Source organism: Citrobacter sp. Cy070, assembly GCF_030332245.1.
Taxonomy (GTDB): Bacteria; Pseudomonadota; Gammaproteobacteria; order Enterobacterales; family Enterobacteriaceae; genus Citrobacter; species Citrobacter youngae.
In genome coordinates this window covers 57,672-113,688 of sequence record NZ_JAOWIG010000009.1, presented here as the reverse complement: position 1 = coordinate 113,688, position 56,017 = coordinate 57,672, and the positions used below count along the sequence as shown (strand labels likewise).

General features: G+C 54.3%; 59 protein-coding genes (1 of these 59 running past the window's edge). 28 read left to right on the top strand and 31 right to left on the bottom strand.

What is annotated here, in order from left to right:
- Together rbbA and OGY19_RS01055 are read left to right on the top strand one after the other, a co-directional pair.
- On the top strand, window positions 1-2,277 hold the 3' portion of the coding sequence (gene rbbA, locus OGY19_RS01060; protein WP_201442955.1) for a ribosome-associated ATPase/putative transporter RbbA. The gene continues 471 nt to the left of window position 1, outside the view; the window shows 2,277 of its 2,748 coding nt (coding positions 472-2,748); its start codon lies off the left edge, out of view; its stop codon occupies window positions 2,275-2,277.
- Window positions 2,277-3,401: an ABC transporter permease gene (locus tag OGY19_RS01055; protein WP_048213609.1), complete on the top strand. Its 1,125-nt coding sequence runs from the start codon at window positions 2,277-2,279 to the stop codon at window positions 3,399-3,401. The genes rbbA and OGY19_RS01055 overlap by 1 nt, the downstream gene beginning before the upstream one ends.
- Window positions 3,402-3,498: 97 nt before the next feature.
- On the opposite strand, the gene nikR is transcribed toward OGY19_RS01055, so the two are convergent.
- From nikR to OGY19_RS00950, 21 genes are all read right to left on the bottom strand, one after another.
- Window positions 3,499-3,900 carry a nickel-responsive transcriptional regulator NikR gene (gene nikR, locus OGY19_RS01050; protein WP_005121550.1) on the bottom strand — a complete coding sequence of 134 codons (402 nt, stop codon included), beginning with the start codon at window positions 3,898-3,900 and terminating at the stop codon, window positions 3,499-3,501.
- Between the two features lie 49 nt (window positions 3,901-3,949).
- Entirely contained in the window at window positions 3,950-4,528 is a 579-nt protein-coding gene (gene acpT, locus OGY19_RS01045) for a 4'-phosphopantetheinyl transferase AcpT (protein WP_048213608.1), read from the bottom strand.
- A gap of 1 nt (window position 4,529) precedes the next feature.
- A complete protein-coding gene (locus OGY19_RS01040; RefSeq protein WP_048213607.1) occupies window positions 4,530-5,759 on the bottom strand; it encodes a beta-ketoacyl-ACP synthase in 1,230 nt (409 codons plus the stop codon).
- The gene (locus tag OGY19_RS01035; protein WP_048213606.1) at window positions 5,756-6,487 is read right to left on the bottom strand and encodes a 3-ketoacyl-ACP reductase FabG2; all 732 of its coding nucleotides are present in this window, start codon (window positions 6,485-6,487) and stop codon (window positions 5,756-5,758) included. Before OGY19_RS01035 ends, OGY19_RS01040 begins: the two co-directional genes overlap by 4 nt.
- A complete protein-coding gene (locus tag OGY19_RS01030; protein ID WP_048213605.1) occupies window positions 6,484-6,960 on the bottom strand; it encodes a hotdog family protein in 477 nt (158 codons plus the stop codon). Before OGY19_RS01030 ends, OGY19_RS01035 begins: the two co-directional genes overlap by 4 nt.
- A complete protein-coding gene (locus OGY19_RS01025; protein ID WP_115601345.1) occupies window positions 6,957-8,126 on the bottom strand; it encodes a beta-ketoacyl-[acyl-carrier-protein] synthase family protein in 1,170 nt (389 codons plus the stop codon). The genes OGY19_RS01030 and OGY19_RS01025 overlap by 4 nt, the downstream gene beginning before the upstream one ends.
- 1 nt (window position 8,127) lies before the next feature.
- On the bottom strand, window positions 8,128-8,739 hold the full coding sequence (locus OGY19_RS01020; RefSeq protein WP_071887398.1) for a DUF3261 domain-containing protein: 612 nt from the start codon (window positions 8,737-8,739) through the stop codon (window positions 8,128-8,130).
- On the bottom strand, window positions 8,736-11,054 hold the full coding sequence (locus OGY19_RS01015; protein WP_115601346.1) for an MMPL family transporter: 2,319 nt from the start codon (window positions 11,052-11,054) through the stop codon (window positions 8,736-8,738). Before OGY19_RS01015 ends, OGY19_RS01020 begins: the two co-directional genes overlap by 4 nt.
- Window positions 11,023-11,628 carry a LolA family protein gene (locus tag OGY19_RS01010; protein ID WP_061068763.1) on the bottom strand — a complete coding sequence of 202 codons (606 nt, stop codon included), beginning with the start codon at window positions 11,626-11,628 and terminating at the stop codon, window positions 11,023-11,025. The genes OGY19_RS01015 and OGY19_RS01010 overlap by 32 nt, the downstream gene beginning before the upstream one ends.
- Window positions 11,625-12,047 (bottom strand): acyl-CoA thioesterase, encoded by a 423-nt coding sequence (locus tag OGY19_RS01005; protein WP_048213601.1) that lies wholly within the window; start codon window positions 12,045-12,047, stop codon window positions 11,625-11,627. Before OGY19_RS01005 ends, OGY19_RS01010 begins: the two co-directional genes overlap by 4 nt.
- Window positions 12,048-12,050: 3 nt before the next feature.
- On the bottom strand, window positions 12,051-13,742 hold the full coding sequence (locus OGY19_RS01000; RefSeq protein WP_115601347.1) for a glycosyltransferase family 2 protein: 1,692 nt from the start codon (window positions 13,740-13,742) through the stop codon (window positions 12,051-12,053).
- Entirely contained in the window at window positions 13,733-14,086 is a 354-nt protein-coding gene (locus OGY19_RS00995; protein WP_061068761.1) for an ApeI family dehydratase, read from the bottom strand. The genes OGY19_RS01000 and OGY19_RS00995 overlap by 10 nt, the downstream gene beginning before the upstream one ends.
- Window positions 14,073-15,434, bottom strand: a complete 1,362-nt coding sequence (locus OGY19_RS00990) for an AMP-binding protein (protein ID WP_115601348.1) — start codon at window positions 15,432-15,434, stop codon at window positions 14,073-14,075. Before OGY19_RS00990 ends, OGY19_RS00995 begins: the two co-directional genes overlap by 14 nt.
- The gene (locus OGY19_RS00985; RefSeq protein WP_115601349.1) at window positions 15,431-16,012 is read right to left on the bottom strand and encodes a COG4648 family protein; all 582 of its coding nucleotides are present in this window, start codon (window positions 16,010-16,012) and stop codon (window positions 15,431-15,433) included. Before OGY19_RS00985 ends, OGY19_RS00990 begins: the two co-directional genes overlap by 4 nt.
- A 6-nt stretch (window positions 16,013-16,018) precedes the next feature.
- Entirely contained in the window at window positions 16,019-16,270 is a 252-nt protein-coding gene (locus tag OGY19_RS00980) for an acyl carrier protein (protein ID WP_005121566.1), read from the bottom strand.
- A 12-nt stretch (window positions 16,271-16,282) separates the two neighbouring features.
- Window positions 16,283-16,540 (bottom strand): phosphopantetheine-binding protein, encoded by a 258-nt coding sequence (locus tag OGY19_RS00975; protein WP_048213596.1) that lies wholly within the window; start codon window positions 16,538-16,540, stop codon window positions 16,283-16,285.
- On the bottom strand, window positions 16,521-17,336 hold the full coding sequence (locus OGY19_RS00970) for a lysophospholipid acyltransferase family protein (protein WP_048213595.1): 816 nt from the start codon (window positions 17,334-17,336) through the stop codon (window positions 16,521-16,523). The genes OGY19_RS00975 and OGY19_RS00970 overlap by 20 nt, the downstream gene beginning before the upstream one ends.
- Window positions 17,333-18,055 (bottom strand): beta-ketoacyl synthase chain length factor, encoded by a 723-nt coding sequence (locus OGY19_RS00965; RefSeq protein ID WP_048213594.1) that lies wholly within the window; start codon window positions 18,053-18,055, stop codon window positions 17,333-17,335. Before OGY19_RS00965 ends, OGY19_RS00970 begins: the two co-directional genes overlap by 4 nt.
- A 40-nt stretch (window positions 18,056-18,095) precedes the next feature.
- On the bottom strand, window positions 18,096-19,157 hold the full coding sequence (locus OGY19_RS00960; RefSeq protein WP_040231691.1) for a class I SAM-dependent methyltransferase: 1,062 nt from the start codon (window positions 19,155-19,157) through the stop codon (window positions 18,096-18,098).
- 68 nt (window positions 19,158-19,225) lie between these two features.
- Window positions 19,226-19,603, bottom strand: a complete 378-nt coding sequence (locus tag OGY19_RS00955) for a hypothetical protein (RefSeq protein WP_122973906.1) — start codon at window positions 19,601-19,603, stop codon at window positions 19,226-19,228.
- A 471-nt stretch (window positions 19,604-20,074) separates the two neighbouring features.
- Window positions 20,075-21,121: an AI-2E family transporter gene (locus OGY19_RS00950; protein ID WP_048213592.1), complete on the bottom strand. Its 1,047-nt coding sequence runs from the start codon at window positions 21,119-21,121 to the stop codon at window positions 20,075-20,077.
- Window positions 21,122-21,254: 133 nt separating this feature from the next.
- On the opposite strand from OGY19_RS00950, the gene OGY19_RS00945 reads away from it, so the two are divergent.
- On the top strand, window positions 21,255-22,472 hold the full coding sequence (locus OGY19_RS00945; protein ID WP_003827545.1) for an MFS transporter: 1,218 nt from the start codon (window positions 21,255-21,257) through the stop codon (window positions 22,470-22,472).
- A gap of 3 nt (window positions 22,473-22,475) precedes the next feature.
- Here the strand turns inward: OGY19_RS00945 and OGY19_RS00940 are convergent, their stop codons facing one another.
- Window positions 22,476-23,033 carry a DcrB family lipoprotein gene (locus OGY19_RS00940; protein WP_101742578.1) on the bottom strand — a complete coding sequence of 186 codons (558 nt, stop codon included), beginning with the start codon at window positions 23,031-23,033 and terminating at the stop codon, window positions 22,476-22,478.
- A 72-nt stretch (window positions 23,034-23,105) separates the two neighbouring features.
- Window positions 23,106-23,771, bottom strand: a complete 666-nt coding sequence (locus OGY19_RS00935) for a 7-cyano-7-deazaguanine/7-aminomethyl-7-deazaguanine transporter (protein WP_003837818.1) — start codon at window positions 23,769-23,771, stop codon at window positions 23,106-23,108.
- Window positions 23,772-23,939: 168 nt separating this feature from the next.
- Here OGY19_RS00935 and tusA point away from each other — a divergent pair, with 168 nt between their 5' ends.
- Complete coding sequence (gene tusA, locus OGY19_RS00930) at window positions 23,940-24,185, top strand: sulfurtransferase TusA (RefSeq protein WP_003023404.1); 246 nt, start codon at window positions 23,940-23,942, stop codon at window positions 24,183-24,185.
- Window positions 24,186-24,278: 93 nt separating this feature from the next.
- Here the strand turns inward: tusA and zntA are convergent, their stop codons facing one another.
- Complete coding sequence (gene zntA, locus OGY19_RS00925) at window positions 24,279-26,477, bottom strand: Zn(II)/Cd(II)/Pb(II) translocating P-type ATPase ZntA (RefSeq protein WP_115601350.1); 2,199 nt, start codon at window positions 26,475-26,477, stop codon at window positions 24,279-24,281.
- A gap of 74 nt (window positions 26,478-26,551) precedes the next feature.
- Window positions 26,552-27,178, bottom strand: coding sequence for a lysoplasmalogenase (locus tag OGY19_RS00920; protein WP_016151123.1), 627 nt, complete (start codon window positions 27,176-27,178; stop codon window positions 26,552-26,554).
- Between the two features lie 141 nt (window positions 27,179-27,319).
- Between OGY19_RS00920 and OGY19_RS00915 the strand changes: the two genes are divergently transcribed.
- A complete protein-coding gene (locus OGY19_RS00915; RefSeq protein ID WP_115601351.1) occupies window positions 27,320-27,679 on the top strand; it encodes a DUF2500 domain-containing protein in 360 nt (119 codons plus the stop codon).
- 100 nt (window positions 27,680-27,779) lie between these two features.
- On the opposite strand, the gene OGY19_RS00910 is transcribed toward OGY19_RS00915, so the two are convergent.
- Window positions 27,780-28,055, bottom strand: a complete 276-nt coding sequence (locus tag OGY19_RS00910; protein WP_048213588.1) for a DUF1145 family protein — start codon at window positions 28,053-28,055, stop codon at window positions 27,780-27,782.
- Window positions 28,045-28,641 (bottom strand): 16S rRNA (guanine(966)-N(2))-methyltransferase, encoded by a 597-nt coding sequence (gene rsmD / locus OGY19_RS00905; RefSeq protein WP_286596186.1) that lies wholly within the window; start codon window positions 28,639-28,641, stop codon window positions 28,045-28,047. The genes OGY19_RS00910 and rsmD overlap by 11 nt, the downstream gene beginning before the upstream one ends.
- Before the next feature lie 151 nt (window positions 28,642-28,792).
- On the opposite strand from rsmD, the gene ftsY reads away from it, so the two are divergent.
- The 5 genes from ftsY (at window position 28,793) to livJ (ending at window position 34,524) form a co-directional block, all read left to right on the top strand.
- Window positions 28,793-30,319, top strand: coding sequence for a signal recognition particle-docking protein FtsY (gene ftsY, locus OGY19_RS00900; RefSeq protein ID WP_115601353.1), 1,527 nt, complete (start codon window positions 28,793-28,795; stop codon window positions 30,317-30,319).
- 2 nt (window positions 30,320-30,321) lie between these two features.
- A complete protein-coding gene (gene ftsE, locus OGY19_RS00895) occupies window positions 30,322-30,990 on the top strand; it encodes a cell division ATP-binding protein FtsE (RefSeq protein ID WP_006687468.1) in 669 nt (222 codons plus the stop codon).
- Window positions 30,983-32,041 (top strand): permease-like cell division protein FtsX, encoded by a 1,059-nt coding sequence (gene ftsX / locus OGY19_RS00890; protein ID WP_048213585.1) that lies wholly within the window; start codon window positions 30,983-30,985, stop codon window positions 32,039-32,041. The genes ftsE and ftsX overlap by 8 nt, the downstream gene beginning before the upstream one ends.
- Window positions 32,042-32,294: 253 nt before the next feature.
- On the top strand, window positions 32,295-33,149 hold the full coding sequence (rpoH, locus tag OGY19_RS00885) for an RNA polymerase sigma factor RpoH (protein WP_003023425.1): 855 nt from the start codon (window positions 32,295-32,297) through the stop codon (window positions 33,147-33,149).
- Window positions 33,150-33,420: 271 nt separating this feature from the next.
- Window positions 33,421-34,524, top strand: coding sequence for a branched chain amino acid ABC transporter substrate-binding protein LivJ (gene livJ, locus OGY19_RS00880; RefSeq protein WP_140168316.1), 1,104 nt, complete (start codon window positions 33,421-33,423; stop codon window positions 34,522-34,524).
- Window positions 34,525-34,682: 158 nt separating this feature from the next.
- Here livJ and panM read toward each other — a convergent pair whose 3' ends face one another.
- On the bottom strand, window positions 34,683-35,066 hold the full coding sequence (panM, locus tag OGY19_RS00875) for an aspartate 1-decarboxylase autocleavage activator PanM (protein WP_115602373.1): 384 nt from the start codon (window positions 35,064-35,066) through the stop codon (window positions 34,683-34,685).
- A 423-nt stretch (window positions 35,067-35,489) separates the two neighbouring features.
- Between panM and livK the strand changes: the two genes are divergently transcribed.
- The 12 genes from livK (at window position 35,490) to ugpQ (ending at window position 46,465) form a co-directional block, all read left to right on the top strand.
- On the top strand, window positions 35,490-36,599 hold the full coding sequence (livK, locus tag OGY19_RS00870) for a high-affinity branched-chain amino acid ABC transporter substrate-binding protein LivK (protein WP_086523487.1): 1,110 nt from the start codon (window positions 35,490-35,492) through the stop codon (window positions 36,597-36,599).
- Window positions 36,600-36,660: 61 nt separating this feature from the next.
- Complete coding sequence (gene livH / locus OGY19_RS00865; protein WP_003023435.1) at window positions 36,661-37,587, top strand: high-affinity branched-chain amino acid ABC transporter permease LivH; 927 nt, start codon at window positions 36,661-36,663, stop codon at window positions 37,585-37,587.
- Entirely contained in the window at window positions 37,584-38,861 is a 1,278-nt protein-coding gene (gene livM, locus OGY19_RS00860; protein ID WP_048213582.1) for a branched chain amino acid ABC transporter permease LivM, read from the top strand. The genes livH and livM overlap by 4 nt, the downstream gene beginning before the upstream one ends.
- Window positions 38,858-39,625 (top strand): high-affinity branched-chain amino acid ABC transporter ATP-binding protein LivG, encoded by a 768-nt coding sequence (livG, locus tag OGY19_RS00855; protein WP_048213581.1) that lies wholly within the window; start codon window positions 38,858-38,860, stop codon window positions 39,623-39,625. The genes livM and livG overlap by 4 nt, the downstream gene beginning before the upstream one ends.
- A 17-nt stretch (window positions 39,626-39,642) precedes the next feature.
- Window positions 39,643-40,356, top strand: a complete 714-nt coding sequence (gene livF, locus OGY19_RS00850; protein ID WP_086523486.1) for a high-affinity branched-chain amino acid ABC transporter ATP-binding protein LivF — start codon at window positions 39,643-39,645, stop codon at window positions 40,354-40,356.
- Window positions 40,357-40,457: 101 nt separating this feature from the next.
- Window positions 40,458-40,739 (top strand): hypothetical protein, encoded by a 282-nt coding sequence (locus tag OGY19_RS00845; protein WP_061068753.1) that lies wholly within the window; start codon window positions 40,458-40,460, stop codon window positions 40,737-40,739.
- Window positions 40,740-40,854: 115 nt separating this feature from the next.
- Window positions 40,855-41,262: a hypothetical protein gene (locus OGY19_RS00840; RefSeq protein WP_048213579.1), complete on the top strand. Its 408-nt coding sequence runs from the start codon at window positions 40,855-40,857 to the stop codon at window positions 41,260-41,262.
- Window positions 41,263-41,505: 243 nt separating this feature from the next.
- Window positions 41,506-42,822, top strand: coding sequence for a sn-glycerol-3-phosphate ABC transporter substrate-binding protein UgpB (gene ugpB, locus OGY19_RS00835; RefSeq protein WP_016151119.1), 1,317 nt, complete (start codon window positions 41,506-41,508; stop codon window positions 42,820-42,822).
- Between the two features lie 100 nt (window positions 42,823-42,922).
- Complete coding sequence (gene ugpA / locus OGY19_RS00830) at window positions 42,923-43,810, top strand: sn-glycerol-3-phosphate ABC transporter permease UgpA (RefSeq protein ID WP_003837841.1); 888 nt, start codon at window positions 42,923-42,925, stop codon at window positions 43,808-43,810.
- Window positions 43,807-44,652 (top strand): sn-glycerol-3-phosphate ABC transporter permease UgpE, encoded by an 846-nt coding sequence (ugpE, locus tag OGY19_RS00825; protein WP_003023450.1) that lies wholly within the window; start codon window positions 43,807-43,809, stop codon window positions 44,650-44,652. Before ugpA ends, ugpE begins: the two co-directional genes overlap by 4 nt.
- A 2-nt stretch (window positions 44,653-44,654) precedes the next feature.
- The gene (locus OGY19_RS00820) at window positions 44,655-45,725 is read left to right on the top strand and encodes a sn-glycerol-3-phosphate import ATP-binding protein UgpC (protein ID WP_115601354.1); all 1,071 of its coding nucleotides are present in this window, start codon (window positions 44,655-44,657) and stop codon (window positions 45,723-45,725) included.
- Window positions 45,722-46,465 carry a glycerophosphodiester phosphodiesterase gene (gene ugpQ, locus OGY19_RS00815; protein ID WP_115601355.1) on the top strand — a complete coding sequence of 248 codons (744 nt, stop codon included), beginning with the start codon at window positions 45,722-45,724 and terminating at the stop codon, window positions 46,463-46,465. The genes OGY19_RS00820 and ugpQ overlap by 4 nt, the downstream gene beginning before the upstream one ends.
- On the opposite strand, the gene OGY19_RS00810 is transcribed toward ugpQ, so the two are convergent.
- Window positions 46,462-46,902 (bottom strand): DUF2756 family protein, encoded by a 441-nt coding sequence (locus tag OGY19_RS00810; RefSeq protein WP_003023456.1) that lies wholly within the window; start codon window positions 46,900-46,902, stop codon window positions 46,462-46,464. The genes ugpQ and OGY19_RS00810 overlap by 4 nt on opposite strands.
- Window positions 46,903-47,020: 118 nt before the next feature.
- Between OGY19_RS00810 and ggt the strand changes: the two genes are divergently transcribed.
- Complete coding sequence (ggt, locus tag OGY19_RS00805) at window positions 47,021-48,766, top strand: gamma-glutamyltransferase (protein WP_016151116.1); 1,746 nt, start codon at window positions 47,021-47,023, stop codon at window positions 48,764-48,766.
- A gap of 63 nt (window positions 48,767-48,829) precedes the next feature.
- Here the strand turns inward: ggt and yhhY are convergent, their stop codons facing one another.
- Window positions 48,830-49,318 carry an N-acetyltransferase gene (gene yhhY / locus OGY19_RS00800; protein WP_048213575.1) on the bottom strand — a complete coding sequence of 163 codons (489 nt, stop codon included), beginning with the start codon at window positions 49,316-49,318 and terminating at the stop codon, window positions 48,830-48,832.
- Between the two features lie 457 nt (window positions 49,319-49,775).
- Between yhhY and OGY19_RS00795 the strand changes: the two genes are divergently transcribed.
- The 5 genes from OGY19_RS00795 to gntU all read left to right on the top strand — a co-directional run bounded on the left by OGY19_RS00795 (window position 49,776) and on the right by gntU (window position 54,769).
- Window positions 49,776-50,813: an oxidoreductase gene (locus tag OGY19_RS00795; RefSeq protein WP_061068750.1), complete on the top strand. Its 1,038-nt coding sequence runs from the start codon at window positions 49,776-49,778 to the stop codon at window positions 50,811-50,813.
- Between the two features lie 123 nt (window positions 50,814-50,936).
- Window positions 50,937-51,632 carry a quercetin 2,3-dioxygenase gene (gene yhhW / locus OGY19_RS00790; RefSeq protein WP_115601356.1) on the top strand — a complete coding sequence of 232 codons (696 nt, stop codon included), beginning with the start codon at window positions 50,937-50,939 and terminating at the stop codon, window positions 51,630-51,632.
- A gap of 129 nt (window positions 51,633-51,761) precedes the next feature.
- Complete coding sequence (gntR, locus tag OGY19_RS00785; RefSeq protein ID WP_003023473.1) at window positions 51,762-52,757, top strand: gluconate operon transcriptional repressor GntR; 996 nt, start codon at window positions 51,762-51,764, stop codon at window positions 52,755-52,757.
- A 141-nt stretch (window positions 52,758-52,898) separates the two neighbouring features.
- Window positions 52,899-53,429, top strand: a complete 531-nt coding sequence (gene gntK / locus OGY19_RS00780; protein ID WP_048213572.1) for a gluconokinase — start codon at window positions 52,899-52,901, stop codon at window positions 53,427-53,429.
- Complete coding sequence (gene gntU, locus OGY19_RS00775) at window positions 53,429-54,769, top strand: gluconate transporter (protein ID WP_003023477.1); 1,341 nt, start codon at window positions 53,429-53,431, stop codon at window positions 54,767-54,769. The genes gntK and gntU overlap by 1 nt, the downstream gene beginning before the upstream one ends.
- Before the next feature lie 82 nt (window positions 54,770-54,851).
- On the opposite strand, the gene OGY19_RS00770 is transcribed toward gntU, so the two are convergent.
- On the bottom strand, window positions 54,852-55,298 hold the full coding sequence (locus tag OGY19_RS00770; protein ID WP_016151111.1) for a lipoate--protein ligase family protein: 447 nt from the start codon (window positions 55,296-55,298) through the stop codon (window positions 54,852-54,854).
- Window positions 55,299-56,017 lie beyond the last annotated feature (719 nt).

Here is a 56,017-nt window from a genome sequence, read left to right as displayed (position 1 = left end):
CTGTGCTGCGCGTTAATCCACGACCCGGAATTGCTCATTCTTGATGAACCCACCACCGGGGTAGACCCGCTGTCCCGCGCCCAGTTCTGGGATCTGATTAACAGCATTCGCCAGCGTCAGACCAATATGAGCGTGCTGGTCGCCACCGCCTATATGGAAGAAGCCGAGCGCTTTGACTGGCTGGTGGCGATGAACGCGGGTGAGGTATTGGCCACCGGGAGCGCCCAGCAGCTACGCGAACAAACCAACAGCGCCACGCTGGAGCAGGCGTTTATTGCGTTGTTACCTGAAGCGCAGCGTCAGGCGCACAAACCGGTGGTGATCCCGCCTTATCACGCTGAGCAGGAAGAGATTGCCATTGAGGCGAAAGACCTGACCATGCGCTTCGGCAAGTTTGTCGCCGTTGACCACGTTAACTTTCGTATTCCCCGCGGGGAGATCTTCGGCTTTCTCGGCTCCAACGGCTGCGGTAAATCCACCACCATGAAGATGCTCACCGGTCTGCTGCCCGCAAGCGAAGGTGAGGCGTGGCTGTTTGGGCAAGCGGTTGACCCGAAGAATATCGATACCCGCCGCCGGGTAGGCTATATGTCGCAGGCGTTTTCGCTCTACAGCGAGCTGACCGTGCGGCAAAACCTTGAGCTACACGCGCGACTGTTCCATATCCCCGAAGCGGAAATCCCCGGGCGGGTACAAGAGATGAGCGAGCGCTTTTCGCTGACCGATGTCGAAGACACGTTGCCCGGTGCGCTGCCGTTGGGGATCCGTCAACGCCTGTCGCTGGCGGTGGCGGTGATCCATCGCCCTGAAATGTTGATTCTCGACGAACCGACCTCCGGGGTCGATCCGGTGGCGAGGGACATGTTCTGGCAACTGATGGTTGATCTGTCGCGTCAGGATAAAGTCACCATTTTTATCTCTACCCACTTTATGAACGAAGCGGAGCGCTGCGACCGTATGTCGCTGATGCACGCCGGAAAAGTACTCGCCAGCGGCACGCCGCAGGAGCTGGTGAAACAGCGTGGTGCCGCCAGCCTGGAAGAGGCTTTTATCTCCTGGCTACAGGAAGCAGCAGGCCCGGCGCCGGAAGCTCAGTTAGCGCCAGCCAATGTTCCGATAGCGCATGAGAATAGTCAGCCGCCGCGGCAGGGCTTTAGCCTGCGGCGCTTGTTCAGCTACAGCCGCCGTGAAGCGCTGGAGCTGCGGCGGGATCCGGTGCGTTCAACGCTGGCGCTGATGGGGACGGTGATCCTGATGCTGATCATGGGCTACGGCATCAGCATGGACGTGGAAAACCTGCGTTTTTCGGTGCTCGATCGTGACCAGACAGTCAGCAGCCAGGCGTGGACGCTGAATCTGGCGGGATCGCGCTATTTTATTGAGCAGCCGCCCCTCACCAGTTATGACGAGCTGGACAAGCGAATGCGTTCGGGTGAAGTGGCGGTAGCAATAGAGATCCCGCCAAACTTTGGCCGCGATATCGCGCGTGGCACGCCGGTGAAGATTGGCGTCTGGGTCGATGGCGCAATGCCGAGCCGCGCTGAAACGGTCAGAGGTTACGTGCAGGCGATGCACCAGACCTGGCTGCAGGATGTGATGGCGCGTCAGCCCAATGCCAGTGGGCAAAACGGGCTGATGACCATTGAAACTCGCTATCGTTACAACCCGGATGTGAAGAGTCTGCCGGCGATTGTTCCGGCGGTGATCCCGCTGTTGTTGATGATGATCCCTTCAATGCTCAGCGCACTCAGCGTAGTGCGCGAGAAAGAGCTCGGATCGATTATCAACCTGTACGTCACGCCCACGACCCGCAGTGAGTTTTTGCTCGGCAAACAGTTGCCTTACATCGTGCTGGGCATGCTGAACTTTCTGCTGCTGTGCGCGCTGTCGGTGTTTGTGTTCGGCGTGCCGCATAAGGGCAGCTTTATGACCCTGACGCTGGCCGCGCTGCTGTACGTCACCATTGCCACCGGGCTGGGGCTGTTAATCTCCACGTTTATGAAAAGCCAGATCGCGGCCATTTTTGGTACGGCGATTATCACGCTTATCCCGGCGACGCAGTTTTCCGGGATGATCGATCCGGTCGCCTCGCTGGAAGGGCCGGGCCGCTGGATTGGCGAAATCTACCCGACCAGTCATTTTTTGACCATTGCGCGTGGAACGTTCTCTAAAGCGTTGGATCTGACGGATCTCTGGCAGCTGTTTATGCCGCTGGCAATCGCCATTCCGGTGGTGATCGGTCTGAGCGTATTACTGCTGAAAAAACAGGAGGGGTGATGCGCCGATTACGCAATATTTATAACCTCGGCATCAAAGAGTTACGCAGCCTGCTGGGCGACAAAGCGATGCTGACGCTGATCGTCTTTGCCTTCACGATTTCAGTTTATTCTTCCGCGACCGTCCTGCCGGGTTCGCTGCATCTGGCGCCGATTGCTATTGCCGATATGGACCAGTCACAGTTGTCGAATCGGATTGTGAACAGCTTTTATCGCCCGTGGTTTTTACCGCCGGAGATGATCACCGCCGATGAGATGGATGCCGGGCTGGATGCCGGACGCTACACCTTTGCCGTGAACATTCCGCCTGATTTTCAGCGCGATGTGCTGGCAGGAAGACAGCCGGATATTCAGGTTAACGTCGATGCCACGCGGATGAGCCAGGCCTTTACCGGCAACAGTTATATCCAGAATATCATCAGCGGCGAAGTGAACAGCTTTGTGGCGCGTTACCGTGACAACAGTGAGCCGCCGGTGGCGCTGGAAATGCGCATGCGCTTTAACCCCAATCTGGAACCTGCCCGTTTTGGCGCGGTGATGGCAATCATCAACAACATTACCATGCTGGCGATTGTGCTTACCGGCTCGGCGCTAATTCGCGAACGTGAGCACGGGACCATTGAGCATCTGCTGGTGATGCCGGTAACGCCTTTTGAGATCATGATGGCAAAAATCTGGTCGATGGGGCTGGTGGTGCTGGTGGTTTCCGGTCTGTCGCTGATGCTGATGGTAAAAGGTGTGCTTGGCGTACCCATTGAAGGTTCGATACCGCTGTTTATGCTGGGCGTGGCGCTAAGCCTGTTCGCGACCACCTCGATCGGTATTTTTATGGGCACGCTGGCGCGCTCCATGCCGCAACTGGGATTGCTGATGATTCTGGTGCTGTTGCCGTTACAGATGCTCTCCGGCGGCTCCACGCCGCGTGAAAGCATGCCGCAGGCCGTACAGGACATCATGCTGACGATGCCGACTACCCACTTTGTCAGCCTGGCGCAGGCGATTCTTTATCGTGGCGCAGGGTTCGGCATCGTCTGGCCGCAGTTTCTGACGTTGCTGGCGATTGGCAGTGCGTTCTTCCTGATAGCGCTGCTGCGCTTTAGAAAGACGATTGGCACGATGGCGTGAACATTATTGCCGGATGGCGGCTACGCCTTATCCGGCCTACAAACGAGAACGGGTGTAGGCCGGGTAAGCGAAGCGCCCCCGGCAACGAAACAGGTAATTACTCTTCTTTCGGCAGGCACTGCAAATGACCATGACGTACGCCGCGCTGGGAAATCACATCATCGGCAAAATGCTGAACATCGCCCATGTCGCCTTTTAGTACGGCGATTTCCAGGCAGTCGTCATGGTTGATGTGAACGTGTAGCGTAGCGACCGATAAATCATGGTGATGGTGCTGCGTCGAAACAATGCGGCTGGCCAAATCACGCTTCTCATGTTCATAAACATACGAGAGTACCGCGAAGCCCTGAGTGCCATGCTCCTGGGTCGTTTCCTGCGCCAGCGCACCACGCAAAATATCGCGAATCGCTTCAGAACGGTTGTTGTAACCACGGCGCTGGCTCAGGCTATCCAGCGTTTCCAGTAAATCGTCATCGAGAGTAATGGTGACTCGTTGCATCTGCAGTTAACCTTTCATGTCGCGCGTTGGCGCACAGGGAATGCGGGAGTTACAGCCTCTGCACGGCGTCGGCTGTCAGGGTAAATGGCGTTGGCGTGCACACGGCCAGACTCAGGGTTTCGAGCTGGCACTGGCTAACGGAGAGCGAGGATGTCAGTGTAGTGCTATCGACGCTGACAATTTGCCAGGCGCTGCCGCCACGCTGCTTAACGATGGCTTCTTTGCGCGTCCAGATGCGCCAGAAAGCCGCCAGTTGGTGTTCCGGATGTTCTGCTTCGATTTCGGCATGTTCCCCAAGACTGAACACCGTATTCGCCAGCGTCTTCCAGTTTTCGCGCGGGCGCACGACTTCAATATCGCAGCCCACTTCCCCTTCGTCGCTAAGCAGCAGAGCAATGTCATCACCGCTGTGGCTAAGATTGAACCACAGCGGCGTGTCGGCTGAAAAGGCCGGTTTTCCTTGCTCGCCGTAGACGATATCAGGCAATGGGGAAAGGGCATGGGAAAGCAGCACGCGGCCAGCCAACCAGCGTGCGCGGCGAGCACCCTGCGGTGCCTGCTCATAGAGCGCATGAGGCAGCACGCCGGTGCTTAAATCAGAAACTTTCCCTAGAACGATCCGGTACATATCACGGCCAACGTTTGATGATGATAGAAGTATTGATGCCGCCAAACGCAAAGTTATTGCTCTGCAAAAACTCGCAATCAATCTTGCGGGCTTCACCCATAATGTAATCCAGCGCGCCACAATTGGCATCTGGCTGACTCAAATTCAGCGTAGGCGCAAACCAGCCTTCACGCATCATTTGCAGACTCATCCAGGCCTCCAGTGCGCCACAAGCGCCAAGGGTATGCCCAAAATAGCTTTTAAGCGAGGATAGCGGCACATTATCACCATAAATTGCGGCAGTCGCCTGACTTTCTGCAATATCGCCACGATCGGTAGCGGTACCGTGCGCTGAAATATAGCCGATATCCCGGGCGCTAATACCGGCCATGCTCAGCGATTTTTCCATGCAAATCTGCATTGTCTCACGCTGTGGCTGGGTGATATGGGCAGCATCGCAGTTAGTGGCAAAGCCGACGATTTCACCGTAAATCGTTGCTCCGCGCGCTTTAGCGTGTTCCAACTCTTCCAGCACCAGCGTACCAGCACCTTCCCCGATGACCAGACCATCGCGTTTTTCATCGAATGGGGAGGGAGTGGTTTTCGGTTCGTCGTTGCGCTGGCTGGTGGCGAACAGCGTATCAAATACGGCGGCTTCGGAAGGGCACAGTTCTTCTGCACCACCGGCAACCATCACAGTTTGATAACCGTGTCGGATGGCTTCCCATGCGTAACCAATTGCCTGGCTACCGGAGGTGCAGGCGCTGGATGTCGGGATGACTCGCCCACGCAGGCCGAAAAACAATCCGGTGTTAACAGCCGTGGTGTGCGGCATCATTTGCACGTAGGTCGTGCCGGTGATGTTATTGGTGTGCTTCTCGGTCAGCATGGTCGCGAACTCACTCACCGGCCCGGTGCTGCCTGTGGAGGAACCGTATGCTATTCCGGTTTCACCGTTGGTCAGTACCCGATCGCCAATCAGTCCGGCTTGTTCTAACGCCAGTTCTGATGCGCGAGTGGACATCAGCGACACGCGACCCATGGCGCGAATGCGCTTGCGGGTATAGTGTTCCGGCAGAGTGAAGTTATCGATCGGCGCACCCAACAGCGTGTGCAGTCCGTCATAAACCTGCCACTCCGGCATTTTGCGTACCGCATTTTCATACGCCAATAGCCTGGCTGAGACATCCTGCCAGTTTTCCCCAAAGGCGGTGACGCCGCCCATGCCTGTAATCACGACACGACGTGTCATAACATCCCTCCATTGATGGAAATCACCTGGCGAGTGACATAGCCCGCCACATCCGACATTAAATAACTGGCAAGCCCGGCCACTTCTTCAGCCTGACCTATCCGTTTCATGGGGATCATCGACATCGCCTCTTTCAATGCGGCTTCTTCCATCTCGATCATCCCGGTATCAATCAGTCCTGGTGCAATACAGTTTACGGTAATTTTGCGTTTTGCCAGTTCGATGGCCAGCGCTTTGGTGGCGCCAATAATACCGGCTTTTGCTGCACTGTAATTAACCTGACCGCGGTTGCCCATCACGCCGGATACCGAAGACAGTGTGATGATACGACCCCCCTGGCGTGCGCTAATCATCGGCATAATGCACGGATGAATGACGTTGTAAAAGCTGTCGAGGTTGGTGTGGATCACCGCATCCCAGTCGTTATCGCTGAGCGCAGGGAAGGCGGCATCACGCGTTACCCCGGCGTTGCTGACAATGCCGTACCATGCGCCGTTAACCTCAATATCGTGCTCCAGTACTTCACGGCATTGCTCGCGATTGGCAACGTCAAACGTCAACAGACGCCCTGCGCCGCCAGCGGCGAGGATAGCCTCCAGCGTGTCTTGTGCACCTTGTGCATCGCGATGATAGTGCACGCCGACCACAAAGCCGTCTGCCGCCAGTTGTCTGGCGATGGCGCGACCGATACCTTTGCTGGCACCCGTAACTAAAACTGAACGACTCATGTGGACGCTCCTTGTTGAAATAGCGTGTTAATTTCTTCTGTTGTCGGCTGGAAGGTGTTGACGCGACCGGTTGCCAGCGTCTTGTTGTCTGCCTGAATGACGCATTCAAAGCTACCGAATCGTGCATCCTGCATCAGCAATTTGACATGAATGCTCAGCCGCTTTCCGGCAGGCAGAACACCCGCAGCACAGACTAACTCGCGTGCGCCCAGCACCATACCTAATGCAATACTCGCCTGACCGTGTTGCTGGCGGTGCCAGCCAGACCAGACGCCAATGGTCTGCGCCATTAATTCCAGTGCGAACCAGCCGGGCAGATTGCCATCGGGGTCGAGGAAAGGGGCCAGTACGCTGTTTGCCGATACCGTCACGTGGCAGGTGGCAGTTTCGTCCGCCACACTGACGACCTCTTCAAGGAGCAACATCGGCGCGTCATGCGGTAAATAATCGCCCGGTGATAAATAGTGGCTCATGAGATTCTCCCGAGCAGGATGCTGGCATTATTACCGCCGAAGGCGAACGAGTTAGATAAGATTACCGGGCGAGTCAGCGGCTGCGGTTGTTCAATGATGCCGCAGGGTGGCAATGTTTCATCGCGCGGCGACTGGCTAAAATCCTGCGGTGGCAGGGGCAGGTTGCGTTGCAGAATCAGCATACTGATTGCTGCTTCGGTGATCCCCGCCGCGCCCAGCGTGTGCCCGGTCAGGTGTTTGGTTGAACTGCATGGGACCGTGTCGCCAAATAGCGTGCTCACGACGTTGGACTCAATCTGATCGTTGAGCGGAGTGGCCGTTCCGTGCAGATTGATATAGCCCACGTGTTCCGGTGTCATTCCTGCGTCGTTAAGCGCCTGGCCTATGGCGCGAATGGCACCTTCTCCCTGCGGGTGGGGAGCCGAAATATGGTATGCATCGCTGGATTCGCCGACACCCAGCAGCGCAATGGGCTGTGGCTCGCGGGTTAATACCATCAATGCGGCGCCTTCGCCGATGGTGATCCCATTGCGGTCGCGGCCAAACGGCTGACATCGCGTTGGGGAGAGCGATTCCAGACTGTGGAAACCGTTGATGGGCATCCGACTTAGCGTATCGGCACCGCCGACAATGGCAATATCCACCAGACCAGATTCGATTAAGCGACGCCCGCTCATGATTGCCCGTGCACTGGACGAGCAGGCGGTTGAGAGCGTAAAGGCCGGGCCATCCAGCGCCAGCCAGTGGCTAAGAAAACGCGACGGATCGCCCAGTTCCTGCTGCGGGTAGCGCCAGTCGGTGCTCTCTTTGTCGTTGAGCATCAGATCAACGTGAACGTCACCTTCATTCAGACCGGAGGTGCTGGTGCCGAGAACGACAGCAATACGATCGCGGCCAAACCGGGCGATAGCGTCGTCTACCTGTGGCTGGATTTGTGCCAGTGCAGCCAGCAGTAGCTGGTTATTGCGCGAACGATGTGCGCTAAATTGCTGAGGGATCGCGGGCAGATCACCGTCTACACCTGCTAATACGGCGGGTGGATGTCCTTGTAGCCAGTTCGCGCGCGGACGCATTCCCGGCGCTATGCCACGTGTGAGGTTGGCGGCGATTTCATCGGTGTTATTGCCCAACGCGTTAATCATGCCAACGGCAGAAATGTAGATCATCTCAGTCACCCAGGTATTGAATGGTGATGTGGTATTTAAATACGTGCTGCTCAATGCTGATCGGTTCGCGTTTTCCTTTGCGATTCAGATACGTGATTTCCGTGACCAGTTTGCCGCGGCTATTGCGCAGTTCACGTGTATCGCCCGTATCGACGAGCGTCCAGCCTTGAGGTAATTGCGGTTGCCAGGCGCTAATTGGCCAATGACTAAGCATCACGTCAGCCAGCACCTGGCTTGCGGGCGGCAGTTGCGGAACGATGATCGATTGTTCGGTGTGCAATCCTTTTTCATCGTAAGTCACGAGGAACAGGCGAATGCCAACTGATGACAACCCGGCCAGTGTGATTTTCTTATCATCAGCATTAAGCATGACCAACAGCGACTGCGTTTTGCCGTTAAAACTTCCGGTCAGCAGCTGTTGTGAATTCACCGCGGGAGAAATCCCCGGAGCAGGTAGCGTCACACGTGTTCCCGGCTCTAACCAGGCTTGTGGGCGGCCTTGCTGTTCCGGCTGTGTGTGGCTGCAACCGGCAAGAATCAGTGCGGCGAGCGCTATCATTAACGGCCTGATAAGGCGAATCCGCCACCCGGCAAAAAATGTCGATAACATCATCTTTTTTTCTTCTCTCTTTTCGTTGGCATCGCCAGCGGTGACAGCAAAAATGCAGTGAAAATACCGCTCACCAATACAATGCCAAAACTGCTGATTGCCTGAGTGGCGCTAAAGACCAGCATGCCGAGCGTCAGGAGCGTAGTCATCATCGCCAGTGTGATAGCCAGTAGCGACGTCAGTGGCGTACCGCGTGGATTACTGAAAAACAGCGTGTAGTTAATGCCAATCCCCAGCACCAGCACCAGTGCCAGCAGCGAGAACAGGTTGAGCGCGTGCCCACTCAGAGCCAGTACCGCCAGACCACAACCTAAAGACAGCACTGAGGGGACCAGGCTAATAAAGCCTTTACGCCAGCCAAGTCGAATGACGGCGCCACAGGCAATTACTGCCAGCGCAACGCATAGCAAGCCCGTCAGAATATGGCGATACAGCGCAAACAGAGTGTCAAAGCTGCTCTTACGATCCACCCACGCAACGCCGGAATATTTCGTGCTGAGCGTGTTTAAAGCATCACTTTGTTTCACCCCTTCAACGGGAACCAGCACGCTGCTTTCACCGTCTGCCAGCGACAGCCACAGTAAGCGCCAGCCTTCACTGGCCGGGCTGGAAAGCCAGGCATCGACGGTGACCGGCATAGCGCTAAGATCGGGTTTCACCGTTGCCAGCCCGGCGCTGTTTAAGGCTTTTGTGACGGCGGGCGCGGCATCTTTTAACAGGGTGAGATCCTGCTGCTGCCGGGCGAGCGAATTTAACGGAATAGTGCGATATCCGCTGAGTAATCCGTCTTTTTTTGCCTCTTCCAGCGCGGGAGTAAAGGCTTCCAGTCGCTCCAGCGTTTGTTGAGCGGATTTGCCGTACACGACAAACCACTTCTGGTCGACGCTTTGCCCGGTCAGGGCGGTAATTGCTTTTTCCTGAGCGAGAATGTCCTGCGGCAGCGCCTGTAACTGGGAGATATCATCGTCTACGCGTAGCGTTGCCATGCCTGCCAACGAGAACAACGCGAGCGCCACCGGTAGGCCAACGGATAATTTCTTATTCCGCCGCCAGGCGGCAAGCCAGCGTAGCATGAGTACCATTGCCGGAACCGGGCGCACCGGCAACCTGTGACACAACCATGGGTGCCAGAAAATGACCGTCAGGCACGAGGCACTCAGACCCACCGCCGCGAATACCGCCATCTGGCGAATACCGGGGAAGGGGGCCAGCATCATAATCAGATAAGCCGCCACGGTAGTGAGCAGTGCCAGGAGCAGGGCATTGCGTACTTTGGCAAGGCTTTGCCATGGCGATGTTTCTGCACCGTGCACCATCCGCTCGGTCAAATAGTAGAGCGTATAATCGGCGGAAATACCGATGATGCTCATGCTCATCACCAGCGTCATCAGATGGAGTTCGCCAAAAATCAGCAACGTGACGACGGTTCCCGCCAGCGCGCCAATACCAATTGAAATCAGGCACAGCAGCAGCGGACGCAGCGAACGAAACACGGCCACGATGAGCAGGATCACCCCGATCACGGTCGCTATGCCGAGGGTCGAGATATCCTGTTTCGCCTGCTGGCTGGCGTAATCGCTGTAGAACAGCGTTCCGCGAGACAGTAATTGTGCCTGCGGATAGTGGGCTTTGAACTCACCTTCCAGCGTATTCAGCGTGGTGACCAATTGGTGCGTCTGTTGCATATCAAACGATGAGCCGGTCAGCTCGCCATGTAACAGATACCAGTAGTTGCCTTGCTCGTCCTGAGTGACCAGCCAGCCTTCCATCAGGCGTAAACGCTGGCCATTTTTGGCCATGGCCAACTGCGAGCCGCGCATCAGCATGAGGGGATCGTTTTGCAACTCTTTGCCGCTGACACCGGAGAATGCGGAGTAAAGCTGGGACAGGATCCACTGGGCCTGGGCTTCGCCGCCGTTTTGCAGACGAGCGCGGGTATCGTTATCTATCAGGCCGTTACGGTGTTTCCAGAAGAAAGCCCCCCATGCCTGCTGGCTGTCGGCGTCCATCGGGCCTTTCACCTGGGCCAGCGCGTGCGATTTTTGCAGCAGCGTCAGCCAGTCTTGCGCCGCCGACGGGTCCGGTTGCTTACCGGGACTCACCAGCCAGACCAGTTGCCGGTCGAGGCGCTGCATAAAGCCTTCGTTCAGGCTCGGGGGAATGTCGCCCATTGCCTGTTTTGGCAGCATGGCCAGCACGCTGCTATTGAGCCTGGCCTGCGGGAGTAGCGTCAACAAGACGCCCAGCATAATCAGGCAGGCGAGCCCCCATAACAGCGCGGGACGTTTACTGGGCGGCAAAGCGTTGGCGTTCATCATCGGTCAGTTGCGCTGGCGTCAGTTGGTGTTGGGAAAGCGCGATATCGGTGCGATCGCCCTGCTTGTCATTGAGCTGAATGCTCTCCAGGTAGGTCTTGCCAGCTAAATCAATCGTCGCGAAAATCTTATCCAGTGGCGTGGTGATTGGCGTCAGGCGTAACGTCCAGCGCCCCTCCCCTACGTCGGTAAAGGTCACGCGGAAGTTTTGCTCCAGCACCTTACGATCCGCCTGGAATAATGCACGTAGCAGATGATTGAACTGGAACATTTGCGGGTTGTTTTCGGCGGTGATGGTCTGCGGTGGCTGACCGTTAATCACCTGAACCATCCGCTTATCATCAAGCAACAGTTGCATCGGGAACGGCGCGGTTTGGTCCCACAACAGACCCTGGTCACGGGCGATCAGCATTTTGCCCTGAGACCGCAGCGGCTGCGGCAGATCTTTTATCGTCCGGGTTTGATCGAAATGGGCGCGAATGACCGGCTGTTCGGTAAAACGCTGTTGCAGGTCATCAAGCGTCAGGGCGCTGACAAAAGGGCTGATGAGCAGCACCAACAATGGCCATAATTTCATGGCGTCACTCCCATTCGTTCAAACAAAATATCCGGGCTGACAAAGCACAGCTCACGGCTTTTTTCGTCCACGGCGACCTGGATGGTATAGCCCGTTGTGGCGCGTTTTCCTGTTTCAGCATCGAAAATGTCGTAGTCGATACGCAGGCGATTTTCGAACTCTTTAATACGGGCACGCACACGGATACGCTGCTCGAAAGTCAGGGCGTTGCGATACTTCACCCGGGTGTCGACCACGGGCCACAAATAGCCGGACGCTTTCATCTGCCGATAACCGTAATTGAATTGGTTCAGCAGTGCCTCGCGGGCAATCTCGAAATAGCGGAAGTAGTTGCCATGCCACGCTACACCCATCATATCGACGTCGTGAAACGGAATAGTCAGCTCGACTTCAGCCGTAAAGCGGGGATCGTTAAGCACCCTTTACTCCTTGTCTTTGGTGTCCGGCAACTGCCAGAAATCGAAAAAGTTAAACCAGTCGAGTGGCGACTGAAGTGCATAGTGCTCAAGGCGTTCGGCGTAGCGATCGACGGTATTCTGTAATGCCTGTTGTCGGGTGGCACGCGGCAAGAGCAGCGGGTCAGCAAATGGTTCGCAGTGGATGCGTAGTTTCTCCTGCTGGCGCAGGGCGAAAATCAGATCCACCGGACAGCGTAAAATAGACGCAAGAATGAACGGGCCCTGTGGGAAGGGCGCAACTTGCCCCATAAAGCGGCTCCAGCAGACACGCCATTCGCCGCCACGTTGGGTAGTGACTGCGATGCGATCACCAACGATGGCTATCCATTCGCCACGATCCAGTTTCTCTTTGAGCAGAATGGCGGTATCCGGGCCAATATCGTTCACCGGTAGCAGGTTTAACCCGGCCTGCGGGGCCATCTCTTCCATAATTTTTTTAAAGCGTTGGGCGTTATCGCTAAATACCAGCGCATTGATTGTTTTACTGCCCTGTAGCTGGGCGAGTGCCCGACAGGCTTCGACATCGCCCAAATGTGAGGCCAGCAGCAGTTTTCCTCGCGGGTCGCTGACATTTAGCGTCTCTTCTGCGCCTGGTGCAAAAACAACATCGCGGCCGACGTGCAGCTCACCGCGCCAGCTGGCAATTTTATCCAGCATCGCGCCGCCAAAACGCAGGAAATGCTGATAACTGGTCAGGTTTGACGGTACTGGCATCCGGCGTGCGATCAGTTGCGCCCGTACGCGGCGAATCCAGCTCTGAGAGGCTTTTCGGGCAGTTGATGCGGTGAGCCAGTAAACGCCGACTACCGGATACAGTAGCAGGGAGAAGGCTTTGCGACCCAGTAAACGCCAGACCAGCAACATCAGACGCATTCCCCACAGCCCTTTGACTTCCTGCTGCTGCGCCCAGTGCGTTGATGAACGACGAAAAAGCAGGGAGGGGATGCGTGGCAACATGCCAAAAAACAGGCGAGTGTGCATTAATGAAATGCGCAGATTGTCTTTGAGCGCGTCAAAATGGGATAGCCCGTCCTGCGGATAGATGACTCGTGTGGGGATAAAATAGCTGGGGTTGCCTTGCCAGTAGAGACGCACCATTACTTCTGTATCAAAATCCATCCGTTTGCCGAGCGTCACGCGCTGTGCCAGTTGCAGTGTAGGTGTCACCGGATACACCCGGAAGCCGCACATGCTGTCTTTTAGCTGCATCGAGAGCGTTTCTATCCACACCCAGATGTGGGTTACCCAGCGTCCGTACAGGCGCGAGCGAGGGACAGAATCATCGTAAATCGGTTGCCCGGAAATGAGCGCTGCCGGATGTTCTTTTGCCAATGCAAGTAGTCTGGGAATATCTTCAATGGCATGCTGACCGTCGGCATCGACCTGCACGGCATGACTGAAACCGGCATCTGCCGCCGCCTGAATTCCGCTAATCACCGCCGCGCCTTTGCCTGCGTTGACCGGCAGGCGAATTAACGTCAGATTGCCGTATTCTGCCGCCAGGCGTGCCAGTTCATCTTGTGTGGTCTTGTCGCTGCCATCGTCCACCACAATGCAGGGGAGATTGAATGGCTGAAGACGATCCAATACGCCCGACATCATTGCGCCGTGGTTATAGCAGGGGATCAACACGCACGGGGAAAACGTCAGCGACATAACCGAATCTTCCCGCTGCTGGCGGTATGGCGCGCTTCACCGTCGTGGCGCTGATAACTAAAAGAGAGCATCTGACGTTCTTCCTGCCAGCTCAGACTCAGGGTGATGGTGGTTCCAGGCAATAGCGGTGACTGGAACTTCACGTTCTGAATACTGTGAAAACGCCAGCCAGGGACCAGCAACGTGGTGGCGTAATGCATCGCCCAATCCAGCTGTGCAACGCCTGGCAGTAGTGGCTGCACGGCAAAATGCCCGCTGAACCAAAACAGCGAAGGGTCGAGATGTAAAACAATCTCAGCCTGTTGAGGCTGTGCCTGATGGCGCTCGATTTCATGGGGTTTCATGAAATAACTCCTGTAATTGCGCATAGACACGCTTGTTCATACTGTTGACCGGAATCTCATCAATCACCCGCCAGTAGCGGGGAACGGCGACCGGCTCCAGCCAGGGCAACAGCGAACGTCGCCAGGTCAGTTCTTGCTGTTTTCCTCCGCATGCGAGCCAGCGTTGGTGGGTTTTGTCATCCAGTACCAGCAGGACGCCAACGCCCTGGCGTCCCCCGCGTGAGACCGGCAATGCCGCGACATCACGGATACCGTCCAGTGCCAGCAAGCGTTGCTCCACTTCGCTGAGTGAAATGCGTTTCTCTTCAATCTTGACGACTCGCCCGCGCCTGCCCATCAGGCGAAACTGACCGTTTTCGGTAAATTGCAGAATATCATCCAGCAACAGGCCATCATCAGCGGCAATTAGCGGTGAAAATACACGAAACGCGTCATTTTCTGGCTGAAATCTGACGCCGGGAAAAGGCAGCCATGCCACATCATCTTGATGGCGATAACGCCACGCAAGGATCCCGGTTTCAGTGCTGCCGTAGATCTCATCGGGCCAGACATTCAGCCAGTCAGCAGCCTGTGCGACGTCCTGCCAGGGCAGCATACCGCCCGCAGACAGAATCAGTTCGACCGGCGGCGGTGCCAGATGGTGGTCGAGGCGTTTCAGAAACGCCGGACTGCTGATAAACGCATACCGATGCTCATGGCTCAGCGCCGCCAGTTGTTCGGCATACCATAGCATTGCCGCGTGCAGCGGCAGACCTAAGGCCATTGGCAAGAAGATACGAAACGTCAGACCATACAGATGTTGCGGAACCACTGACGCGACCACCCGGCAACCTGCGAGACGATCGGCAAAGCGCGTCGCGAGCAATGCCGCTTCGCTATCCAGGCGAGCGATCGGTTTGATCACGCGTTTCGGCTGGCCGGTCGAACCGGAAGTGAACAACTCCACAAAGGCGTCGCTGCATATTGCCGGAAACGTGATGTCGTGGGTCACGGATGTCATGGCAGAACTGACCACCCGTAGCGTTCCCTGCCACTCCAGCGTTTTATCGCTCAGTACGCCGTCAAACAGCCTGTGCTGCTCGTTTAACAACGAAACGCGACAATGCCCTGGGATCACCGGCGTTTTGCCAGCATGTAGCGTGGCCAGCAGCGCGACGATAAATAAATAGCTGTTCTCGAAGCACAATGCCCAGCGCTCACCTTCCTGCTGCTGCAGGTATGTTATCAACTGGGCCACATCATGGCGCAGATGACCCAGCGTCCAGGTATGCTCTTCCTGCCACGCAACAGGGACGTCGTTCGGGCGTGGGTCACAGAGCCATTGCGCAAGTGTGAGGGGCTGCTTCATTGGGTATCTCGTTTTATCACCAGTTGGCGAACTAACCACTCGCCGGCCATCAATGTTCCCATCAGTAAATAGGAAACCATACCGTTCCAGGTCGTCCACAGGGTCATATCGCCATTCAGTGCGGTAAAGAGCGCAACGCTGCCGTTGATGATGAAAAAGGCGCACCAGATTTGTGTCACACGGCGTGTGTAGCGTACTCCTGTCTCGGGCAGATTTGGGTCGCGCAGCCGCGCCAGGCGTTCAACAATGGGCATCGCGGACCAAAGCGATCCGCCAAAAACCGACAGCATCACGGCGTTCACCACTACCGGATAAAACAGCAGCAACTGATGCGTTTTGAGCAGATAACTGGCAATGCACAAGGTGATACCCGCGACCGCCACGACCTGTGTCACGACGCGCAACGGCCCCGCCTGTCGCCGGGTCTGGCGAAAGCGTAAAAAAAGGAGTAGCGCCATCAACGGTAGCAACCAGTGCAGACTGTTATGCGCAAGGCCAAACCAGATCAAAAACGGCCAGGCCAACAACAGTAGGCCTGTTAGCAGTTGTACGACTGGCAGCGAGCGAGTGCCCGACACGGTGAATTACGCTTCTTTGAGAAGGCGTTCTACCGCGTCGACGACATCTTGTACGGTGCGTACTGCTTTGAACTCTTCCGGTTTAATTTTCTTACCGGTTTTCTTTTGCAGATGCACGATCATGTCGACGGCGTCGATGCTGTCGAGTTCCAGATCTTCGTACAGGCGCGCCTCAGGCTTAATGTCCTGCGGGTCGACTTCAAATAGCTTGACCAGCAGTGATGAGACTTCTTCGTAAATGGCTTTTTGTTCGGTCATAACGGACTATCCTCAGGCACGTTGCGCGTGAATGAACGATGCCAGCGTGGCGACGGAGAAGAAGTGCTGGCGCATTTCTTCGCTCTCTGCTGAGAGGACCACGCCATACTCGTTTTTTACCGCCAGCCCAAGCTCCAGGGCGTCGATTGAGTCCAGACCTAATCCATCGCCAAAGAGTGCCGCTTCGGTATCAATATCGTCAGCTGTCAGTTCGTCGAGATTCAATGTCGTTATAATGAGATTTTTGATTTCAAGATAAAGCGCTTGCATCATTAATTCCTGAAAGAGGTAAAGTACCTGGTTGTAATTGAAGCAAAAGATGCCGGTTCAACTGCCTTGCGGCCAGCGCCGGTTCTTGTGAATTTGCGTCGTAAAATTGGTCGATCTTAACCCGTTCGTGTACTGAAACGGTAAACATGGGCTTTATCGATGGGACGTCGTACCATTTGCTTTCTTTATCCAGCATTTGTTCGCTGCAGTTTATGGTTACGATGCGTAAATCGCTGCTGCAGCGTACGGCGATATTCGCCGCACCACGCTGTAACGTCATTTCCTCTCCGGGGCGTGTACGGGTTCCCTCGGGGAAAATTAAAATGGTATCGCCTTGTTCCAGACGTTGCTGGCACGCGGGTAACAGCGCATCAGCCTGACTGTTAATCAGATAATCTGCTGCCCGGACCACGCCGCCAAGAAACGGGTTTTTTAGTAATGCGCTTTTCACCAGACAGTCGGTTTCTGGCATGACCGAGGCCAGTAGCACGTAGTCGATGAGCGTCGGATGATTGGCGACGACCAGGCACCCTTGTTCGTTGCGTAAAATGTCTCGTCCTGCAATCTGGTAATCCAGCACGCCAAGTCGCTTCGCCACCGTTAAAAAGAGGCGAAAACTGGCAGCAATGCTGCGTCTGGCGATACGCCGACGTCGGGCTTTATCCCATACTGCGATGAGCAATACGTTAAACCAGACAGTAGAAAGGAGCAGTCCGCCGAGGCCAAACAGGGCAAAGCAAAAACCGGTCATCACCAGTCGCCATACCCAATTAAGCCGCAGGAAAATCGTGTTCATCCCTGACTCCACTGCCACTGTACGCGCTCGCCTGGCAGGGTAAACGCCGCGGTATCTTGCAAATAATGTTGTAAAAACAACAGGCTTTGTGGCAATGGCGTCTCACCTTGCGCGCAGTGTGGACGGGTTTCGCATTGCCAGCGATCACCGGATTCAATAACCAGCGCGACGGCAAACGGCCATGTCGGCATATCAGGCGGCAACTGCGGATGATAAAACTCGGGCAGAAAACCGTCGAAATCGACCATCAATACGCGCTGATATCCCGCCTGTAACAGCCCGATGACTTCGCATAGCCCCTGCTGGAACGTATCCCTGCCAGCGGAAAGCGAGGAGGAGACAATCGGCTTTTTCGCGGCGATGGTCAGGTTTCCCACGGCAGAATTATGCACAGAGAGGGCGAAATCGGTTGGTGAGAGAGCCTGCTCAGTCGCCAGGGCGTGCAGGATCCTGTAGTTACGCTCCAGTTCACCATGGCGGCTGGTGTACAACACGGCATCGATATCATGACGGCGTAGCATCGCCAGCCCGCAATCAACGGCCAGTTTGCTACCGGAGCTGAGGCGGCGAGCCGTCATCATCGGTAACTCGCTGAGTTTAGCCAATGGCGCGGTGGGATCGATGGCGTGCGAAAACCGTGACCATTCATGCCACTGTTCTGTTTCGCTTAATCCTGGCGCCTTGGCCTGCCAGTCGATAATGTTGAAAGCAAATTTCATCAACGCGTATCCGCGGTAAATCGGTTGTTCCGATTGTTTCTTATTTTTTCTTCTGACATATCAATAAAGTATGCCCAACACCTAAGTTGTCGTGGCGTTCATCTACCTGAAAACCTGCCTGATTCAGATAGTGATAAAACTTCTCTACGCTGTAGAAGCGGCTGTTGCCATTCGCCATACAGGTAAAATAAAGCGAAGACGCATTCAGGCTAAATGAGGCCGCTTCAAATTTTTGGGCATCCCAAAACAGTTCCATAATGCACAGCTTCGCGCCCGGTTTCATCACCCGAGCAATGTTGCTCAGAATGGCGATAATTTGTTCCGGGGAAAAACAGTCCAGAAATTGGCTCATCCACCAGATATCTGCCTCTGCGGGTAAAGGCGAGTCGCTAAGCATATCCACAGCATGGAAATTTATGCGATGGGATAATCCCGTATTTTCGATATTTTCGCGGGCAAGTGCAATTTGTTGCGGCAAATCTAATAGAGTGACTGCAATATTGTCATCATGTTGACAACAACGTAATGCCCATTTCCCGGTATTTCCGCCGACATCGTACAGGGTTGCAGGGGCGCTGGCGAATACATATGGCAATGCGGCATCAAATGCGCCATCTGAATAGTAATGATCGAAAGCGAACCAACTTTCACGCGCAGCCAGGGGTAATTGCGACAGTGCAGGATAGATTGTTGGCCAGTCGCCAAAAATTTTTAATCCCGCGGGCTTCCCTTCTTTCAGCGCATTCTCCAGATAGAACAGTCCCTGATAACAAACATCCTGGGTGAAATCCATATTCACACGCGTCATCGTGTCATGTAAAAGGAAGTGGCCGACTTTAGCGAGGTAATAATATCCTTCTTTGTGGGTAATAATTCGCCCACTTAACCCCATATCCAACAGGATGCTGGCGGCATATTCGTTGATGGTGCTGTTTTCGGTAATTTCGTCGAGCGTGGCGCCGCGTTTACCTTGCTTGTCCAGCCAGGTGAGTACTCCCGCATTTCGCAGACACAACGCGGTTTGAAAAAGCATAGGGGCAAAGGCGATACGTTGTGCTTCAGTAATGGCATCCAGTGCGCTAAGCGAATCCTGTTCGTACATGTGGGGACAACCTGTTAAATGGCAGAGAGTAAGAGTATCGGGCCTTTTCGGCCCGACTTTAGGCGTAATTACAGATTGGCACCGGCTGACAGATTGAGCTGGATGTCTTTATCCAGATTGCGTACCCAGCGGTTGTAGTTTTTATGAATTTTTCCACCAGAAGCCTGCAGGTTAAGGCTGCTGTCGTATTTAATGTCATAGCTGGTGGCGGTATAGGTGATACGGACTTCAGCCACATGATCTCGGGTTTGTTGGCGTGCTTTAATGACACCAGGACCGGCTTCAGACATGACCCATTGGCGTTGAATGCCCGCTTTCAGAATGGCGGTTTTAACCTGATCCTGAGTGTGCCCCGCGCTTACGCTGGTGTGAACTTGATCGATCGGCGCAGTACGTGCACATCCCGCCAGCGCACCGACAACGGCAATGGCCGCAAACCACTTAATATACTGTTTCATTAAAACTCCCTCTCAAAGTACTGTTTATACGTGTTTAATAATAAGCTTCGAAATAATGATCACCCTGCAGTTCCCGTGATTTTATTTAAGCTAAATCAGCATTTTATTTCACGTGTCCGATAGCAAGGCGATGAGGTTGCCGGATGGTAATATTCGGTGACTTTCTTCAACGGAAATTTTTCAGCGTAATCATCGGCGAGAAGTATAGATTTTTAGATAAAACGTATCAAATAAAATAACCTTTAAATATAGGCAGATAGTTTGAGTTAAATGCTGTGGGGGGATTCATTATTCTTATGTGGTTTGGCAAAGACATCCGTACGTTGACTTATGTATTTTCTTTATTAAAAAATGAAATCCTTTTCACTCTTTATTTAAGATAAATTGCGATATATACCTGTATGGATATCAGTTTAACGGGCATATAAAAAGATAAAAACTACCTCGGTTGGTAGTTTTTCAGGGGAGCCGACTTTTGGGTCTGCCGGGACCCAGCAAAATGGCCAGTTTGCTGCCACCGGTGGTGGTTTCCATCCAGATTTTACACACGCTGGTTAACGGCACAGAGAGCAGCATGCCTACCGGGCCGAGCAGCCATCCCCATACCAACAGAGAGAGGAAGACGATTAGCGTCGATAATCCCAGGCGATGCCCCATCATGCGCGGCTCGAGGATATTGCCAATCACCATATGCACCACCAGAAACAGCGCGCCGACCAGTACGCATTCGTAAATGCCGTTGAACAGCAGCGCCTGAATCATGGGCGGCACGGCGGAAATAACCGAGCCTATATTGGGCACATAATTGAGCAGGAAGGCCAACACGCCCCACATCAGAGCAAACTGAATCCCCATCAGCGCCAGTCCCAGCCAGACGATAGCGCCAGTCCATAGGCTGAGCAACGTTTTCAGTGCCAGATAGTGAGATACGCCCTTGAGCGCCCGATGCAGCCCTGCAATATGGATTTGTGGGTTGTTCAGCGCAAAGCGCAGCTTATAAGGAACATGGCGCACCTCAAACAGCATAAAGACGACCGTCATCACCAGCAGAACGACGCTGGCCATGGCGCCAGAGAGGCTGGTCATCAGTGTGGTGGTGAAGGTCATGAGTTTATCGGAATCGATACGTTGCAGGATGCGCTCTGGCGACATATGCAAATTCAGAAAGGGCACCATCTCTTGCAGATACAGGACTTTGCGCGTCAGCTCCTTATTGTATTTGGGTAGCATAGCCATGAATTCCGTGATCGAAGACGCCAGAACGCCGATCAGTGCCGTGAGGACGAACAGCATGACCACCACTACGAGCGTAATGGCAACCGGGCGACGTACTCCCCGGCGAATAAACCAGGTGACCAGCGGATTCAACACAATGGCAAAAAAGAGAGCCAGCAGCAGTTGCACAATGATATCCGCCGCGGCATGAATACCGGCGAGGATCACCACCAGCGCGGCCAGTTTAAGTAAAATGTGCAAACCTGTTTTGTCAGGCTGAATGGTTGTCATGTCTTCTTCCTGTGTGCATTTTTGCATTAAGTGTAGCGGCTGGCTTGCTGCCGATATTCCTAATCTGGTTACTGATTTCTGGGCTGCAACATGGTAGAAATGAAACACTGTTGTGAATATGTGGTGACCCTCCATGCCCGAACCCGTCGCTGAACCGACGCTGAGCGGTTTACGCCTTAATCTGCGCATTGTCTCCGTGGTGATGTTTAACTTCGCCAGCTATCTGACCATCGGCCTGCCGCTCGCGGTATTGCCGGGCTACGTCCATGATGTGATGGGATTCAGCGCCTTTTGGGCTGGACTGGTCATCAGCCTGCAATATTTCGCTACGCTGCTGAGCCGTCCACATGCTGGTCGCTATGCCGATTTGCTGGGGCCGAAAAAGATTGTGGTATTCGGACTGTGCGGCTGTTTTTTAAGTGGTCTGGGCTATTTACTGGCGGGCTCAACGAACGGCTGGCCGTTGGCCAGTCTGCTGCTGCTATGCCTGGGTCGCGTGATCCTTGGGATCGGGCAAAGCTTTGCCGGGACTGGCTCTACGCTGTGGGGCGTAGGGGTGGTTGGCTCAATGCACATCGGACGGGTGATTTCATGGAACGGTATTGTCACTTATGGCGCGATGGCGATAGGCGCCCCGCTGGGCGTACTGTTTTATGCCTGGGGTGGCTTACAGGGGCTGGCGCTGACGGTAATGGGCGTGGCGCTGCTGGCAATATTGCTGGCGCTCCCTCGTCCGGCGGTAAAGGCCAGCAAAGGCAAACCGTTGCCGTTTCGCGCGGTGCTCGGACGCGTCTGGTTGTACGGCATGGCGCTGGCGCTGGCCTCGGCCGGCTTTGGGGTGATCGCCACGTTTATTACCCTGTTTTACGACGCTAAAGGCTGGGACGGCGCGGCTTTCGCGCTGACGCTTTTTAGCTGCACGTTTGTCGGTACTCGTCTGCTATTCCCAAATGGCATCAACCGGTTAGGCGGGCTGAATGTCGCGATGATCTGCTTTAGCGTCGAGATTGTTGGGTTGCTACTGGTCGGGATGGCTTCCATGCCGTGGATGGCGAAAATTGGTGTTCTGCTGGCCGGGGCCGGGTTCTCGCTGGTTTTCCCGGCGCTGGGCGTGGTGGCGGTAAAAGCGGTCCCACAGCAAAACCAGGGCGCTGCGCTGGCGACCTACACGGTATTTATGGATTTATCGCTGGGTGTTACCGGGCCGCTGGCTGGGCTGGTAATGACGTGGGCGGGCGTGCCGGTTATCTATCTGGCGGCAGCAGGGCTGGTGGCGGTGGCGTTATTGCTGACCTGGCGGTTAAAAAAACGGCCTCAGGTGGTGTCACCGGAGGCCGCGTCATCGTCTTAACCGTTACTGGATAACCAGCGTGTTAATGATGTTTTCTGCGGTAGTCTGCGCCTTTTGCTGATCGTCAGCAGGCAGCGTGATTTGCAGGGTCAGCAGTTGGTTATCCACTTTGCCCAACACCACAGAAGAGTAAGCGGTCTGGCCTTTAGCCGAGATGATGCTGTCTAACTGCTGCAGCGTGTGGCCTTTCAGCTCAATAGATTTATTGGTGACGACCTGCAGCTGCGGGTCACGGCTACGCTGCTGATCTTCCAGACGTTTTGCCAGCACAGCCAGGTCTTCGTTGGTGTTGTCGCCAACAATCACAATCACCGCTTTCTGGCCGGTTGCGTCAGAATAGACGTGCATATTGTTCGCCTGAGTGCCCAGCTTACCGCTCTGATCGGTCATATCCGCTGGCAGGGAAAAACTGAGTTTGCCGTCCAGCAGGCTGACCGGTTGTCCGCTGGCGCTACTTTCTGCGGCAGCTTTCTCTGCTGGCGCTTTTGTATCGCTATTATCACAGGCCGCAAGCCCCATAACCAGCAGGCCAATACCGACATATTTAACCAGATTGCGCATTGACTTCTTCCTTTCGATAAACGGCCATAACGGCTCATTCGTCCATCTTATCACAACTCGGAAAATGAACCTTTAACTCGTCTGCAATGCAGCGATTTCGGATTTATCTGCCAGCCTTTTCAGCAACATATTCAGCAGCACGCCGTACATCGGCAGGAAGAAAATAATGCTGATCAGCACCTTGAAACAGTAATCGACCAGCGCGATTTCCATCCAGTGCTCGGCCATAAAGGCATCCGGGCTACGCCAGAAAGCGATAAAGAAGAAGGCCAACGTATCGCTGATGTTGCCAAACAGCGTGGACGCCGTTGGCGCCAGCCACCAGCGACGGTTCTGACGCAGGCGGTTAAAGACATGCACATCCAGAATTTGTCCCAGCGCGTAAGCCATAAAGCTGGCGGCGGCGATACGGGCGACAAACAGGTTAAAGTGCAGCAGTGCGCCAAATCCCTGCCATGATCCCATATAAAACAGGGATGAAACGACATAGGAGATCAGTAGCGCGGGGATCATCACCGCAAAGATGATGCGTCGAGCCAGCGGCGCGCCAAAAATACGCACGGTCAGGTCGGTCGCGAGGAAAATAAACGGAAAGCTAAACGCGCCCCATGTGGTATGGAAACCAAAAATGGAGATTGGAAGCTGCACCAGATAGTTGCTGGAGGTGATCACCAGCAGATGGAATAGCGATAGCCAGAACAACGCTTTTACGCGCTGAGTTTGTGTAAACGGAGTCATATTGTGACCTTTTTGTTGGATGGGGTGAGGGAACCCAATAAAAAACCGTCGCATGATACTGCTTTAAGAGCACATTGCAATGGTTGTTTTTCACGCAATCGTTAACCTGATTGGCTTACGCCACAACAGAGCGTAAAATAACGCCGTTTTTGAATGAACGAGACTACGATGAGCGATCTGTTTACCTCTCCCGACCATACTCTTGATGCCCAGGGACTGCGCTGCCCGGAACCGGTGATGATGGTGCGTAAAACCGTACGTGGCATGCAGGCCGGTGAAACACTGCTGATTGTCGCCGACGATCCGGCAACAACCCGCGATATTCCTGGCTTCTGTACCTTTATGGAGCATGAGCTGGTGGCTAAAGAGACCGACTCGCTGCCGTACCGCTATCTGCTGCGTAAAGGTCACTAGTTTTGTTTGCCGGATGGCGCTAACGCTTATCCGGCAAACAAAGAACGTGTAACCCGTAGGCCGGATAAGGCAACGCCGTCATCCGGCAAAAAACTATCCTTTACGTAACAACCGCAGCGCGTTAGCGGTCACCAGTACCGTTGCCCCTGTATCCGCCAGCACTGCCAGCCACAATCCGGTTATCCCGAGCAGCGTGGTGACGAGGAAAATCCCCTTCAGGCCAAGCGCAATCGCAATGTTCTGGCGAATATTGGCGTGGGTGGCCCGCGCCAGTTGAATCATTTGTACCAGACCGCGCAGGCGGTTGTGGGTCAGGGCGGCATCAGCGGTCTCCAGCGCGACGTCGGTTCCGCTCCCCATCGCAATGCCGATGGTAGCCGCTTTCATTGCCGGTGCGTCGTTGATACCGTCGCCAACCATCGCCAGCGGCGATTGTCGGTTGAGATGGGAAACTGCCTGCACTTTATCTTCCGGCAATAGCCCCGCTTTGAATTCAAGGCCCAGTTCACCGGCAATGGCGGCCGCTGCACGTGGGTTATCACCAGTCAGGATCACCCCTTTCACGCCAATCTGATTAAGTTCGCTGATGGCGGTGCGGGCATCGTCGCGCAGCGTGTCCTGTAAGGCCAGCACGCCGAGTACAGTATCGTTACGCAACACCAGCACCACCGTTTGACCCGCGCTTTCCAGCTCGCTTATCTGCCCGGCAAAAGCGTCGGCAGGTTGTTTACCGGCGGCGCAAATCAGCACGCGCTCGCCGTCGACCCGCGCTTCAATGCCAGATCCGACTAATGCGCGCTGTTCTTTCGCGACAGGTATAGCCAGTTCGCGCGTTTGTGCTTCCCGAACAATCGCCTGCGCCAGCGGGTGTGTCGCGCCTTGCTCTACCGCTGCCGCCAGTGCCAGCAGTTCAGCCTCACCAATTCCGCTTGCCGGATGAATCGCTGTGACGCGCGGTTTACCGATGGTCAGGGTGCCGGTTTTATCAAACGCCACCTGCGTGACTCTACCCAACTGTTCCAACGCGGCACCGCCTTTGATTAACGCCCCACGACGCGCCGCAGCGGCCAGACCAGAGGTAATGGCTGCGGGGGTTGAAATCACCAGTGCGCAAGGACAGCCAATCAACAGCAGCGTCAGTCCTTTATAAATCCACTCCTGCCAGGATGCGGCAAACAGCAGCGGCGGCACGAGGGTGACCAGCAGCGCAACCGCCATAATGGCTGGGGTGTAAATCCGGCTGAAACGGTCAATAAAACGCTCAATGGGAGCGCGACGTTCATCCGCTTCTTCAATCAACTTCAAAATACGGTCAATGGCGCTGGCGCCCTGTTCGGAGAGCACTTCCAGCGTAACCAGACGATCCACGCTGGTGGCGCCTGCCGGGACTTTCTCGCCGGTGGCGCGTTCAACCGGGATCGATTCGCCGGTCAGGGCGCTTTCATCAAAACTGGCAAACCCGGAAACCAGTTTGCCGTCGGCAGGTAAACGCCCACCCGCGGCCACTTCGATAAGATCGCCAGGGCGGAGGCTATTAATAGCCACCTCTTCGCGCTCGCCGTTACGCAGGCGCGTGGCGGTTTCCGGTTTGAGCGCCATCAGCGCGCTAACCCCTTTACGGGCACGGCTGGCAGCCCATCCTTCCAGACGCTCGCCGATTAAAAACAGCAGCAGTACCATGGCGGCTTCCGCCGTCGCGCCGATAAACAGTGCGCCGATGGCGGCCACGCTCATTAATGTTTCAATGGCAAAGTAGCTGCCGGTTTTCATCAGACGCAGGGCCTGACGGGCAATGGGGTACAGACCGACCAGGGTGGTGGCGATAAACGCTATCTGACCGAAGGGATGATTGAACTGCTCCAGCCCCCAGCTAATCGCCATCATGATAATCAGCGAAATCAGTGGCAGATTTTCTTTAAACCGCGATTCGGGGGCTTCTTCTGGTGCCTGCTCATCACGCAGGGTATAGCCTGCTTTCTGCACCGCGTTTTCAACTTGCTTGCGGATATCGGAACCGGCGTCGACCACCAGTTTTTCGGTGGCAAACAGCACCTGAACCTGGTTAACGCCGCTGACCTGGCGGACCGCATTCTCTACTTTTCGGGCGCAGGCCGCGCAGTCCATGCCTGCCACTTTCCAGGAATAACGGGTACCTAGTACGGTATCGGATACGGGTGGCGTAGTGGAGCAAGTTCCTTCGCAGCAGCAGTCATCAGCCTTCTTTGGCGCAGGCGCTGGCTTGAAAGAAGAGAATTGTGGGGCTTTTTTGCCACTGGTATCAGGTGTCGACATGGCATCCTCCGATTGATAATCATTTCGTATTAACCGGAGGATACACTCTGGAGTCGACTCCAGAGTCAAGCATTTTAAAGATACAACGAACGAACAATCAGGAAATGTCCGGCGAAGTAGCAGGCGGCGGCAATGGCGTTATCGGCGCGGAAGCGGCGACGGTAATGGCTACCCAGCCAGACAATATTGCCGATGAACAGGAGCGATGCGCCCATAAATGCCGACAGCGCCGGAGCGGTCGGGCGGAAGAACCACAGTTCGCCAGCCATCCAGACCATCATCAGTGTGATGCCAATAAAGGTACAAATAGCGATGCGCAACTCTTCCAGGCGCGTCCAGATCACAGCAATCAGCAACGCCCCCAGCACCACCAGTACCAGCGGCAAAGGCCAGAAGAACGACAGCGTCATTTGGCTGGCGAAGTAAATGGTATACAGCAGGTGTGACAGGAAGAATGCCCCCACTGCGTACAGTAGGCGTTGGCGCGGCAATAGCGTCAGCGCGTCGCCCAGCAGCGAAGCCAGCAAGCCGGCCAGTACCAGGTAACTGATAGCGTTAAACATTGGCGCCTGCCAGGCCAGCAGCGCCAGCAGGAGTAACGTCAGGGGTTTAAAGACCCAGCGTTGCCAGGCAGGCCCACGATAGGAAGCATCCACGAACAACCATGCGGAAAGGCAGACTGCGATAAACGACCAAAGCATCTTAGTTCCTTGAATTCGTTATTTTTTCGTAAGCGGGGTGCTCACGGCTCTACTGTCCAGTGTAGAGGTCGATACTGCCAGATGACAACACCATAACGGGCAATGTATGCTTATTTCCGCATTTTCTGATGGGTTAATAATATGAGCAAGCCACCACTTTTTTTCATTGTTATCATTGTCTTAATCGTTGTCGCAGCGTCGTTTCGCTTTGTTCAGCAGCGACGTGAAAAAGCGGATAATGATGCCGCGCCGCTGGTGCAAAAGCAGGTGGTGGTGACGAATAAGCGGGAAAAGCCGCTAAACGACCGACGCTCCCGTCAACAGGAAGTGAGCCCGGCGGGCACCAGCATGCGCTATGAAGCCAGCTTCAAACCGCAAAGCGGCGGCCTGGAGCAGACATTTCGTCTGGATGCCCAGCAGTATCATGCGTTAACGGTTGGCGACAAAGGTATACTGAGCTACAAAGGTTCGCGTTTTGTTGATTTTACGCTTGAACGCTAAGGTTTCATTTGGCTGATGCCGGATGGCGGTTTACGCCTTATCCGGCCTCCTGGTTTTGTCGCTCCGGCTCGCTATGCGATACCAGGCAAAGTGAGCACCATTACTTCTTCAACTGGTCTTTAATCTTCTTCTGCCATACCAGCAGTTCAAATACGCCGAACAGAAAAATACGCACTTTCTCGCCGCTGGTCATTTGCGGGCCATCTTTCGGCATGGTTGATTTCAGCAGCGCCAACTGCATGCCGTGCATCAGCACCATAAACACCAGAGCCACATTCACGAAGATATTGAGCGGACGTGGGAACGGTTGAAAAATATTCAGTAGCAGGAATGCCCAGACACACAGCATCAACAGACGTCCCAGATTAATCAGCATGTTGCTCTCCTTGTGCTTCACGTTGATACAGACGATAAGCAACCTGCCCAGCCACTTTTTCGCGGTATAACGACCAGTTAACCGGAACCGGCGGCAGGCCGTTTTCGACTTCGCTTTCCACGTAAATATACGCTTCATTTGCCAGCCAGCCGCGAGTTTCCAGAAGAGTTAATGTTTCTTCCAGTAATCCTTTACGAAACGGCGGATCCACAAACACCACGTTATGCGGCGTACCGGCCTGGGCCAAAAATGTCAGGGTATTGGTGTTGACCACGCGGGCATGGGGTGCTTTCAGCGTGGCGAGATTCTTTTGCAACTGCTGAGATACCGCGCGATCCATCTCCAGAAGCGTCGCATTTGCCGCATAGCGAGAGAGGGCTTCCAGCCCCAGCGCGCCGCTGCCGGCGAAGCAGTCCAGACAGTGAGCATCGACCATCACCGGGGCCAGCCAGTTAAACAGCGTTTCGCGTACGCGGTCGGTGGTCGGACGCAGTCCGGGGCTGTCCGGAACCGGGAGTTTACGGCCTCGCCATTGCCCGCCAATAATGCGGATCTGTCCGCTGCCAGAGTGATTCGATTTTTTCATTTCTATTATTGCTCAATCCGCCTATAGCATGTCATTCCAGGCGGTGATGTGAGTTAAGTTAAGTGATAGACTATTTCATCATTTTTTTAGCTGCTATGTACATAGCGTTGACGCTGTGCCATGAAGCAACAGCGGGGGAGTGTAGTCGCAAATGGCGAAAGAGAAAAAACGTGGCTTTTTTTCCTGGCTGGGCTTTGGTCAAAAAGAGCAGGCACCGGAAAACGAGACAGAAGTAAAAAACGAAGAACAACAACCGGTTACTGAAGAAGCTACCGTCGTTGATGAGCCGTCACGCGCGCAGGAAACGCATAGCGAGGCGGAAACAGAAGCCTTTGCAGCTGAAGTTGTTGAAGTCACTGAACAGGTTGCGGAAATCGAAAAACTGCAGCCGGAAGAAGAACCTGTCGCCGAACAAGCGCAGCCGGAAATTGAGCCGGTTGCTGAACCCGTTGCTGAAACTGTAATGGAAACGCCAGCAGCGGTAGTTATCGAACGCGAAGAATTACCGCTGCCGGAAGAGGTGAAAACCGAAGACGTTTCTGCCGAAGAGTGGCAGGCCGAAGCGGAAACCGTAGAAATCGTTGAGGCGGTTGAAGAAGAAGCCGAAAACGAACCGCAACTGACCGACGAAGAGCTGGAAGCGCAGGCGCTGGCCGCTGAGGCCGCTGAAGAAGCCGTCATAGTGGAGCCGCCAGAAGAACCTGCTGTAGAAGAATCGGCAGAAGAAGAGGTGGTTCAGGAGCAGGAAAAACCAACCAAAGAAGGTTTCTTTGCGCGCCTGAAACGCAGCCTGCTGAAAACAAAAGAAAACCTCGGTTCCGGATTTATCAGTCTGTTCCGTGGTAAAAAGATCGACGATGATCTGTTTGAAGAGCTGGAAGAGCAGCTGCTGATCGCCGATGTGGGCGTAGAAACGACCCGTAAGATCATTGCGAATCTGACTGAAGGTGCCAGCCGCAAGCAGCTTAAAGATGCGGAAGCGCTGTACGGCCTGCTGAAAGAAGAGATGGGCGAGATTCTGGCGAAGGTTGACGAACCGCTGAACGTTGAGGGCAAAACGCCATTTGTTATCTTAATGGTTGGCGTCAACGGTGTGGGCAAAACCACCACTATTGGTAAGCTGGCGCGTCAGTTTGAGCAGCAGGGTAAATCGGTGATGCTGGCGGCGGGCGATACTTTCCGTGCGGCGGCGGTAGAACAGCTGCAGGTCTGGGGTCAGCGTAACAATATTCCGGTGATTGCTCAGCACACCGGCGCAGATTCTGCGTCCGTTATCTTTGACGCCATCCAGGCGGCGAAAGCGCGTAACGTAGACGTGCTGATCGCTGATACCGCAGGGCGTTTGCAGAACAAATCGCACCTGATGGAAGAATTGAAAAAAATCGTTCGCGTGATGAAGAAGCTGGACGAAGATGCGCCGCATGAAGTTATGCTGACTATCGATGCCAGTACCGGGCAGAATGCGATAAGCCAGGCCAAACTGTTCCATGAAGCGGTGGGTTTAACCGGTATCACCCTGACCAAGCTGGACGGAACGGCGAAAGGCGGGGTCATTTTCTCGGTTGCCGATCAGTTTGGTATCCCTATCCGCTATATCGGTGTGGGCGAACGTATCGAGGATTTACGTCCGTTTAAAGCGGGCGATTTTATAGAGGCACTTTTTGCCCGAGAGGATTAACAATGATTCGCTTTGAACATGTCAGCAAGGCCTATCTCGGTGGGAGACAAGCGCTGCAGGGAGTCACATTCCATATGCAGCCTGGCGAGATGGCGTTTCTGACCGGCCACTCCGGCGCGGGGAAAAGTACCCTGCTGAAGCTGATTTGTGGAATTGAACGGCCCAGCGCCGGGAAAATCTACTTTAGCGGGCATGACATCAGCCGTTTGAAAAACCGTGAAGTGCCGTTTCTGCGTCGTCAGATCGGCATGATTTTTCAGGATCACCACCTGTTGATGGACAGAACCGTCTTCGACAACGTGGCAATCCCACTGATCATTGCGGGTGCCAGCGGGGACGATATTCGTCGTCGCGTGTCAGCGGCGCTGGATAAGGTCGGGCTGTTGGACAAAGCGAAGAACTTCCCGATTCAACTCTCCGGCGGTGAACAGCAGCGTGTGGGCATCGCCCGCGCGGTGGTGAACAAGCCTGCGGTACTGCTGGCGGATGAACCGACGGGGAACCTGGATGACGCGCTGTCAGAAGGGATCCTGCGTCTGTTCGAAGAGTTTAATCGCGTCGGGGTAACGGTATTAATGGCGACGCACGATATTGGGCTGATCTCCCGTCGTTCTTATCGCCAGCTTGTCCTGAGTGACGGACACCTGCATGGAGGCCTGGCGCATGAATAGGCGTGACGCTATCAATCAAATCAAACAGTTCGGTGGACGACTGGATCGCTTTCGTAAATCGGGCGGCGCGCCGGGTGATGGCGGTCGCAACGCGCCAAAACGTGCGAAAGCGTCGCCAAAACCGAACTCGCGTAAAACCAACGTCTTTAACGAGCAGGTACGTTATGCGTTCCAGGGCGCGTTACAGGACCTGAAAAGTAAACCGCTGGCGACATTTCTGACGGTGATGGTTATCGCTATCTCACTGACGTTGCCAAGTGTTTGTTACATGGTCTACAAGAACGTGAACCAGGCGGCAAGCCAGTATTACCCGTCCCCGCAGATCACCGTATATCTGCAAAAAACGCTGGATGATGATGCGGCGGCACGTGTGGTGGGGCAGTTACAGGCCGAACAGGGCGTGGAGAAAGTGAATTACCTCTCCCGTGACGATGCGCTGGGCGAATTCCGTAACTGGTCTGGCTTTGGCGGCGCGCTGGATATGCTGGAAGAGAACCCGTTGCCCGCCGTGGCGGTGGTGATCCCGAAACTGGATTTCCAGGGCACGGAATCACTGAACACGCTGCGTGATCGTATTGCACAAATCAACGGTATCGATGAAGTACGCATGGATGACAGCTGGTTTGCACGACTGGCGGCGTTAACGGGCCTGGTCGGACGCGTTTCCGCGATGATTGGCGTGTTGATGGTGGCGGCGGTCTTCCTCGTCATCGGTAACAGCGTGCGTCTGAGCATTTTTGCGCGTCGCGATACCATTAACGTACAGAAACTGATTGGTGCGACGGATGGATTTATCCTGCGTCCGTTCCTTTACGGCGGCGCGCTGCTGGGTTTTTCCGGCGCATTTCTTTCACTGATTTTGTCAGAAATTTTGGTGATGCGCCTGTCATCAGCGGTGACTGAAGTGGCACAGGTTTTCGGAACGAAGTTTGATATCAACGGCTTATCATTCGATGAGTGCTTGCTACTCCTGCTGGTATGCTCAATGATTGGCTGGGTGGCAGCCTGGCTTGCCACGGTTCAACATTTACGCCACTTTACCCCCGATTAAAAAATCTCTGGTATAATCTTTCCCTGCACTGAGTAGTTCGCTCTGCAGGGAAAGAGCCCTGTTTTCTCTTCCCGGCGCATTCATCGTGATGTCACATTTTGTGCGTAATTTATACACATTACGACATGGAACTTGTGGATAAAATCACTGTCTGATAAAAGATTGAATGATATTCTCGTTGCTCATAAGCTCTGGCATGGTTGTTGCTATTGGTTTTTACCAACGCCAGATGACAAAGATTGAGAGGATTTGAATGACCAAAGAAATGCAAAATTTAGCTTTAGCCCCTGTTGGTAACCTGGAGTCTTACATCCGGGCTGCGAACGCGTGGCCGATGTTGTCGGCTGACGAGGAGCGGGCGCTGGCTGAAAAGCTGCATTACCAGGGCGATCTGGAAGCAGCTAAAACGCTGATCCTGTCTCACCTGCGCTTTGTTGTTCATGTTGCTCGTAACTACGCGGGCTATGGCCTGCCGCAGGCGGATCTGATTCAGGAAGGTAATATCGGCCTGATGAAAGCCGTGCGCCGTTTCAACCCGGAAGTGGGTGTGCGCCTGGTCTCCTTCGCCGTGCATTGGATCAAAGCCGAGATCCACGAATACGTTCTGCGTAACTGGCGTATCGTGAAAGTCGCGACCACTAAAGCGCAGCGTAAGCTGTTCTTTAACCTGCGTAAAACCAAGCAGCGTCTGGGCTGGTTTAACCAGGATGAAGTGGAAATGGTTGCTCGCGAGCTGGGTGTTTCCAGCAAAGACGTGCGCGAAATGGAATCCCGTATGGCGGCGCAGGACATGACGTTTGACATGTCTTCGGACGACGAGTCCGACAGCCAGCCGATGGCTCCGGTTCTGTATCTGCAGGATAAATCCTCCAACTTTGCTGATGGCATTGAAGAGGATAACTGGGAAGATCAGGCCGCGAACAAACTGACCCACGCAATGGAAGGTCTGGACGAGCGTAGCCAGGACATCATTCGTGCCCGCTGGCTGGACGAAGACAACAAGTCGACGTTGCAGGAACTGGCCGATCGCTACGGCGTTTCCGCTGAACGTGTTCGTCAGCTTGAAAAGAACGCGATGAAAAAACTGCGTGCGGCGATCGAAGCGTAAACTTTCTGCCAAACTGAAAATGCTGATAAACCCTGGATGAAAATCCGGGGTTTTTTGTTTTTATCTCTCCTGCTCTCTCCTGACGTTCTATGCTTTTTGTCATCAAGTTGTTATCTGCATGTCAAATTTAGCTATTCCAAAATAATAAAAATCGGGTATGTTTTAGCAGAGTATGCTGCTAAAGCACGGGCAGCTATCCAATAATTGAAATAAAGTGCTGAACAACAACATCACAACACACGTAATAACCACAATAATGGGGATTGTCAGGATGAATATGAAGGGTAAAGCGTTATTGGCAGGATGTATCGCCCTGTCTTTGAGCAATATGGCGTTTGCTAAGGATATTAAAGTTGCTGTCGTCGGCGCGATGTCCGGCCCGGTGGCGCAGTATGGCGATCAGGAATTTACCGGCGCAGAGCAGGCGATTGCAGATATCAATGCCAAAGGCGGCGTGAAAGGCGACAAACTGGTCATGGTGAAATATGACGATGCCTGTGATCCGAAACAAGCGGTAGCGGTTGCTAACAAAGTGGTCAACGACGGGATTAAATACGTTATCGGCCACCTGTGTTCTTCCTCCACTCAGCCTGCGTCAGATATCTATGAAGACGAAGGCATTCTGATGATTACCCCAGCGGCAACGGCGCCAGAGCTGACCGCACGCGGCTATAACCTGGTGTTACGTACCACTGGTCTGGATTCCGATCAGGGCCCAACGGCCGCCAAATATATCGTTGAAAAAGTGAAGCCGAAGCGCATTGCGATCGTGCATGACAAACAGCAGTACGGTGAAGGTCTGGCGCGTTCCGTGCAGGACAACCTCAAGAAAGCTAACGCTGACGTGGTGTTCTTTGACGGGATCACCGCCGGTGAGAAAGATTTCTCTACGCTGGTGGCGCGTTTGAAGAAAGAGAACATCGATTTCGTTTACTACGGCGGTTACCATCCGGAAATGGGGCAGATTCTGCGCCAGTCTCGCGCCGCGGGTCTGAAAACTCAGTTTATGGGACCTGAAGGGGTAGCGAACGTGTCGCTGTCTAACATCGCGGGTGAGTCTGCAGAAGGCTTACTGGTAACGAAACCGAAGAACTACGATCAGGTTCCGGCAAACAAACCGATTGTGGATGCGATCAAAGCCAAGAAACAGGATCCGAGCGGTGCATTCGTATGGACCACCTACGCCGCGCTGCAATCCTTGCAGGCTGGTCTGAACCAGTCTGACGACCCGGCTGAAATTGCCAAATACCTGAAAGCAAACTCAGTGGAAACCGTAATGGGGCCTCTGTCATGGGATGCGAAGGGCGACCTGAAAGGCTTCGAATTTGGCGTGTTTGACTGGCATGCCAACGGGACGGCGACAGACGCCAAGTAATTTTCCCGGCGCCTTTTGCGCTGCAGGTGCGTTGGCTGTGTTATTCAACCCCGGTCACTTACTTATGTAAGCTCCCGGGGATTTCATAACTTGCCGCCTTCCTGCAACACAAAATTCTTGGGAAAATGCGAGTAATACAACTGGCTGGGGACTGTTTTTTAGCGCTTCTCCCAGCCATTTTCCTGGGCCGTAAACCCTAACGCCTGCATAAACGCGGCCATCACGCTGCGGTCTTCAACGCCGACGTCGGCCATCCACCATGAACTCACGTCAGGGTTTTCCCGGATCACTTCTTCGATCAAATACTGGCCCACACCACGACGACGGGTGATATCGCGTACACGTAAGGAATCCAGTGCACCTTGCGTACCGCTCAGGGTGACACGTACTGCGCCAAGCAGGCGCTCGTTAAAGCGTGCTGCATAGATTCGGTGCGTTTCATCTACGCTTAATGATGAGGCGGAATATTCCGGCCAGATTTTGCCAAGATCGATGAGATCCTGATCACTGAAGTTTTCTAAACGAACGATGGTCAGCTTCATTAACAGCATGTCCAAATCACAAAAGATGGAATGAGTGTACCGAAATAATTCGTCCGGATGCTTTCTCTTTTTTATGTGAATAACCAGATTAATAATTTTGTAACAACAGTAATGACAGTTTGAAACCGTAGAGATTGAAAAACAGGCAGAATAATACCCTGGAATGCAGCATTTTATTCGGCTCTTTGTACCGTTATTTTATGCTGACAAACGTGCTTTTTTTTGTTTATCTATAGTGAAAAGCAGAATATTATCTTTTCTTAATCGACTGAAAAATAGAGATTTTAGCCTGATTTTGCTTAAATGACTGCGCTAAACCATTAATGAGACTGGTAAAAATAGTGCAGTTCAAAAAAAGCACAGACTGCTTTTTAACCACATAAATACAAAATATTAATTACGTCACGAATGGGGATTCAGGTAATGAAACGGAATGCGAAAACAATCATCGCAGGGGTGATAGCACTGGCAATGTCGCACGCTGTCATGGCGGAGGATATCAAGGTCGCTGTTGTTGGCGCGATGTCAGGTCCGGTCGCGCAGTGGGGCGATATGGAATTTAATGGCGCACGTCAGGCGATTAAAGATATCAATGCCAAAGGTGGGATCAAAGGCGACAAGCTGGTCGCCGTGGAATATGACGATGCCTGCGATCCGAAACAGGCCGTTGCCGTCGCGAACAAAATCGTCAACGACGGCATTCAGTACGTAATTGGCCACCTGTGTTCTTCATCGACTCAACCGGCATCAGATATTTACGAAGACGAAGGCATTCTGATGATTTCTCCGGGCGCCACAAACCCGGAGCTGACGCAGCGTGGTTACGCGCACATCATGCGCACCGCGGGTCTGGACTCCTCTCAGGGGCCGACTGCCGCGAAATACATCCTGGAGCAGGTGAAGCCACAGCGTATCGCCATCATTCATGACAAACAGCAGTACGGTGAAGGCCTGGCGCGTTCGGTGCAGGACAGCCTGAAAGCAGGTAAAGCCAACATCGTTTTCTTTGACGGTATCACCGCCGGGGAAAAAGATTTCTCTGCGCTGATCGCTCGCCTGAAAAAAGAAAATATCGACTTTGTTTATTACGGCGGCTACTACCCGGAAATGGGGCAAATGCTGCGCCAGGCACGTTCCGTCGGGCTGAAAACCCAGTTTATGGGACCAGAGGGCGTCGGCAATGCGTCGCTGTCTAACATTGCCGGTGATGCCGCTGAAGGCATGCTGGTGACCATGCCAAAACGCTATGACCAGGATCCGGCGAATAAAGCTATCGTCGATGCGCTCAAAGCTGACAAGAAAGATCCAACTGGACCGTACGTGTGGATCACTTATGCAGCCGTCCAGTCATTGGCGACCGCAATGGATCGTAGCGGTAGCAAAGAGCCGCTGGACCTGGTGAAAGATCTGAAAGCACACGGGGCTGATACCGTGATTGGGCCGCTGAAATGGGACGAAAAAGGCGATTTGAAGGGATTTGAGTTTGGTGTCTTCCAGTGGCATGCGGACGGTTCATCGACCGTCGCGAAGTAATACCTGAAGACGAGTTATCCCACCGCCCGTGTAAAACGGGCGGGTTAAGAAAGGTTACCTTATGTCCGAGCAGTTCCTCTATTTCTTGCAGCAGATGTTTAACGGCGTCACGCTGGGAAGCACCTACGCGCTGATCGCCATCGGCTACACGATGGTGTACGGCATTATTGGCATGATCAACTTCGCCCACGGCGAGGTGTATATGATCGGCAGTTATGTCTCCTTTATGATCATCGCCGCGCTAATGATGATGGGCATTGATTCCAGTTGGCTACTGGTCGCGGCGGGCTTCGTCGGCGCGATTGTGATTGCCAGCGCCTACGGCTGGAGCATTGAACGCGTGGCGTATCGGCCCGTGCGCAGCTCCAAGCGCCTGATTGCGCTAATTTCCGCTATCGGGATGTCCATCTTCCTGCAAAACTACGTCAGCCTGACGGAAGGTTCGCGCGATGTGGCACTGCCCAGCCTGTTTAATGGCCAGTGGACCGTTGGCAGTAGCGAAAACTTCTCTGCTTCCATCACCACCATGCAGCTGGTTATCTGGATTGTAACCTTCCTGGCGATGCTGGCGCTGACGCTGTTTATCCGTTATTCCCGTATGGGGCGCGCCTGTCGTGCCTGCGCGGAAGACCTGAAAATGGCCAGCCTGCTCGGCATTAACACCGATCGCGTGATCGCGCTGACTTTTGTGATTGGCGCAGCAATGGCGGCAGTAGCAGGTGTGTTGCTTGGACAGTTCTACGGCGTAATTAACCCCTATATTGGCTTTATGGCCGGGATGAAGGCCTTTACTGCGGCGGTGCTTGGCGGTATCGGTAGTATTCCAGGGGCGATGATCGGCGGCCTGATTCTGGGCGTCGCGGAAGCGCTCTCCTCTGCTTATCTGAGTACTGAATACAAAGACGTCGTTTCATTCGCGCTGCTGATTCTGGTGCTGCTGGTGATGCCGACCGGTATTCTGGGTCGCCCGGAGGTAGAGAAAGTATGAAACCGATGCATTTTGCAATGGCGCTGCTCTCTGCCGCGATGTTCTTCGTCCTGGCGGGCGTCTTTATGGGCGTTCAACTGGAACTGGATGGCACGAAACTGGTGGTGGATACCGCGGCGGATATCCGCTGGCAGTGGGTGTTTATCGGCACTGGCGTGGTCTTTCTTTTCCAACTGCTGCGTCCCGTTTTCCAGAAGAGCCTGAAGAGCGTCTCCGGGCCGAAGTTTATTCTGCCGGCGATTGACGGCTCCACCGTTAAACAGAAGCTGTTCCTGGTGGCGCTGCTGGTGATTGCCGTGGCGTGGCCGTTTATGGTCTCGCGCGGCACGGTGGATATCGCCACGCTGACGATGATTTATATCATCCTTGGCCTCGGCTTAAACGTGGTGGTGGGGCTTTCCGGCCTGCTGGTGCTGGGCTATGGCGGCTTCTATGCCATTGGTGCGTACACCTTTGCGCTGCTGAACCACTATTACGGTCTTGGTTTCTGGACCTGTTTGCCGCTGGCGGGATTGGTATCGGCGGCGGCAGGATTCCTGCTTGGCTTCCCGGTTCTGCGTCTGCGCGGCGACTACCTGGCAATAGTGACCTTAGGCTTTGGCGAAATCGTGCGTATCCTGTTGCTCAATAATACTGAAGTCACCGGTGGCCCGAACGGTATCAGCCAGATCCCGAAACCGACCTTTTTCGGTCTTGAATTCAGCCGTAGCGCCCGTGAGGGCGGCTGGGATACCTTCAGCAACTTCTTTGGCGTGAAATACGATCCCTCTGACCGTGTGATTTTCCTCTACCTGGTGGCGCTGCTGCTGGTGGTCTTCTCGCTGTTTGTCATCAACCGCCTGTTGCGTATGCCGCTGGGCCGTGCATGGGAAGCGTTGCGTGAAGATGAAATCGCCTGCCGTTCACTGGGCTTAAACCCTACGCGCATCAAGCTGACCGCCTTTACCATCAGCGCCGCGTTCGCCGGTTTTGCCGGTACGTTGTTTGCCGCGCGCCAGGGCTTTGTCAGCCCGGAATCCTTCACCTTTGCCGAGTCGGCCTTTGTGCTGGCGATTGTGGTACTGGGCGGAATGGGCTCACAGTTTGCGGTGATCCTGGCGGCCATCCTGCTGGTGGTGTCACGCGAGCTGATGCGTGATTTCAATGAATACAGCATGTTAATGCTGGGTGGTTTAATGGTACTGATGATGATCTGGCGTCCGCAGGGCTTGCTGCCGATGACCCGTCCACAGTTGAAGCTGAAAAACGGGGAAGCAAAAGGAGAGCAGGCATGAGTCAGCCATTATTATCGGTTAGCGGCCTGATGATGCGTTTTGGCGGCCTGCTGGCAGTCAACAATGTGTCTCTGGATTTGCATAAAAAAGAGATAGTCTCCCTGATTGGCCCGAACGGCGCGGGGAAAACCACGGTCTTCAACTGCCTGACCGGGTTCTATAAGCCGACCGGCGGGACGATTAAGCTGCGCGACCAGCACCTGGAAGGACTACCGGGTCAGCAAATCGCGCGTATGGGCGTGGTGCGTACTTTCCAGCACGTACGTCTGTTTCGCGAAATGACGGTGATTGAAAATCTGCTGGTGGCGCAGCATCAGCAACTGAAAGCTGGGGTTTTCTCCGGGCTGCTAAAAACCCCTGCTTTTCGCCGCGCGCAGGATGAAGCGCTGGACCGCGCCGCCACCTGGCTTGATCGTATCGGCCTGCTGCAGCATGCTAACCGGCAGGCGAGCAACCTGGCCTATGGTGACCAGCGCCGTCTTGAGATTATCCGTTGCATGGTCACTCAGCCGGAAATTCTGATGCTTGATGAACCTGCTGCGGGTCTTAACCCGAAAGAAACCAAAGAGCTGGATGAGCTAATTGCTGAGCTGCGCGACCATCACGACACCACCATCCTGCTCATTGAGCACGACATGAAGCTGGTGATGGGCATTTCAGACCGTATTTACGTGGTGAACCAGGGGACGCCGCTGGCGAACGGGACACCGGAGCAGATTCGTAACAACCCGGACGTGATCCGCGCCTATTTAGGCGAAGCATAATGGTGGTGAGGCATAAGATGGAAAAAGTCATGTTGTCTTTTGACAACGTCAACGCCCACTACGGCAAGATCCAGGCTCTGCACGATGTCAGCTTGTATATCAACCAGGGTGAAATCGTGACGCTTATCGGTGCCAACGGTGCGGGGAAAACCACGCTGCTCGGCACATTGTGCGGCGACCCGCGAGCGACCAGCGGGCGAATCGTCTTTGATGGTAAAGACATTACCGACTGGCAGACGGCGAAAATCATGCGTGAAGCGGTGGCGATTGTCCCGGAAGGGCGTCGCGTGTTTTCCCGTATGACGGTGGAAGAGAACCTGGCGATGGGCGGTTTCTTTGCCGAGAAAGGCCAGTTTCAGGAACGTATCAAGTGGGTGTATGACCTGTTTCCTCGCCTGCATGAGCGCCGTATTCAACGTGCGGGAACCATGTCCGGCGGCGAACAGCAGATGCTGGCGATAGGCCGTGCGCTGATGAGCCAGCCGAGGCTGCTACTGCTTGATGAACCGTCGCTGGGTCTGGCGCCGATTATCATCCAGCAGATCTTTAACACCATTGAGCAACTGCGCGAGCAGGGGATGACGATTTTCCTCGTCGAACAAAACGCCAACCAGGCACTGAAACTCGCCGACCGTGGGTACGTGCTGGAAAACGGCCACGTGGTGCTGGAAGATACCGGTGATGCATTGCTGGCTAACGAAGCGGTGCGTAGCGCTTATTTGGGCGGTTAACAGTTATCTAAATAGACAAGGGGCTCATCAGGCCCCTTTTTTATTGCGCTATGTTATTATTGATAATGATTATCAATAATAAAAATGAACATGGAGAAAGGATGACACGTTCAGGTGCCTGTATGGCTATTGGAAGTCTACTATTGGCCGGCTCATTCAGTGCGCAGGCAGTGAAAGAGCAAACTTTCGATCCGCGCGATCCTGCAATCTGGCAAGAAAAGCCGGTCAACCCGTCAGCACAATCCAATTCACCCTGCGAGGTATTCAGCAGTTCTGTGTGTCCGGGCTGGGAAGACGAAAAATCGGATATCCAGCGTGACCGTGAGCGGCGGGAACAGCAGCGTTTACAGAACGAATATGAACGCCGCTGGCGAAGAGAGTAAGACTGGAAACGCAATCATTCATACCTGCAAGGATTGCGAGTTCTGTCCCAGCATTTGTGCACTATATTCTTTATAATCAATAGCTTGATTTATATTTTATATCAATGGTAATTGCATGAATGATTCACCGCATCAAACTAATGTGCAGCCCATGCCCGCAATTGATGGCGTCACGGTTTCCTTTAATGGGCTGAACTATCTGCGTCCAGAACTCCTGCTGGATTTTGTCAGTATTAGTCCATCACCATTGCTCGCCGTAACGCCTGTAGCGCTGCTGTATTCCTCTGTGGGCGTGCTTCAGCAAGTCGATTTGCGCAAGCTGCCGGTGGAAGTCTGTGGGCGCGTGGTTTATCCCATCTCTTCGCTGAAGCTTCCTGCATTACGGGGAAAACTCATCATCAACGCCCAGTCACGGCGACTCAAGTTTCTGGAAAGCCTGGTGGCGATATCTCCGGAAGATAACATTCATGGTATGCAGATCCTGGGTCTGGCGCTGGAATTCACGTTTGCACAGCCTGCCTGATCTTACCAGGGTGACAAAACCTTCTTTATTCACCGGGTAAAGCATACCGCTACCCGGCTTTGTTGTGCACCACCCCGCATTTTCCTGTCACTACGCTTTCACCGCCTTGCCATCTGTTTGTCGCCTTACTATCTTTTTTTTGTAATAAAAAAGTTATTTTTCTGTCATTCGAGCATGTCATGTTACCCCCGCGAGCATAAAACGCGTGATATCGCGCATCCGGCACAACAAGAGAGATAACCGATGATATCGTTACGACATACAGCTTTAGGACTGGCACTTAGCCTGGCGTTTGCAGGTCAGGCACTGGCGGTCACCACCATCCCATTCTGGCACTCAATGGAAGGCGAACTGGGTAAAGAAGTTGATTCTCTGGCGCAACGTTTTAATGCCGCCAATCCCGACTACAAAATTGTTCCGCAGTACAAAGGCAACTACGAGCAGAGCCTGAGCGCAGGTATTGCCGCTTTCCGTACCGGAAACGCGCCTGCGCTGCTGCAGGTTTATGAAGTGGGTACGGCAACGATGATGGCTTCGAAAGCCATTAAACCGGTCTATGAAGTATTCAAAGAGGCTGGCATTAACTTCGATGAATCTCAGTTTGTACCGACCGTTTCCGGTTACTACACCGACTCTAAAAGTGGACATCTGCTCTCCCAGCCGTTTAACAGCTCCACTCCGGTGCTGTACTACAACAAAGATGCCTTTAAAAAAGCCGGTTTAGACCCTGAGCAGCCGCCGAAAACCTGGCAGGACCTGGCGGAGTACACCGCGAAGCTGAAAGCGGCAGGTATGAAGTGTGGCTATGCCAGCGGCTGGCAGGGATGGATTCAGATTGAAAACTTCAGCGCCTGGAATGGTCTGCCGGTAGCAACCAAAAACAATGGCTTTGACGGTACTGACGCGGTGCTGGAGTTCAATAAACCGGAACAAGTAAAGCATATCGCCCTACTGGAAGAGCTGAACAAAAAAGGGGATTTCAGCTACTTCGGGCGTAAGGACGAATCCACTGAGAAGTTCTATAACGGGGATTGTGCCATTACCACCGCCTCTTCCGGTTCGCTGGCTGATATCCGCCACTACGCGAAATTCAACTATGGCGTCGGAATGATGCCCTACGATGCCGATGTGAAGGGCGCGCCGCAGAACGCCATTATCGGTGGAGCCAGCCTGTGGGTGATGCAGGGTAAAGACAAACCCACCTACGAAGGCGTGGCGAAGTTCCTCAACTTCCTGGCGAAGCCTGAAATTGCTGCCGAATGGCACCAGAAGACTGGCTATCTGCCGATCACCACCGCGGCCTACGATTTGACCCGTGAGCAGGGCTTCTATGAGAAGAATCCGGGGGCGGATATCGCTACGCGTCAAATGCTCAACAAGCCGCCGTTGCCGTACACCAAAGGGCTGCGTCTGGGCAACATGCCGCAGATCCGTACCATTGTGGATGAAGAGCTGGAAAGCGTCTGGACCGGGAAGAAAACCCCGCAGCAGGCGCTGGATGCCGCCGTTGAACGTGGCAATCAGTTACTGCGTCGCTTTGAGCAATCGACCAAATCGTAATGTGAAATGCCGGGTGACGGCTGCGCCTTACCCGGCCTACAAATGCGCGTAGGCCGGATAAGCGTAGCGCCATCCGGCGCTGTTCAGGAATCAAACCTCCATGTCTTCATCCCGTCCGGTGTTCCGTTCGCGCTGGCTTCCCTATTTACTGGTGGCTCCGCAGCTGGTTATCACCGTTATTTTCTTTATCTGGCCTGCCGGTGAAGCGCTGTGGTACTCGCTACAATCCGTTGATCCGTTTGGTCTTTCCAGCCAGTTTGTCGGACTGGAAAACTTTGTCGCGCTGTTTCATGACCCGTACTACCTCGACTCATTCTGGACCACCATTAAGTTCAGTACGTTAGTCACGGTAAGCGGTCTGCTGGTGTCGTTATTTTTTGCGGCGTTGGTGAATTACGTGGTGCGCGGCAGCCGTTTTTACCAAACGCTGATGCTGTTGCCTTACGCCGTTGCGCCCGCCGTTGCTGCCGTATTGTGGATCTTCCTGTTTAACCCCGGGCGCGGGTTGATTACCCATTTTCTCGGTGAGTTTGGCTATGACTGGAACCATGCGCAAAACAGCGGTCAGGCAATGTTCCTGGTGGTGTTTGCGTCGGTCTGGAAGCAGATTAGTTACAACTTCCTGTTCTTCTTTGCCGCACTGCAGTCTATTCCGCGCTCACTGATCGAAGCCGCCGCGATTGACGGTGCGGGGCCGGTTCGCCGCTTCTTTAAACTGGCGCTGCCGCTCATTGCCCCGGTGAGCTTCTTCCTGCTGGTGGTGAATCTGGTGTATGCCTTCTTTGACACCTTCCCGGTGATTGATGCTGCCACAGCAGGCGGGCCGGTACAGGCGACCACGACGCTGATTTATAAGATCTATCGCGAAGGATTTGTCGGGCTGGATCTGGCTTCTTCCGCTGCACAATCGGTGGTGCTGATGTTCCTGGTCATTATTTTGACGGTGGTGCAGTTCCGCTATGTGGAAAGTAAGGTGCGTTACCAATGATTGAGAACCGTCGTGGGCTGACAATATTCAGCCATGCCATGTTGATTATGGGGATCATGGTGATCCTGTTTCCGTTGTACGTCGCGTTTGTCGCGGCGACGCTGGACAACAAAGCGGTGTTTGAGACGCCGATGACGCTGGTTCCCGGCACACAGCTGCTGGAAAACATGAAATACATCTGGGTCAACGGCGTGGGCGTCAACAGCGCGCCGTTCTGGCTGATGATGCTCAACAGTTTCATCATGGCGTTCAGCATTACGGTAGGGAAAATTACCGTTTCTATGCTCTCCGCATTCGCCATCGTCTGGTTCCGCTTTCCGCTGCGCAACCTGTTCTTCTGGATGATTTTTATCACCCTGATGCTACCGGTTGAGGTGCGTATTTTCCCGACGGTAGAAGTGATCGCCAACCTGAAGATGCTCGACAGCTATGCGGGTCTGACACTGCCGTTGATGGCATCTGCGACAGCGACTTTCCTGTTCCGTCAGTTCTTTATGACCCTGCCGGATGAACTGGTTGAGGCGGCGCGTATTGACGGCGCGTCACCGATGCGTTTTTTCCGCGATATCGTACTACCGCTGTCAAAAACCAATCTGGCGGCGCTGTTCGTGATCACCTTTATCTACGGCTGGAACCAGTATCTGTGGCCGTTGTTAATTATTACCGACGTCAATTTGGGCACTGCGGTGGCGGGTATCAAAGGCATGATTGCCACCGGTGAAGGCACCACGCAGTGGAACCAGGTAATGGCAGCCATGCTGCTGACGCTCATCCCTCCGGTAATCATCGTGTTAGCCATGCAGCGCGCGTTTGTGCGTGGTTTAGTGGACAGTGAGAAATAAAAATGGCTGGTTTAAAACTACAGGCAGTAACCAAAAGCTGGGACGGCAAAACCCAGGTGATTAAACCGCTGACGCTGGACGTCGCGGACGGGGAATTTATCGTGATGGTTGGCCCATCCGGCTGCGGAAAGTCTACGCTGTTGCGGATGGTGGCCGGGCTTGAACGGGTAAGCGGCGGCGATATCTGGATTGATAATAAACGCGTCACCGAGATGGAGCCGAAGGATCGCGGCATTGCGATGGTCTTTCAAAACTATGCTCTCTACCCGCATATGAGCGTGGAAGAAAACATGGCCTGGGGGCTGAAAATCCGCGGGATGGGCAAGGAGCATATTGCTGAGCGGGTGAAAGAGGCGGCGCGTATTCTCGAGCTGGGTGAGCTGCTCAAACGTCGTCCGCGCGAACTTTCCGGTGGCCAGCGCCAGCGCGTAGCGATGGGACGAGCGATTGTGCGTGACCCGGCGGTATTCCTGTTCGATGAGCCGCTTTCGAACCTTGACGCCAAGCTGCGCGTACAGATGCGTCTGGAGTTACAACATCTGCATCGCCGACTGAAAACCACCTCGCTGTACGTGACGCACGATCAGGTTGAAGCGATGACCCTCGCCCAGCGGGTTATGGTGATGAACAAAGGCATTGCCGAGCAAATCGGCACCCCAGTTGAGGTGTATGAAAAACCCGCCAGCCGCTTTGTGGCGAGCTTTATCGGCAGCCCGGCGATGAATCTGCTCGATGGGCGCATCAGCTCTACGGGTACCCATTTTGAGCTGGAGGGCGGCATGACGTTGCCCATTGGCAGAAGCGCCAGGGAGTGTATTGGGCGTAACATGACGCTGGGTATCCGCCCGGAGCATATTGCGCTAAGCTCGCAGGTCGAAGGTGGCGTGCCGCTGGTCGTCGACACGCTGGAAATGCTGGGTGCAGATAACCTGGCACACGGACGCTGGGGTGAGCAAAAGCTGGTGGTGCGGTTGGCGCATCAGCATCGCCCGACGGCAGGCAGCACGCTGTGGCTGCATCTGCCAGAAAATCATCTGCATCTTTTTGATGGCGAAACAGGACAACGTGTATGAGTAACTGGCCTTACCCCCATATTGTCGCCCATCGTGGCGGCGGTAAGCTAGCCCCGGAAAACACCCTGGCGGCGATCGACGTGGGGGCGCGATACGGGCATACCATGATTGAGTTTGACGCTAAATTGTCGAAAGACGGTGAGATCTTCTTACTGCATGACGACAACCTGGAACGCACCAGCAACGGCTGGGGCGTGGCTGGCGAGCTGAACTGGCAGGATCTATTGCGCGTGGACGCCGGCGGCTGGTTTAGCGGTGAGTTTAAAGGCGAACCGTTGCCGCTGCTCTCGCAAGTTGCTGAGCGCTGTCGCCAGCACGGCATGATGGCAAATATTGAGATCAAACCCACCACCGGGACGGGGGCGCTCACCGGGAAGGTCGTGGCGCTGGCCGCGCGGGAACTGTGGGCGGGAATGACGCCACCACTGTTGTCATCCTTTGAAATTGATGCGCTAGAAGCGGCGCAGCAGGCGGTGCCTGAACTGCCGAGAGGTTTGCTGCTGGATGAATGGCGCGAAGACTGGCGCGAGCTGGCCACGCGGCTTGGCTGCGTCTCTATTCATCTTAATCATAAGCTGCTGGATGAGGCGCGCGTGGATGCGCTGCGCGATGCGGGGCTACGTATTCTGGTGTATACCGTCAACCGACCCCAGCGCGCGGCGGAACTGCTGCGCTGGGGTGTGGACTGCATCTGTACCGATGCCATTGATACGATTGGCCCGGATTTCCAACCCTGTTAAGGTCCAATCGTTTTTAACGGAACGTTAGGCTGCGGCGTGCTGGAGGGCTTCAGCATGTCGCCGTTCTTTTTCTCCGACAGCATATGTTGCTTATTGAGCGAGCTGTCCGGATTACGGGTTCCACTCAACATCCCACCGTTACTGTTAGGCAGCATTTGCTGCTGTCCAGGATTCAACTCGCCCGGCTGAGACTGCAGCACGCGCTGGGTGTTCGTGTTGATTTGGTTTTCCATATGCTGTTGCTGCATGCGCGTCTGCGTTTGCAACTGCTGGTTGAGCATCCCTTTCTGCTGAATCTGCTGTGATTGCATTTGGGTTTGCATACGCTGCTGACTCGGGATCTGATAACCGGGTTGATTCGGGTTATTCATGGTGTTGATGGGCTGTGCAAAGCCAGCAAACGGCAAGAGCATGGCTAAAAGTAAGAGTCGTTTCATCGCTTTTCTCCTCTCGGGGATCGTTTAAGTTTACTCCTTTCTCGCCGTTACGATGATTATTTCAGAGTTATGCACCAGGCTTAGTGGGGGCCGACCCCCGTACATCTGGAGAATAACGATGATAAAACCGACGTTTTTACGCCGGGTAGCCATTGCTGCTCTGCTCTCAGGAAGTTGTTTTAGCGTGGCTGCCGCGCCGGCTGCGCCACCGCCGGTATCCTACGGTGTCGAGGAAGATGTGTTCCATCCCGTTCGCGCGCAACAGGGGATGGTGGCTTCCGTAGATGCTTTAGCCACCCAGGTTGGGGTGGATATTCTGAAACAGGGCGGGAATGCCGTTGATGCCGCTGTTGCCGTGGGCTACGCGCTGGCGGTGACGCATCCGCAGGCGGGTAATCTGGGCGGCGGTGGGTTTATGCTGCTGCGTACCAAAGACGGTAACACCACGGCGATCGATTTTCGTGAAATGGCTCCCGCTGGCGCGACCCGCGACATGTTCCTCGATGAACAGGGCAACGCCGATGCGAAAAAGTCGCTAACCTCACATCTGGCATCCGGTACGCCGGGTACGGTGGCGGGTTTCTCGCTGGCGCTGGAGAAATACGGCACGATGCCGCTGAACAAAGTCGTGCGCCCGGCAATGAAGCTGGCGGAAGAAGGCTTTGTGGTTAACGACGCGCTGGCCGACGATCTGAAAACCTATGGCAGCGAAGTGCTCCCTAATCACGAGAACAGTAAAGCCATTTTCTGGAAAGACGGCGAGCCGCTGAAAAAGGGCGACAAGCTGGTGCAAACGAACCTGGCGAAAAGCCTCGAGATGATTGCCGAGAACGGTCCGGATGCGTTTTATAAAGGGGCAATTGCCGATCAGATTGCGGAGGAAATGCAGAAAAACGGCGGGCTGATGACCAAAGAGGACTTAGCCGCCTATAAAGCCGTGGAGCGTACGCCGATTAGCGGCGACTATCGCGGGTATCAGGTATTCTCTATGCCGCCGCCGTCCTCAGGCGGGATTCACATCGTGCAGATCCTCAATATTCTCGAAAACTTCGATATGAAGAAGTACGGGTTTGGCAGCGCCGATGCCATGCAGGTAATGGCTGAAGCGGAGAAATATGCCTACGCCGACCGCTCGGAGTATCTGGGCGACCCGGATTTTGTGAAGGTGCCGTGGCAGGCGCTGACCAATAAAGCCTATGCCAAATCGCTTGCCGATCAGATTGATATCAACAAGGCTAAGCCTTCCAGCCAGATCAAACCTGGCAAGCTCGCGCCGTATGAAAGCAATCAGACCACCCATTTCTCGGTGGTGGATAAAGACGGTAATGCCGTGGCGGTGACGTATACGCTGAACACCACCTTCGGCACCGGGATTGTGGCGGGTAACACCGGCATTCTGCTGAATAACGAAATGGACGATTTCTCCGCCAAGCCGGGCGTGCCGAACGTTTACGGGCTGGTGGGCGGCGATGCTAACGCGGTTGGGCCGAAGAAGCGTCCACTATCATCAATGTCGCCGACTATCGTGGTAAAAGACGGGAAAACCTGGCTGGTTACCGGCAGCCCTGGCGGAAGCCGAATAATCACTACCGTGCTGCAAATGGTAGTCAACAGCATTGATTTCGGGATGAACGTCGCCGAAGCGACCAACGCGCCGCGCTTTCATCATCAGTGGTTGCCCGATGAACTGCGTGTTGAGAAAGGGTTTAGCCCGGACACCATTAAGCTGCTGGAGCAGAAAGGGCAGAAAGTCGCGCTGAAGGAAGCGATGGGCAGCACGCAGAGCATTATGGTAGGACCGGATGGCGCACTGTATGGCGCGTCCGACCCGCGTTCCGTGGATGATTTAACGGCGGGATACTGATGGTATTGCCGGGTCTGCCGTTGATGCAGGCCCGGCGAGTGCTTCCTGACGGTTTCTTACCCGTTATTTCACGCGCGCCATAAAGTACGCATCCACGTACTCGCCGTTGCGCAGGCCGTATTTCTTACCGGTGCCTTCGATCTCAAAGCCATGCTTTTTATAGACCGCAATCGCAGGTTCATTATCAACAAACACCGTTAACTCGATACGGTCGACGCGCAGCCAGTTGTCGCACATGTCGATCATCGTACGGAGAAGCGCGCTGGCAACGCCGCGATTCTGCCAGCGGGCATCAACGCAGATACCAAAATCGGCGACATGGCTGCGGCGCGGGCGCTGCGCGACCTCAATACAGAGGTGCCCCACGACGATATCGTCAATGCACGCGACCAATTGTTTGATTCCGACCCGTTCGGTTAGTCGTTCTTGCCACATCTCCATGGAAGGATGAGGAACCTGTAGCGTGTTGTGATACACCTCCGGCTGGGCATGGATCTGACGAATTGCGTCGTAATCTTTCTGTTCAGCGTGGCGTATCACTATCTCACTCATTCCTTATCTCCTTCAGGGTTAATTGAGTCTTTACCCTCGCTGAGAAAGAAAATTCCGTCAACTGCATTTTTTTTGCAAAAAGAAGTAGACAAGTGCGAATGAGAATGATTATTATTGCTCTGCTTTCAGGGGAACCCCTACGGAGAACCTGAAAGCACGACATTGCTCACATTGCTTCCAGTATTACTTTAGCCAGCTTTTGCTGGCTTTTTTTTTGGGGTTTTGTTTCAGCCTGGCTTACTTGCCATTTTGTCCCGGGGAAGTGCTCGTGCTCCTCACGTACATTTAGTACGCTCCGGGCCCTGCGCGCTTGCCGTGAACAAAATGACCGCGACGCCGACGGCCGATCCTGTCGCACCTGTGGTGCAGTTCAAACGCCATCCGGCAAAGATCCAACATTCAGTCTCCAGCCGCTTTGCGCTATGGTGTAGATAATCATCTTCAAAAGGACTGTCTCATGACCTTACACTGCGCATTTATTGGTTTTGGTAAAAGTACCACTCGCTACCATTTGCCGTACGTCCTCAACCGCAAAAATAGCTGGCATGTCGCGCACATTTTCCGCCGTAACGCCAGGCCGGAAGAGCAGGCGCCGCAGTATTCACATATTCACTTCACCAGTGACCTCGACGAGATCTTAAACGATCCGCAGGTGAAGTTAGTGATCGTTTGTACCCATGCTGACAGCCATTTTGACTACGCCAAACGTGCGCTGGAGGCGGGTAAAAACGTGCTGGTTGAGAAACCGTTCACGCCGACGCTGGCAGAAGCAAAAGTGCTGTTCGAACTGGCGCAAAGCAAAGGACTGACCATTACGCCGTACCAGAATCGCCGTTTTGACTCCTGCTTCCTTACCGCCAAAAAGGCGATTGAGAGCGGCAAACTCGGCAAGATTGTTGAGGTTGAAAGCCATTTTGATTATTACCGTCCCGAGGCGGAAACCAAGCCGGGATTGCCACAGGACGGCGCGTTTTATGGCCTGGGCGTACACACCATGGATCAGATTATTTCGCTGTTCGGACGCCCCGATCATGTGGCCTATGACATCCGCAGCCTGCGTAATAAAGCGAACCCGGACGATACCTTTGAAGCGCAACTGTTCTACGGTGACCTGAAAGCCATTGTTAAAACCAGTCATCTGGTGAAAATCGACTATCCGAAGTTTATCGTTCATGGCACCAAAGGCTCGTTTGTGAAGTACGGCATCGACCAGCAGGAAACCAGTCTGAAGGCCAATATCATGCCGGGTGAGCCAGGTTTCGCTGCTGATGACTCCATCGGAATGCTGGAGTATGTCAACGATGACGGCATCACAGTAAAAGAAGAGGTGAAGCCAGAGGTGGGGGATTACGGTCGCGTCTATGATGCGCTGTACCAGACGCTGACCGCTGGTACGCCTAATTACGTCAAGGAATCTGAAGTTCTAACCAACCTGGAGATCCTCGAACGCGCCTTCGAACAAGCAACGCCTGCCACAATAACCCTCGCCAAATAGCGTTAATCGACTCCTCTGGGCTTGTTCATATTTTTTGAACAGAGGAGTCAATTTTCACCCTCTATGATCCCAGGCGGATTGAGTCCACACTTACTCCATCGAAAACATCTGGGGGTGAACACAATGATCCATTTACGCAAAGCTAACGACCGCGGTCATGCGAATCATGGCTGGCTCGATTCCTGGCATACCTTCTCTTTTGCCAACTACTATGACCCGAACTTTATGGGGTTCTCGGCACTGCGCGTGATTAACGATGACGTGATTGACGCAGGCCAGGGCTTTGGCACTCACCCCCATAAAGACATGGAAATCCTGACCTACGTGCTGGAAGGCGCAGTAGAACATCAGGACAGCATGGGCAACAAAGAGCAGGTTCCTGCCGGTGAGTTCCAGATTATGAGCGCCGGGACGGGGATCCGTCATTCGGAGTACAACCCGAGCAATACTGAGAAGCTGCATCTGTATCAGATCTGGATCATGCCGCAGGAAAACGGTATTACGCCGCGCTATGAACAGCGCCGTTTCGATGCCGCTCAGGGTAAACAACTGGTGCTGTCGCCTGATGCCCGCGATGGCTCGCTGAAAGTGTACCAGGATATGGAGCTGTACCGTTGGGCGTTGGTCAAAGATGAGCAGTCGGTACATCAGATCGCCGCTGAACGTCGCGTCTGGATCCAGGTCGTTAAAGGCAACGTCACCATTAACGGAACCAAAGCGACCACCAGTGATGGTCTGGCAATCTGGGATGAACAGGCAATTTCGATTCATGCCGACAGCGACAGCGAAGTGTTACTGTTTGACCTGCCGCCTGTATAACGTGCTGTAACCTGATGTAGGCCGGATAAGACGCGAAAGCGTCGACATCCGGCTTTTCATCGTTTGTCATTAATTCCATGCGTCCGTGGTAAACTGGGGGAATCTATCCCTTTTTAACGCTTCAGGACGATGAAAAAGAAAAGACCCGTACTTCAGGATGTAGCCGACCGCGTGGGCGTGACCAAAATGACGGTCAGTCGCTTTTTGCGTAACCCGGAGCAGGTCTCCGTGGCGCTGCGGGGCAAAATTGCCGCTGCACTTGATGAGCTGGGTTATATTCCCAATCGCGCTCCTGATATCCTTTCTAACGCTACCAGCCGCGCTATCGGCGTGTTGTTACCGTCTCTCACAAACCAGGTTTTTGCTGAAGTGTTACGCGGCATTGAGGCCGTTACCGACGCCCATGGGTATCAAACCATGCTCGCGCACTACGGCTATAAGCCAGAGATGGAACAAGAGCGCCTGGAATCGATGCTGTCGTGGAATATCGATGGCCTGATCCTCACCGAACGTAGCCATACGCCTCGTACGCTGAAAATGATTGAGGTCGCCGGTATCCCGGTGGTTGAGTTGATGGACAGCCAGTCCCCGTGTCTGGATATCGCTGTCGGTTTCGACAACTTCGAAGCCGCGCGTCAAATGACCGCCGCTATCATCGCCCGCGGGCACCGTCATGTTGCCTATCTTGGCGCACGTCTTGATGAACGTACTATCATCAAACAGAGAGGCTACGAGCAGGCAATGCGCGATGCCAACCTGGTGCCGTACAGCGTGATGGTGGAACAGTCTTCTTCCTACTCCTCCGGTATTGAACTCATCCGTCAGGCGCGGCGCGAATACCCGCAGCTCGACGGCATTTTCTGTACCAACGATGACCTGGCGGTAGGGGCGGCCTTCGAATGCCAGCGTTTAGGGCTGAAAATCCCGGATGACATGGCGATTGCCGGATTCCACGGTCACGACATCGGGCAGGTGATGGAGCCGCGTCTGGCGAGCGTGCTCACGCCGCGTGAACGGATGGGCAGCATTGGTGCTGAACGTCTGCTGGCGCGCATCCGTGGTGAAGCAGTCACACCTAAAATGTTAGATTTAGGTTTCACCTTGTCACCGGGCGGATCTATTTAAGCCAACAAGTTTGAAGTAGCTCACACTTATACACTTCGAGCACGAATGGATATTGCTTCTCTATTTATCCGGCTGGACAATGTTACCGATAACAGTTACCCGTAACAATTTCCAGATTCTTGTACCAGTGGGGGCAACGCTTTGAGCACGACTAATCATGATCACCACGTTTACGTTCTGATGGGCGTATCGGGCAGCGGTAAATCTGCTGTCGCCAGCGAAGTGGCGCATCAACTGCAGGCCGCGTTTCTTGATGGCGATTTTCTCCATCCGCGCAGCAACATCATGAAAATGGCTTCCGGTGAGCCACTCAACGATGATGACCGTAAACCGTGGTTACAGGCGCTGAACGACGCCGCCTTTGCGATGCAGCGTACCAACAAGGTTTCGCTGATCGTCTGTTCCGCTCTGAAAAAAGTCTATCGCGACCAGCTACGCGACGGTAACCCGAACCTCTCTTTCATCTATCTGAAAGGGGATTTTGACGTTATCGAAAGCCGTCTGAAAGCGCGTAAAGGCCACTTCTTCAAAACGCAGATGCTGGTGACCCAGTTTGAAGCGCTGGAAGAACCAGGTGCGAATGAAAGCGATGTACTTGTGGTCGATATCGATCAACCACTGGACGGTGTGGTCGCCAGCACCATTGAGGTTATTAACCAGGGCAGTAAGTAGTGAGTACATTAACGCTTGTTTTAACAGCAGTAGGGTCCGTTTTATTACTGCTGTTTTTAGTGATGAAGGCGCGTATGCACGCCTTCCTTGCTTTGATGGTGGTGTCTATTGGTGCAGGTCTCTTTTCCGGTATGCCGCTCGATAAAATCGCCGCGACTATGGAAAAAGGGATGGGAGGCACGCTCGGTTTCCTGGCGATTGTTGTGGCGCTGGGGGCGATGTTTGGCAAGATTTTGCATGAGACCGGCGCAGTCGATCAAATTGCCGTCAAAATGCTGAAATCCTTCGGTCACAGCCGCGCGCATTACGCGATTGGCCTGGCCGGTCTGATTTGCGCGCTGCCGCTGTTCTTTGAGGTGGCAATTGTGCTGCTGATTAGCGTGGCGTTCTCAATGGCGCGCCACACCGGTACTAACCTTGTAAAGCTGGTCATTCCGCTGTTTGCGGGCGTGGCGGCGGCCGCAGCGTTCCTGCTGCCGGGGCCTGCGCCAATGCTGTTGGCCTCTCAGATGCACGCCGACTTTGGCTGGATGATCCTGATTGGTCTGTGCGCCGCGATTCCGGGCATGATTATCGCCGGACCGCTGTGGGGCAATTTCATCAGCCGTTACGTTGAGCTGAACATTCCTGATGATATTACTGAGCCGCATCTGGGCGAAGGTAAAATGCCGTCCTTCGGCTTTAGCTTGTCGCTGATCCTGCTGCCGCTGGTATTGGTTGGTCTGAAAACCATCGCCGCGCGCTTTGTGCCGGTTGGTTCTTCAACTTACGAATGGTTTGAGTTTATCGGCCATCCGTTTACCGCGATTCTGGTAGCGTGTCTGGTGGCGATTTACGGTCTGGCGATTCGCCAGGGTATGCCAAAAGACAAAGTGATGGAGATCTGCGGTCATGCGCTGCAACCGGCGGGGATTATCCTGTTGGTGATTGGTGCAGGTGGCGTGTTTAAACAGGTGCTGGTTGATTCCGGCGTCGGTCCGGCGCTGGGCGAAGCGTTAACCGGAATGGGTCTGCCGATTGCCATTACCTGCTTCGTGCTGGCGGCAGCGGTGCGTATCATTCAGGGTTCCGCAACCGTAGCCTGCTTAACGGCGGTCGGTCTGGTGATGCCGGTGATTGAACAGCTAAACTTCTCCGGCGCACAGATGGCGGCACTGTCTATTTGTATCGCAGGCGGCTCGATCGTGGTCAGCCACGTTAACGACGCCGGTTTCTGGTTGTTCGGTAAATTTACCGGCGCAACGGAAGCACAAACGCTGAAGACCTGGACGATGATGGAAACCATCCTCGGCACGGTCGGCGCAATTGTCGGTATGATTGCTTTCCAGCTGTTGAGCTGAGTCCTGTTGCCCGGTGGCGCTTGCGCTTACCGGGCCTGAATTCATTGCACACTGTAAGCCGGGTAAGCGTCACCCGGCTTTTTTACAGCATTACCATGCCTTCATCTGTTTTTAACCAGCGCGGCGCTTTCAGCGTGTCGGCGAAATAACCCACCAAATCCTGCAGCAAATCACCTGCCACTCGCTCCATATCATCAGAAAGCGTTTTGCTCATCAGCAAATGCGTCAAAAGCTGGCAGTAACGTCCCATCTGGTCGGGCTCAGGCTCGAAAAGGGGAAAACGGGTCGGTAAGGTTTCCACTGTCAGGCTGGCCTGTAGATGCTGCGGTACAGGCTCCGTTAAGGTCGGTTGTAATAACGCGAAACAGGCCGACAGACGTGCACAAATCGCCAGCTTTTCAACCGGGTCATGGCATTCAACCAGCCCTTCGACAAAACGCTCGCAGTTATCCGCCAGCTCGGTGAAATCCGTGGCATGGCTAAAGGGCAGGGTAAATAAAGAGTGTGAAAAGAGAGGGGTAGTCGCCATAGGGCAGCCTCCAGTATGTTTTATTTAAACCACCACCGGAGAGGCTAATCTCGCGGGTGGCGGAATCGAGCGGAGTTAGCCTTACCGGTCATACTGGATACCGGCGCGTCTTGCGACGCCCCCGCTCGACCCGCCATTGAGGCGAAATCGGTCGCACGACATAGAAGTATATGTCGCCAGTATGATTTTCAGAAGGCTAATTCTGGCACCTGATTTTGCAGGTGCAGCGAGAAGATAAGGCTTATCCGCGATGCTGACAAGAGGGCATTCCGGAAGGCACCTCGCAGAAATGAAAATACGTTATATCAGCGACTTAAAAGCATAAGGAATACCTGAAATTACAGCGGCGCCGTTGGCCCGGCTGAAAATCGCTGAGCTGTTTCCTGGACGCCGGGGCGACGCGCAGGGATGCGCGTCGAGGGCGCCGTTTGCATGGATGCTACCTGCGCCCGTCCCCGGAAGCGGGAAGGAATAAGGCGAGGGAACCGCGACGCGGCGATTTTCCTGCCGGAGAGCCGGGATTGTTAAGGGGGCTGCGTAGCCCCCTTAACACGTTCACCGATGAAGAAACTCCAGAGAAGCAACGAACATAACGTGAACGGAACCGTTCTCTGAAATGCCATGTTCTTCCAGTTTCAACACCATTGCCCGGTGGCGCTATGCTTACCGGGCCTACAAATGAGCACACATCAACATCGTAGGCCGGGTAAGGCGAAGCC

What these genes read in the sequence shown, in the direction of transcription:
- livG (WP_048213581.1), top strand. Translation starts at nt 38,858, where the DNA reads ATGAGTCAGCCATTATTATCGGTTAGCGGCCTGATGATGCGTTTTGGC.
- ftsY (WP_115601353.1), top strand. Translation starts at nt 28,793, where the DNA reads ATGGCGAAAGAGAAAAAACGTGGCTTTTTTTCCTGGCTGGGCTTTGGT.
- livK (WP_086523487.1), top strand. Translation starts at nt 35,490, where the DNA reads ATGAAACGGAATGCGAAAACAATCATCGCAGGGGTGATAGCACTGGCA.
- nikR (WP_005121550.1), bottom strand. Translation starts at nt 3,900, where the DNA reads ATGCAACGAGTCACCATTACTCTCGATGACGATTTACTGGAAACGCTG.
- OGY19_RS00990 (WP_115601348.1), bottom strand. Translation starts at nt 15,434, where the DNA reads ATGAAGCAGCCCCTCACACTTGCGCAATGGCTCTGTGACCCACGCCCG.
- yhhW (WP_115601356.1), top strand. Translation starts at nt 50,937, where the DNA reads ATGATCCATTTACGCAAAGCTAACGACCGCGGTCATGCGAATCATGGC.
- OGY19_RS00810 (WP_003023456.1), bottom strand. Translation starts at nt 46,902, where the DNA reads ATGAAACGACTCTTACTTTTAGCCATGCTCTTGCCGTTTGCTGGCTTT.
- acpT (WP_048213608.1), bottom strand. Translation starts at nt 4,528, where the DNA reads ATGTACCGGATCGTTCTAGGGAAAGTTTCTGATTTAAGCACCGGCGTG.
- ggt (WP_016151116.1), top strand. Translation starts at nt 47,021, where the DNA reads ATGATAAAACCGACGTTTTTACGCCGGGTAGCCATTGCTGCTCTGCTC.
- rpoH (WP_003023425.1), top strand. Translation starts at nt 32,295, where the DNA reads ATGACCAAAGAAATGCAAAATTTAGCTTTAGCCCCTGTTGGTAACCTG.
- OGY19_RS00995 (WP_061068761.1), bottom strand. Translation starts at nt 14,086, where the DNA reads ATGAAACCCCATGAAATCGAGCGCCATCAGGCACAGCCTCAACAGGCT.
- livJ (WP_140168316.1), top strand. Translation starts at nt 33,421, where the DNA reads ATGAATATGAAGGGTAAAGCGTTATTGGCAGGATGTATCGCCCTGTCT.
- OGY19_RS01030 (WP_048213605.1), bottom strand. Translation starts at nt 6,960, where the DNA reads ATGAGCCACTATTTATCACCGGGCGATTATTTACCGCATGACGCGCCG.
- ftsX (WP_048213585.1), top strand. Translation starts at nt 30,983, where the DNA reads ATGAATAGGCGTGACGCTATCAATCAAATCAAACAGTTCGGTGGACGA.
- livM (WP_048213582.1), top strand. Translation starts at nt 37,584, where the DNA reads ATGAAACCGATGCATTTTGCAATGGCGCTGCTCTCTGCCGCGATGTTC.
- OGY19_RS00960 (WP_040231691.1), bottom strand. Translation starts at nt 19,157, where the DNA reads ATGTACGAACAGGATTCGCTTAGCGCACTGGATGCCATTACTGAAGCA.
- OGY19_RS00950 (WP_048213592.1), bottom strand. Translation starts at nt 21,121, where the DNA reads ATGACAACCATTCAGCCTGACAAAACAGGTTTGCACATTTTACTTAAA.
- OGY19_RS01025 (WP_115601345.1), bottom strand. Translation starts at nt 8,126, where the DNA reads ATGATCTACATTTCTGCCGTTGGCATGATTAACGCGTTGGGCAATAAC.
- ugpQ (WP_115601355.1), top strand. Translation starts at nt 45,722, where the DNA reads ATGAGTAACTGGCCTTACCCCCATATTGTCGCCCATCGTGGCGGCGGT.
- livF (WP_086523486.1), top strand. Translation starts at nt 39,643, where the DNA reads ATGGAAAAAGTCATGTTGTCTTTTGACAACGTCAACGCCCACTACGGC.
- OGY19_RS01055 (WP_048213609.1), top strand. Translation starts at nt 2,277, where the DNA reads ATGCGCCGATTACGCAATATTTATAACCTCGGCATCAAAGAGTTACGC.
- OGY19_RS00910 (WP_048213588.1), bottom strand. Translation starts at nt 28,055, where the DNA reads ATGCTGATTAATCTGGGACGTCTGTTGATGCTGTGTGTCTGGGCATTC.
- OGY19_RS01015 (WP_115601346.1), bottom strand. Translation starts at nt 11,054, where the DNA reads ATGATGAACGCCAACGCTTTGCCGCCCAGTAAACGTCCCGCGCTGTTA.
- OGY19_RS01010 (WP_061068763.1), bottom strand. Translation starts at nt 11,628, where the DNA reads ATGAAATTATGGCCATTGTTGGTGCTGCTCATCAGCCCTTTTGTCAGC.
- OGY19_RS00970 (WP_048213595.1), bottom strand. Translation starts at nt 17,336, where the DNA reads ATGAACACGATTTTCCTGCGGCTTAATTGGGTATGGCGACTGGTGATG.
- OGY19_RS01000 (WP_115601347.1), bottom strand. Translation starts at nt 13,742, where the DNA reads ATGTCGCTGACGTTTTCCCCGTGCGTGTTGATCCCCTGCTATAACCAC.
- OGY19_RS00845 (WP_061068753.1), top strand. Translation starts at nt 40,458, where the DNA reads ATGACACGTTCAGGTGCCTGTATGGCTATTGGAAGTCTACTATTGGCC.
- ugpB (WP_016151119.1), top strand. Translation starts at nt 41,506, where the DNA reads ATGATATCGTTACGACATACAGCTTTAGGACTGGCACTTAGCCTGGCG.
- OGY19_RS00770 (WP_016151111.1), bottom strand. Translation starts at nt 55,298, where the DNA reads ATGGCGACTACCCCTCTCTTTTCACACTCTTTATTTACCCTGCCCTTT.
- OGY19_RS01040 (WP_048213607.1), bottom strand. Translation starts at nt 5,759, where the DNA reads ATGACACGTCGTGTCGTGATTACAGGCATGGGCGGCGTCACCGCCTTT.
- gntR (WP_003023473.1), top strand. Translation starts at nt 51,762, where the DNA reads ATGAAAAAGAAAAGACCCGTACTTCAGGATGTAGCCGACCGCGTGGGC.
- OGY19_RS00820 (WP_115601354.1), top strand. Translation starts at nt 44,655, where the DNA reads ATGGCTGGTTTAAAACTACAGGCAGTAACCAAAAGCTGGGACGGCAAA.
- OGY19_RS00840 (WP_048213579.1), top strand. Translation starts at nt 40,855, where the DNA reads ATGAATGATTCACCGCATCAAACTAATGTGCAGCCCATGCCCGCAATT.
- OGY19_RS00965 (WP_048213594.1), bottom strand. Translation starts at nt 18,055, where the DNA reads ATGAAATTTGCTTTCAACATTATCGACTGGCAGGCCAAGGCGCCAGGA.
- OGY19_RS00920 (WP_016151123.1), bottom strand. Translation starts at nt 27,178, where the DNA reads ATGCTTTGGTCGTTTATCGCAGTCTGCCTTTCCGCATGGTTGTTCGTG.
- zntA (WP_115601350.1), bottom strand. Translation starts at nt 26,477, where the DNA reads ATGTCGACACCTGATACCAGTGGCAAAAAAGCCCCACAATTCTCTTCT.
- ugpA (WP_003837841.1), top strand. Translation starts at nt 42,923, where the DNA reads ATGTCTTCATCCCGTCCGGTGTTCCGTTCGCGCTGGCTTCCCTATTTA.
- OGY19_RS00980 (WP_005121566.1), bottom strand. Translation starts at nt 16,270, where the DNA reads ATGACCGAACAAAAAGCCATTTACGAAGAAGTCTCATCACTGCTGGTC.
- yhhY (WP_048213575.1), bottom strand. Translation starts at nt 49,318, where the DNA reads ATGAGTGAGATAGTGATACGCCACGCTGAACAGAAAGATTACGACGCA.
- OGY19_RS01020 (WP_071887398.1), bottom strand. Translation starts at nt 8,739, where the DNA reads ATGATGTTATCGACATTTTTTGCCGGGTGGCGGATTCGCCTTATCAGG.
- rsmD (WP_286596186.1), bottom strand. Translation starts at nt 28,641, where the DNA reads ATGAAAAAATCGAATCACTCTGGCAGCGGACAGATCCGCATTATTGGC.
- ugpE (WP_003023450.1), top strand. Translation starts at nt 43,807, where the DNA reads ATGATTGAGAACCGTCGTGGGCTGACAATATTCAGCCATGCCATGTTG.
- tusA (WP_003023404.1), top strand. Translation starts at nt 23,940, where the DNA reads ATGAGCGATCTGTTTACCTCTCCCGACCATACTCTTGATGCCCAGGGA.
- OGY19_RS00795 (WP_061068750.1), top strand. Translation starts at nt 49,776, where the DNA reads ATGACCTTACACTGCGCATTTATTGGTTTTGGTAAAAGTACCACTCGC.
- OGY19_RS00915 (WP_115601351.1), top strand. Translation starts at nt 27,320, where the DNA reads ATGAGCAAGCCACCACTTTTTTTCATTGTTATCATTGTCTTAATCGTT.
- panM (WP_115602373.1), bottom strand. Translation starts at nt 35,066, where the DNA reads ATGAAGCTGACCATCGTTCGTTTAGAAAACTTCAGTGATCAGGATCTC.
- OGY19_RS00940 (WP_101742578.1), bottom strand. Translation starts at nt 23,033, where the DNA reads ATGCGCAATCTGGTTAAATATGTCGGTATTGGCCTGCTGGTTATGGGG.
- OGY19_RS00935 (WP_003837818.1), bottom strand. Translation starts at nt 23,771, where the DNA reads ATGACTCCGTTTACACAAACTCAGCGCGTAAAAGCGTTGTTCTGGCTA.
- OGY19_RS00975 (WP_048213596.1), bottom strand. Translation starts at nt 16,540, where the DNA reads ATGCAAGCGCTTTATCTTGAAATCAAAAATCTCATTATAACGACATTG.
- ftsE (WP_006687468.1), top strand. Translation starts at nt 30,322, where the DNA reads ATGATTCGCTTTGAACATGTCAGCAAGGCCTATCTCGGTGGGAGACAA.
- livH (WP_003023435.1), top strand. Translation starts at nt 36,661, where the DNA reads ATGTCCGAGCAGTTCCTCTATTTCTTGCAGCAGATGTTTAACGGCGTC.
- OGY19_RS00945 (WP_003827545.1), top strand. Translation starts at nt 21,255, where the DNA reads ATGCCCGAACCCGTCGCTGAACCGACGCTGAGCGGTTTACGCCTTAAT.
- OGY19_RS01035 (WP_048213606.1), bottom strand. Translation starts at nt 6,487, where the DNA reads ATGAGTCGTTCAGTTTTAGTTACGGGTGCCAGCAAAGGTATCGGTCGC.